Source organism: Streptomyces sp. NPDC055632, assembly GCF_053618675.1.
On the sequence record NZ_JBSHHY010000001.1, the window covers coordinates 56,274 to 110,832 of the forward strand.

The 54,559-nt window shown below is 74.1% G+C and carries 55 protein-coding genes (2 of these 55 only partly in view); 29 read left to right on the forward strand and 26 right to left on the reverse strand.

All coding sequences use genetic code 11. The annotated features are described in order from the left end of the window. A protein-coding gene (locus ACWGSR_RS00245; protein ID WP_453562629.1) for a GNAT family N-acetyltransferase crosses the window boundary here: on the reverse strand, positions 1–307 show its 5' portion. The gene continues 227 nt to the left of window position 1, outside the view; only the first 307 of its 534 coding nucleotides appear in the window; its start codon is at positions 305–307; its stop codon lies beyond the left edge, outside the window. Between the two features lie 118 nt (positions 308–425). Between ACWGSR_RS00245 and ACWGSR_RS00250 the strand changes: the two genes are divergently transcribed. Next, positions 426–764, forward strand: coding sequence for a thioredoxin family protein (locus ACWGSR_RS00250; RefSeq protein ID WP_453562631.1), 339 nt, complete (start codon positions 426–428; stop codon positions 762–764). 102 nt (positions 765–866) lie between these two features. Here the strand turns inward: ACWGSR_RS00250 and ACWGSR_RS00255 are convergent, their stop codons facing one another. Beyond that, positions 867–1,616: a hypothetical protein gene (locus tag ACWGSR_RS00255; protein ID WP_376241518.1), complete on the reverse strand. Its 750-nt coding sequence runs from the start codon at positions 1,614–1,616 to the stop codon at positions 867–869. Between the two features lie 354 nt (positions 1,617–1,970). Between ACWGSR_RS00255 and ACWGSR_RS00260 the strand changes: the two genes are divergently transcribed. From ACWGSR_RS00260 to ACWGSR_RS00270, 3 genes are all read left to right on the forward strand, one after another. Further along, positions 1,971–2,585, forward strand: a complete 615-nt coding sequence (locus ACWGSR_RS00260; RefSeq protein ID WP_453562633.1) for a thioredoxin domain-containing protein — start codon at positions 1,971–1,973, stop codon at positions 2,583–2,585. A gap of 753 nt (positions 2,586–3,338) precedes the next feature. Further along, positions 3,339–4,553 (forward strand): MFS transporter, encoded by a 1,215-nt coding sequence (locus tag ACWGSR_RS00265; RefSeq protein WP_453562635.1) that lies wholly within the window; start codon positions 3,339–3,341, stop codon positions 4,551–4,553. A gap of 50 nt (positions 4,554–4,603) precedes the next feature. Next, positions 4,604–5,434, forward strand: coding sequence for an aldo/keto reductase (locus ACWGSR_RS00270; RefSeq protein WP_453562636.1), 831 nt, complete (start codon positions 4,604–4,606; stop codon positions 5,432–5,434). Between the two features lie 386 nt (positions 5,435–5,820). Here ACWGSR_RS00270 and ACWGSR_RS00275 read toward each other — a convergent pair whose 3' ends face one another. Further along, positions 5,821–6,498 carry an HAD family hydrolase gene (locus tag ACWGSR_RS00275; RefSeq protein WP_453562637.1) on the reverse strand — a complete coding sequence of 226 codons (678 nt, stop codon included), beginning with the start codon at positions 6,496–6,498 and terminating at the stop codon, positions 5,821–5,823. Positions 6,499–6,752: 254 nt separating this feature from the next. On the opposite strand from ACWGSR_RS00275, the gene ACWGSR_RS00280 reads away from it, so the two are divergent. Then, entirely contained in the window at positions 6,753–8,027 is a 1,275-nt protein-coding gene (locus ACWGSR_RS00280) for an FUSC family protein (RefSeq protein ID WP_376241508.1), read from the forward strand. Positions 8,028–8,046: 19 nt separating this feature from the next. On the opposite strand, the gene ACWGSR_RS00285 is transcribed toward ACWGSR_RS00280, so the two are convergent. After that, a complete protein-coding gene (locus ACWGSR_RS00285; protein WP_453562639.1) occupies positions 8,047–9,222 on the reverse strand; it encodes a lactate 2-monooxygenase in 1,176 nt (391 codons plus the stop codon). Positions 9,223–9,373: 151 nt separating this feature from the next. Between ACWGSR_RS00285 and ACWGSR_RS00290 the strand changes: the two genes are divergently transcribed. Next, positions 9,374–10,135, forward strand: a complete 762-nt coding sequence (locus ACWGSR_RS00290) for a class I SAM-dependent methyltransferase (protein ID WP_453562641.1) — start codon at positions 9,374–9,376, stop codon at positions 10,133–10,135. A gap of 16 nt (positions 10,136–10,151) precedes the next feature. Here ACWGSR_RS00290 and ACWGSR_RS00295 read toward each other — a convergent pair whose 3' ends face one another. Together ACWGSR_RS00295 and ACWGSR_RS00300 are read right to left on the reverse strand one after the other, a co-directional pair. Next, a complete protein-coding gene (locus tag ACWGSR_RS00295; RefSeq protein ID WP_376241502.1) occupies positions 10,152–11,354 on the reverse strand; it encodes a PP2C family protein-serine/threonine phosphatase in 1,203 nt (400 codons plus the stop codon). After that, positions 11,351–12,958, reverse strand: coding sequence for a sensor histidine kinase (locus tag ACWGSR_RS00300; RefSeq protein ID WP_453562643.1), 1,608 nt, complete (start codon positions 12,956–12,958; stop codon positions 11,351–11,353). Before ACWGSR_RS00300 ends, ACWGSR_RS00295 begins: the two co-directional genes overlap by 4 nt. A gap of 106 nt (positions 12,959–13,064) precedes the next feature. Between ACWGSR_RS00300 and ACWGSR_RS00305 the strand changes: the two genes are divergently transcribed. Next, on the forward strand, positions 13,065–13,835 hold the full coding sequence (locus tag ACWGSR_RS00305) for a response regulator (RefSeq protein ID WP_376241498.1): 771 nt from the start codon (positions 13,065–13,067) through the stop codon (positions 13,833–13,835). 15 nt (positions 13,836–13,850) lie between these two features. On the opposite strand, the gene ACWGSR_RS00310 is transcribed toward ACWGSR_RS00305, so the two are convergent. The 3 genes from ACWGSR_RS00310 to ACWGSR_RS00320 all read right to left on the reverse strand — a co-directional run bounded on the left by ACWGSR_RS00310 (position 13,851) and on the right by ACWGSR_RS00320 (position 17,238). Further along, positions 13,851–14,297, reverse strand: coding sequence for an ATP-binding protein (locus ACWGSR_RS00310; protein WP_453562645.1), 447 nt, complete (start codon positions 14,295–14,297; stop codon positions 13,851–13,853). 103 nt (positions 14,298–14,400) lie between these two features. Further along, complete coding sequence (locus tag ACWGSR_RS00315) at positions 14,401–16,386, reverse strand: CASTOR/POLLUX-related putative ion channel (protein WP_453562646.1); 1,986 nt, start codon at positions 16,384–16,386, stop codon at positions 14,401–14,403. An 84-nt stretch (positions 16,387–16,470) separates the two neighbouring features. Beyond that, complete coding sequence (locus tag ACWGSR_RS00320; RefSeq protein ID WP_453562648.1) at positions 16,471–17,238, reverse strand: NPP1 family protein; 768 nt, start codon at positions 17,236–17,238, stop codon at positions 16,471–16,473. 278 nt (positions 17,239–17,516) lie between these two features. Here ACWGSR_RS00320 and mgt point away from each other — a divergent pair, with 278 nt between their 5' ends. Next, complete coding sequence (mgt, locus tag ACWGSR_RS00325) at positions 17,517–18,713, forward strand: macrolide-inactivating glycosyltransferase (protein WP_453562650.1); 1,197 nt, start codon at positions 17,517–17,519, stop codon at positions 18,711–18,713. 7 nt (positions 18,714–18,720) lie between these two features. Here mgt and ACWGSR_RS00330 read toward each other — a convergent pair whose 3' ends face one another. From ACWGSR_RS00330 to ACWGSR_RS00340, 3 genes are all read right to left on the reverse strand, one after another. Beyond that, the gene (locus ACWGSR_RS00330) at positions 18,721–19,119 is read right to left on the reverse strand and encodes a DUF6193 family natural product biosynthesis protein (RefSeq protein ID WP_376241488.1); all 399 of its coding nucleotides are present in this window, start codon (positions 19,117–19,119) and stop codon (positions 18,721–18,723) included. A gap of 62 nt (positions 19,120–19,181) precedes the next feature. Next, positions 19,182–21,473, reverse strand: a complete 2,292-nt coding sequence (gene secD / locus ACWGSR_RS00335; RefSeq protein WP_453562652.1) for a protein translocase subunit SecD — start codon at positions 21,471–21,473, stop codon at positions 19,182–19,184. Positions 21,474–21,617: 144 nt separating this feature from the next. Beyond that, positions 21,618–22,115: a hypothetical protein gene (locus ACWGSR_RS00340; RefSeq protein ID WP_453562654.1), complete on the reverse strand. Its 498-nt coding sequence runs from the start codon at positions 22,113–22,115 to the stop codon at positions 21,618–21,620. A 199-nt stretch (positions 22,116–22,314) separates the two neighbouring features. Between ACWGSR_RS00340 and ACWGSR_RS00345 the strand changes: the two genes are divergently transcribed. Then, complete coding sequence (locus ACWGSR_RS00345; RefSeq protein ID WP_453562656.1) at positions 22,315–22,971, forward strand: lysophospholipid acyltransferase family protein; 657 nt, start codon at positions 22,315–22,317, stop codon at positions 22,969–22,971. Positions 22,972–23,251: 280 nt separating this feature from the next. Here ACWGSR_RS00345 and ACWGSR_RS00350 read toward each other — a convergent pair whose 3' ends face one another. From ACWGSR_RS00350 to ACWGSR_RS00370, 5 genes are all read right to left on the reverse strand, one after another. After that, positions 23,252–24,313 (reverse strand): enoyl-CoA hydratase/isomerase family protein, encoded by a 1,062-nt coding sequence (locus ACWGSR_RS00350; protein ID WP_453562658.1) that lies wholly within the window; start codon positions 24,311–24,313, stop codon positions 23,252–23,254. 115 nt (positions 24,314–24,428) lie between these two features. Further along, positions 24,429–25,112 carry a GNAT family N-acetyltransferase gene (locus tag ACWGSR_RS00355; RefSeq protein ID WP_366378645.1) on the reverse strand — a complete coding sequence of 228 codons (684 nt, stop codon included), beginning with the start codon at positions 25,110–25,112 and terminating at the stop codon, positions 24,429–24,431. Between the two features lie 287 nt (positions 25,113–25,399). Next, positions 25,400–26,104 carry a ribonuclease H family protein gene (locus ACWGSR_RS00360; protein ID WP_453562660.1) on the reverse strand — a complete coding sequence of 235 codons (705 nt, stop codon included), beginning with the start codon at positions 26,102–26,104 and terminating at the stop codon, positions 25,400–25,402. A 66-nt stretch (positions 26,105–26,170) separates the two neighbouring features. Beyond that, entirely contained in the window at positions 26,171–27,088 is a 918-nt protein-coding gene (locus ACWGSR_RS00365) for a phosphatase domain-containing protein (RefSeq protein ID WP_376241475.1), read from the reverse strand. Positions 27,089–27,090: 2 nt separating this feature from the next. Then, a complete protein-coding gene (locus ACWGSR_RS00370; RefSeq protein ID WP_453562662.1) occupies positions 27,091–28,299 on the reverse strand; it encodes an RNA ligase in 1,209 nt (402 codons plus the stop codon). A 193-nt stretch (positions 28,300–28,492) separates the two neighbouring features. Here ACWGSR_RS00370 and ACWGSR_RS00375 point away from each other — a divergent pair, with 193 nt between their 5' ends. Continuing rightward, the gene (locus ACWGSR_RS00375) at positions 28,493–28,846 is read left to right on the forward strand and encodes a hypothetical protein (protein ID WP_453562664.1); all 354 of its coding nucleotides are present in this window, start codon (positions 28,493–28,495) and stop codon (positions 28,844–28,846) included. A gap of 171 nt (positions 28,847–29,017) precedes the next feature. Continuing rightward, positions 29,018–29,599, forward strand: a complete 582-nt coding sequence (locus ACWGSR_RS00380) for a dienelactone hydrolase family protein (RefSeq protein ID WP_453562666.1) — start codon at positions 29,018–29,020, stop codon at positions 29,597–29,599. Between the two features lie 21 nt (positions 29,600–29,620). Here the strand turns inward: ACWGSR_RS00380 and ACWGSR_RS00385 are convergent, their stop codons facing one another. Beyond that, positions 29,621–30,052 carry a protein-tyrosine phosphatase family protein gene (locus ACWGSR_RS00385; protein ID WP_453562668.1) on the reverse strand — a complete coding sequence of 144 codons (432 nt, stop codon included), beginning with the start codon at positions 30,050–30,052 and terminating at the stop codon, positions 29,621–29,623. 231 nt (positions 30,053–30,283) lie between these two features. Here ACWGSR_RS00385 and ACWGSR_RS00390 point away from each other — a divergent pair, with 231 nt between their 5' ends. Further along, on the forward strand, positions 30,284–31,444 hold the full coding sequence (locus ACWGSR_RS00390; protein WP_453562669.1) for a YncE family protein: 1,161 nt from the start codon (positions 30,284–30,286) through the stop codon (positions 31,442–31,444). Between the two features lie 254 nt (positions 31,445–31,698). After that, on the forward strand, positions 31,699–33,078 hold the full coding sequence (locus ACWGSR_RS00395) for an NAD(P)/FAD-dependent oxidoreductase (RefSeq protein WP_376241463.1): 1,380 nt from the start codon (positions 31,699–31,701) through the stop codon (positions 33,076–33,078). Positions 33,079–33,154: 76 nt separating this feature from the next. Here ACWGSR_RS00395 and ACWGSR_RS00400 read toward each other — a convergent pair whose 3' ends face one another. Continuing rightward, positions 33,155–33,937, reverse strand: coding sequence for a hypothetical protein (locus ACWGSR_RS00400; RefSeq protein WP_453562671.1), 783 nt, complete (start codon positions 33,935–33,937; stop codon positions 33,155–33,157). 195 nt (positions 33,938–34,132) lie between these two features. On the opposite strand from ACWGSR_RS00400, the gene ACWGSR_RS00405 reads away from it, so the two are divergent. Then, a complete protein-coding gene (locus ACWGSR_RS00405; RefSeq protein ID WP_453562673.1) occupies positions 34,133–34,573 on the forward strand; it encodes a GNAT family N-acetyltransferase in 441 nt (146 codons plus the stop codon). Positions 34,574–34,651: 78 nt separating this feature from the next. On the opposite strand, the gene ACWGSR_RS00410 is transcribed toward ACWGSR_RS00405, so the two are convergent. After that, on the reverse strand, positions 34,652–35,725 hold the full coding sequence (locus tag ACWGSR_RS00410) for an asparaginase (protein WP_453562675.1): 1,074 nt from the start codon (positions 35,723–35,725) through the stop codon (positions 34,652–34,654). 196 nt (positions 35,726–35,921) lie between these two features. Here ACWGSR_RS00410 and ACWGSR_RS00415 point away from each other — a divergent pair, with 196 nt between their 5' ends. The 6 genes from ACWGSR_RS00415 to thpD all read left to right on the forward strand — a co-directional run bounded on the left by ACWGSR_RS00415 (position 35,922) and on the right by thpD (position 41,031). Beyond that, positions 35,922–36,386 (forward strand): Lrp/AsnC family transcriptional regulator, encoded by a 465-nt coding sequence (locus tag ACWGSR_RS00415; protein WP_366378657.1) that lies wholly within the window; start codon positions 35,922–35,924, stop codon positions 36,384–36,386. Between the two features lie 199 nt (positions 36,387–36,585). After that, positions 36,586–37,389, forward strand: coding sequence for an endonuclease I family protein (locus tag ACWGSR_RS00420; protein WP_376235378.1), 804 nt, complete (start codon positions 36,586–36,588; stop codon positions 37,387–37,389). A 314-nt stretch (positions 37,390–37,703) separates the two neighbouring features. Next, entirely contained in the window at positions 37,704–38,243 is a 540-nt protein-coding gene (gene ectA / locus ACWGSR_RS00425; protein ID WP_376235376.1) for a diaminobutyrate acetyltransferase, read from the forward strand. 67 nt (positions 38,244–38,310) lie between these two features. Continuing rightward, positions 38,311–39,582, forward strand: coding sequence for a diaminobutyrate--2-oxoglutarate transaminase (ectB, locus tag ACWGSR_RS00430; protein ID WP_453562677.1), 1,272 nt, complete (start codon positions 38,311–38,313; stop codon positions 39,580–39,582). A 56-nt stretch (positions 39,583–39,638) separates the two neighbouring features. Further along, positions 39,639–40,070, forward strand: coding sequence for an ectoine synthase (locus tag ACWGSR_RS00435; RefSeq protein ID WP_053640335.1), 432 nt, complete (start codon positions 39,639–39,641; stop codon positions 40,068–40,070). Positions 40,071–40,146: 76 nt separating this feature from the next. Further along, positions 40,147–41,031, forward strand: a complete 885-nt coding sequence (gene thpD, locus ACWGSR_RS00440) for an ectoine hydroxylase (RefSeq protein WP_376235373.1) — start codon at positions 40,147–40,149, stop codon at positions 41,029–41,031. Positions 41,032–41,112: 81 nt separating this feature from the next. On the opposite strand, the gene ACWGSR_RS00445 is transcribed toward thpD, so the two are convergent. Continuing rightward, positions 41,113–41,958, reverse strand: a complete 846-nt coding sequence (locus ACWGSR_RS00445; RefSeq protein ID WP_376235393.1) for an RNA polymerase sigma factor SigF — start codon at positions 41,956–41,958, stop codon at positions 41,113–41,115. A gap of 203 nt (positions 41,959–42,161) precedes the next feature. On the opposite strand from ACWGSR_RS00445, the gene ACWGSR_RS00450 reads away from it, so the two are divergent. Next, positions 42,162–42,593, forward strand: a complete 432-nt coding sequence (locus tag ACWGSR_RS00450) for an ATP-binding protein (RefSeq protein ID WP_376235370.1) — start codon at positions 42,162–42,164, stop codon at positions 42,591–42,593. 118 nt (positions 42,594–42,711) lie between these two features. On the opposite strand, the gene ACWGSR_RS00455 is transcribed toward ACWGSR_RS00450, so the two are convergent. The 3 genes from ACWGSR_RS00455 to ACWGSR_RS00465 form a co-directional block, all read right to left on the reverse strand. Next, complete coding sequence (locus tag ACWGSR_RS00455; RefSeq protein ID WP_351973659.1) at positions 42,712–42,936, reverse strand: DUF6458 family protein; 225 nt, start codon at positions 42,934–42,936, stop codon at positions 42,712–42,714. 94 nt (positions 42,937–43,030) lie between these two features. After that, complete coding sequence (locus ACWGSR_RS00460; RefSeq protein WP_376235366.1) at positions 43,031–44,560, reverse strand: SulP family inorganic anion transporter; 1,530 nt, start codon at positions 44,558–44,560, stop codon at positions 43,031–43,033. A 378-nt stretch (positions 44,561–44,938) separates the two neighbouring features. Continuing rightward, positions 44,939–45,496: an HPP family protein gene (locus ACWGSR_RS00465; protein ID WP_453562681.1), complete on the reverse strand. Its 558-nt coding sequence runs from the start codon at positions 45,494–45,496 to the stop codon at positions 44,939–44,941. Between the two features lie 184 nt (positions 45,497–45,680). On the opposite strand from ACWGSR_RS00465, the gene ACWGSR_RS00470 reads away from it, so the two are divergent. The 5 genes from ACWGSR_RS00470 (at position 45,681) to ACWGSR_RS00490 (ending at position 50,160) form a co-directional block, all read left to right on the forward strand. Beyond that, positions 45,681–46,544 carry an N-formylglutamate amidohydrolase gene (locus ACWGSR_RS00470; RefSeq protein ID WP_453562682.1) on the forward strand — a complete coding sequence of 288 codons (864 nt, stop codon included), beginning with the start codon at positions 45,681–45,683 and terminating at the stop codon, positions 46,542–46,544. A 57-nt stretch (positions 46,545–46,601) separates the two neighbouring features. Next, entirely contained in the window at positions 46,602–46,880 is a 279-nt protein-coding gene (locus tag ACWGSR_RS00475) for a DUF6296 family protein (protein WP_376235359.1), read from the forward strand. A gap of 78 nt (positions 46,881–46,958) precedes the next feature. Then, positions 46,959–48,236, forward strand: a complete 1,278-nt coding sequence (locus ACWGSR_RS00480; RefSeq protein WP_376235357.1) for a VWA domain-containing protein — start codon at positions 46,959–46,961, stop codon at positions 48,234–48,236. Further along, a complete protein-coding gene (locus tag ACWGSR_RS00485) occupies positions 48,236–49,069 on the forward strand; it encodes a hypothetical protein (protein ID WP_453562684.1) in 834 nt (277 codons plus the stop codon). Before ACWGSR_RS00480 ends, ACWGSR_RS00485 begins: the two co-directional genes overlap by 1 nt. A gap of 185 nt (positions 49,070–49,254) precedes the next feature. Beyond that, complete coding sequence (locus ACWGSR_RS00490) at positions 49,255–50,160, forward strand: DUF2382 domain-containing protein (protein ID WP_453562685.1); 906 nt, start codon at positions 49,255–49,257, stop codon at positions 50,158–50,160. Positions 50,161–50,358: 198 nt separating this feature from the next. On the opposite strand, the gene ACWGSR_RS00495 is transcribed toward ACWGSR_RS00490, so the two are convergent. Beyond that, positions 50,359–50,919, reverse strand: a complete 561-nt coding sequence (locus tag ACWGSR_RS00495) for a (2Fe-2S)-binding protein (protein WP_453562686.1) — start codon at positions 50,917–50,919, stop codon at positions 50,359–50,361. 83 nt (positions 50,920–51,002) lie between these two features. Between ACWGSR_RS00495 and ACWGSR_RS00500 the strand changes: the two genes are divergently transcribed. After that, complete coding sequence (locus tag ACWGSR_RS00500; protein WP_453562688.1) at positions 51,003–51,545, forward strand: class I SAM-dependent DNA methyltransferase; 543 nt, start codon at positions 51,003–51,005, stop codon at positions 51,543–51,545. 509 nt (positions 51,546–52,054) lie between these two features. Then, positions 52,055–52,492: an OsmC family protein gene (locus tag ACWGSR_RS00505; RefSeq protein ID WP_376235348.1), complete on the forward strand. Its 438-nt coding sequence runs from the start codon at positions 52,055–52,057 to the stop codon at positions 52,490–52,492. A gap of 22 nt (positions 52,493–52,514) precedes the next feature. Here the strand turns inward: ACWGSR_RS00505 and ACWGSR_RS00510 are convergent, their stop codons facing one another. Further along, complete coding sequence (locus tag ACWGSR_RS00510) at positions 52,515–53,216, reverse strand: RraA family protein (protein ID WP_453562690.1); 702 nt, start codon at positions 53,214–53,216, stop codon at positions 52,515–52,517. A gap of 238 nt (positions 53,217–53,454) precedes the next feature. Between ACWGSR_RS00510 and ACWGSR_RS00515 the strand changes: the two genes are divergently transcribed. Further along, positions 53,455–54,559: the 5' portion of an APC family permease gene (locus tag ACWGSR_RS00515; protein WP_376235343.1), read on the forward strand. 401 nt of this gene lie beyond the right edge of the window; 1,105 of the gene's 1,506 nt are visible here — the first part of the coding sequence; the start codon lies at positions 53,455–53,457; its stop codon lies beyond the right edge, outside the window.

Below are 54,559 nucleotides of genomic sequence, written 5' to 3' on the forward strand. Positions count from 1 at the left end.
GGAGCAGATAGCCGAGTTCGGCTCCTCCGGTCCCCTGGGGCTCCGCGTCGCGCCGGTCGAACGTGACCACGCCGATCATCGCTCCGCCGAGGTCGACCACGAACAGGCCGGGACGCCGGCCGGGCACCTCGGGCATCGCGCGTTCGAGCTCGTCGCGCGGCCGGGACCCGCCGATGTGGGTGCCCACCTCGGGCGAGGAGAACAGTTCGACGAACGCCGCGCGGTCCCGGGCCTCGGACGCGCGGAGCACGAGCCGCGCGGTCGTGATCGGGGCGGGCGGCCAGGCGGCGGGTTCCGGTCCGGTCATGGCGGGCAACCTATCGCACACCCGCCGGGCGGCGTCCGGTCGAGGCCGCCGTCCGGCCCGCCGCTCGGTACGGGGGATGATGGGACCGGAAAGCCGGAACACGAGGTCAGGAGCTTCCATGGCGAAGCGGGTTCACCAGCCCCGCGAGGACGCGGAGTTCGACTTCATCCTCCGGGCGAGCGGGACCCCGGTCCTCGCGTACTTCATCGGGACCTGGCCCAAGGCGATCGAGGCCTGCCGGGCGACGGACCTCGTCGTGGGCGGCATCGCAGAGGAGTACGCGGACCGCCTGACGGTCGTCCGCGCCGACATGACGCGCTGCCCGGCCGCGACGAGGCGTTACGGGGTCACCGGAGCCCCGTCCCTCGTCCTCCTGAAGGAGGGGGAGGCGGTGGCGCACGGCACGGGACGCGTGACCACCGCCGAACTCCGGGACCTCCTGGACGACCACCTCTGAGGGCCGGGGCCTCCACCGGACGGCCCGGACACGGCACGTCGCCCTCCGGCCCGAGCGGGAGCCGGTCCGGCCCGAGCGGGAGCCGGTCCGGCCCGAGCGCGGTCAGCCGTTCGCGGCGACGGTCTTGGGGTCGACCACCTCGCCGGCCGGCGGCTGCTCCACCTCGACCTTCTCGTTGTAGTCGCTGAACAGCGTCTCGCCGGGCTGCTTGCCGCCCTCGGAGACGGCCTTGAGGATGTAGGGGTCGCCCTCGGTGGCGACGTACAGGGTGAGCTTCTCGCCGTCGGCCTGCTGCTTGGTGAGCGTCAGGGCGTCCTTGCCGTCGACCTCGGTGGTGGCCCCCCGCCGCATGCCGTCGCGTTCGGACTTGTCGCTGTCCATGGCGGCCAGGAGAGCCTGCTTGTCGCACATGCCCTGGGTGGACTTGTCGCCGGGTTCGCTCTTGACCCACTTGTCCTGGAGCCGGTCGATGGCGGTGTCCGTGCCGGGCCTGCCCTGCAGGGCGTTCTGCCAGAACCGTTCGTTGCCCCGGACGTAGACGTTCTGGCCGGCCTGCCGGACGTCGGCCTTCGCGTCGTTCATCGACAGCGTGCCGAGACAGTTGTCCTTCTCGTCGACCTGGAACTCCGTCTTCACGACCGCGGGCGCGCCCTGCGTCTGTGACGTACCGGTGATCCGCACGGAGTCGGCGTCGCGGGTCGCCTTCACGGCCTCGGCCGCGATGGCGTCGGCGCTCTGCCCGGCGAAGGCCTCGTCCGAGTCCCCGTCCCCGCAGCCGGCGAGAGCGGTGGCACCCGCGCAGACCAGTGCCGCGGCGAGAACGGCGTTCTTCCTCAGGATGCGTGCGGCCATGACGTCCCCTTCTCTGCGGAAAAGTGAATTCCGCTCCACCCGGTTCGATTGTCGTGCGGCCTCACGTACCCGGCTTTTCAGAAAAGAACGGAGATAATCAGGACATCGTTTCCGGCCACGCGGCCCGAGTCCGCATCCGGGTCGGCACCCGATCCGTGTCCGAACCCGTGTCCAGGCCCGCGCCCGGGTCCGCATACGCCGGGCACCCCCCCGGCCGGCCAACCACCCCTCGCCCCGGGCCCCTTGACCTCCGCGTACGGTCCCTGCGTGTAACCCGTACGGCAGCCGCCACGCGTCCGCACGCCGGGAGGAGTTCCTTTTGCGCGGGTGGCGCGGCGGGCGCAGTCTGGCCGCATGACCTCTGACACCCCCGGCGGGGCGACGCCCGTTCCCGCGCACACCACGGGCCCCGGCAACACCGTCGTGCTCTATGGCGACGAGGGCGCCGCGCACGTGCTCGGCGTGTACCTGGACCCGCGCTGCCCGTACTGCAAGCGGATGGAGAACGGGCTGGGCACGGTGATCCGGGAGGCGGCCGACGCCGGGCGCTTCCGGGTGGAGTACCACTTCGGGACGTTCCTCGACGACGGCGGCGGCAGCGGGTCGCTGCATGCCCTGGCCGCGCTGGGGGCGGCCCTCGACGAGGGGAGCGAGCGGTTCGCGCTCTACCTGAGGCTGCTCTACGCCGAGCAGCCGCCCGAGGAGGAGGACGGCTTCGCCGACGGGGAGACGCTGCTGAAGCTGGCCGAGGAGGTGCCGGGGCTGGCCACCGAGGCGTTCAAGAGCAAGGTGTCCGGGGGCGTCTACCTGCCCTGGGCGCGCACCGTCTCCGCCGCCTTCGAGCGCGGCGGGGTCGAGTCGACGCCGACCGTGCTCGCCGACGGCGACCCGGTCGCGGTGCTCGGCCCGGGCGGCTACGCGGTGACACCGGAGGCGTTCTTCGCCCAACTGTCCGAACGCTGGGGGTGAGACGGAGGCGGCCGGGGAGACCCGTCGCCGAACGGGGACACCCGTTCGGCGGAACACCCCGGTCCGACTCCTCACACGGCGAGAGGACCGGCACGGTCGCCGGTGGGCCGACACGGTCGCTGATGGACCGGCACGGTCGCTGATGGACCGGCACGGTCGCTGATGGACCGGCACGGTCGCTGGTGGACCGGCCGACGAGCTCCACCTCGTCCGCGACGGCCGGGGCAGGCCCCTGGCCTTCCTCGTCGGCGACGACAGTGGCGGCCGCGGGTTCCTCCTGCGCGCCGACGACCCGGACCCCAACGAGGCGTGACCCCCGCCACCGCGGGGCGGGAGGCACCAGGCCGCAGGCCCCGGTGACCAGCGTCCGGAACGGCGCGGAGCACCACACCGCCTCCATGGGCGGAGGCACGGCCACGCGGTCTCGACCAGAGGGAAACCCCAGGTCGACGTAGCGCGCGAAGGGTCGGAGGACCTCGCGCCGCATCCCTCCCTCCCCCCCTTCCTCGACGCAGCGCCGGCGGTAGCCCTGCCGCAGAGCCATGCCCTCGCGCCAGAGCCGGGACGCCCTGCCGAGCGCGAAACCGCCGGTCCTGGCGAGGGACGCCCTCGGCGGTGACCGCTTCCCCCTCAGCCCCGCGCCAGCCTCACCCAGACCGCACCACCTACCCGCGCTTGCACATATAGCGCGCATGCAACTATTGTGAAGGCGTGCAAAGGGATCGCTCAATCAATTCTGAAAGGGGGCGAGCCATGCCGCTCGCGCTACTCGCTCTTGCGCTCGGGGCCTTCGGCATAGGTACGACCGAGTTCGTGATCATGGGCCTGCTGCCCCAGATCGCCACCGACTACGGCGTCACCATCCCCACCGCGGGCCTCCTGGTCACCGGCTACGCACTCGGCGTCGTCGTCGGCGCGCCGCTGCTGACCGTCCTCGGCAACAAGGTGAGCCGCAAGCGGATGCTCATGCTGCTCATGGGCCTGTTCGTGCTCGGCAACGTGCTCTCCGCCCTCGCCCCGAGCTTCGGGCTGATGCTGACCGGCCGCGTGGTCGCCTCGCTCGCCCACGGCTCGTTCTTCGGCATCGGGTCCGTCGTCGCCGCCGGCCTCGTCGCCCCGGACAAGAAGGCCGGCGCGATCGCCACCATGTTCACCGGCCTGACGGTCGCCAACATCGTCGGCGTGCCGCTCGGCACCTTCATCGGGCAGGCGATCGGCTGGCGCACCACCTTCGCGGTCGTCGCCGCGCTCGGCGTGGTCGGCCTGCTCGGCATCGCCCGGCTCGTGCCCGCCATGCCCCGCCCCGAGGGCACCCTTCTGCGCCGGGAGCTGAAGGCGTTCCGCAACCCCCAGGTGCTGCTCGCGATGGCCATGACCGTGCTCGGCTTCGGCGGCGTCTTCGCCGCGATCACCTACATCGCGCCGATGATGACCGAGGCCGCCGGCTACTTTGAGGGCGCGGTCACCTGGCTCCTCGTCCTCTTCGGCACCGGCATGTTCCTCGGCAACCTGCTCGGCGGCCGGTACGCCGACCGCGCGCTGATGCCCCTGCTGTACACCACCCTCGGCGGGCTCGCGATCGTCCTCGCGCTGTTCACCGTGACCGCGCACAACAAGGTCCTCGCCGCGATCACCATCCTCCTCGTCGGAGCGCTCGGCTTCGCCACGGTGCCGCCGCTGCAGAAGCGCGTCCTCGACCAGGCGCACGGCGCGCCGACCCTGGCCTCCGCCGTCAACATCGGCGCCTTCAACCTCGGCAACGCGCTCGCCGCCTGGCTCGGCGGGATCGTCATCGCCGCCGGCTTCGGCTACACCTCCCCGAACTGGGTCGGCGCCGTCCTCGCCGCCGCCGCTCTCGGCCTCGCCTTCTGGTCCGCCGCGCTGGAGCGCCGGGCCCCCGCGCCCGAGGCCGAGGCCGCCGGAGCGGTCGACACCGGCGCCGGCGCCCGCGTCCCCGTACACCACTGACCCCCTCCCACCGTTCCAGAGAAGAAACCCAGAGAGAAAGCCGCACCCCCATGTCCTTCCCCCACGTGCCCTCCGTCGTCCTCAACGACGGCACCGGGATCCCCCAGCTCGGCTTCGGCGTCTTCCAGGTCCCCGACGACGAGACCACGGCCGCCGTCGCCCACGCCCTGGAGGCCGGGTACCGCTCCGTGGACACCGCCGCCATCTACGGCAACGAGGCCGGGGTCGGCCGGGCGCTCGCCGCCTCCGGCATCGCCCGCGACGAGCTGTACGTCACCACCAAGCTGTGGAACGCCGACCAGGGGTACGACGCCACCCTGCGGGCCTTCGACGACAGCCTCGCCAGGCTCGGCCTCGACCACGTCGACCTGTACCTGATCCACTGGCCCGCCCCGGCCCGCGGCCTGTACGTCGACACCTGGCGCGCCATCGGGACACTGGTCGCGGACGGACGGGTCCGCACCGCCGGCGTCTCCAACTTCAAGCCCGCGCACCTGGAGCGGCTGCTCGACAGCAGCGACCTCGTGCCCGCCGTCAACCAGATCGAGCTGCACCCCAGGCTCCAGCAGCGCGAGCTCCGCGAGCTGCACGCCGTCCACGGGATCGCCACCGAGGCGTGGAGCCCGCTCGCCCAGGGCGCCGTCCTCGCCGACCCGGTCGTCACCGGCATCGCGGCCCGGCACGGGAAGTCCCCCGCCCAGGTGGTGCTGCGCTGGCACCTCCAGCTCGGGAACGTCGTCATCCCGAAGTCCGTCACCCCCGCCCGCATCCGCGAGAACCTCGACGTCTTCGACTTCGCCCTCTCCGCCGAGGAGATGACGGCGATGGCGGGCCTCGACCGCGGTCTGCGCACCGGCCCGGACCCCGACACCCTCGACTGAGTCCGGTGGAACCGGCGGCGGAGGCCGGTGGTTCCACCGATGCCGGCCGGGCGCCGGACGCGGAGAGTGGCCGGGCCAGTACAGGTCCGGCCACTCTCCGCTCCCGTTTCCGTTCCCTTGGGAGGGCGGCCGCCGCACGACACGAGAGGACGACTCCGTCGTGGGACGACACCTTGCCGCGACCGCCCACCAGCACGTCGTACCGGCCCTGGCGGCCTCGGTGGCGGGCGACGGGCCGGTGGTGGCGGACCACGCGGGGCTCGCCCTCGGCGCGGCGCGCCCGCACGGCCTCGTCCAGGCGGCGACGCTCGCGGAGTGGGCGCTGGCCCGGCCGGGGCGCGGGCTCGCCGCGCAGGGGGCCACCGACCGGGAGATCGCCGACCGGCTCAGGACGGCGGTACGGAGGCGAAGGGGCTGGTGTCGAGCCGGGCGAGGAGGTCGGCCGGATCGTCGTAGACGGCGACGGCGCCCGCTCCGGTCAGGTCGGCCTCGGGGATGCCGCCGCACAGCAGCCCGGCGACGGTCACCCCGGCGCGGCGGGCGGCCTTCATGTCCCAGACGCTGTCGCCGACGAACACGGCCCGGTCGGCGGGCACGTCCACGAGGGAGAGGGCGTGCTCGACGGGGTCGGGGGAGGGCTTCCCCTCGTCGACGTCGTCGGAGGTGGCGGTGTCCGTGAGCGCGTCGTCCGCGTCGATCGCCCGGCGCAGGGCCGTCAGCTCGCGGCTCTTGGCCGAGGTCACCAGGACCACCTTCCAGCCGTCGCCCGCGAGCTTCCGCAGCAGGTCGGCGGCTCCGTCGAAGGCCTGGAGCCGCTCGAAGTACGTCCCGTAGAGGGTGTCGTGCGCGGTGCTGAGGCGTTCGTCGTCCGACCGGTCGCGGTCCTGTCCGAGCAGGTGGTCGAGGAGCCGTCCGCCCGGGAGGCCGATGGCCCGGTGCACGGCGTGCATGGTCACTCGGTGGCCGCCCTGGCGGAGCGCCTCCCACCAGGCGACGGCGTGCAGGTGGTTGGTGTCGGCCAGGGTTCCGTCGACGTCGAAGAGCGCTGCGCGGTCGCGGTCCATGGTCGGGACCTCCTCACGGGACGCGGGTGTGGTGCGGGACGGGCACCCGGCGGCTACCCGGAACGCCTCCTTTCAGTCGCCGCCCCGGCCACCTCCCCGCCTCCGGGATTCCTCGGGGCTCGTCGGCGCGTCGGCGCGCCTTCGCGGGGCGGCACCACGGAGCATCGCGGTGCGAAGGCGACGGGCGGGTAGGCGCGCACAAGATCGCGCCCGGCCCGGGACGCGTCCCTCACCGACCGGAGGAGGAGTACTTCATGCCCCACCGCTCCGTATCGCTCGCCTCGCTGCGCCAAGGGCGCCTGTGGCGGTGGTGGGAGCGCCAGCGGCGGGACCCCTTCGTGGTCCAGACCCTGCGTTCCACCGCGGCGGCGACGATCTCGTACGTCGTCGCCCTCCAGCTCAGTTCCGAGCCGGCGCCGCTGACCGCGCCGCTGACGGCGCTGCTCGTGGTGCAGGTGACGCTGTACTCGACGCTGGTGACGAGTCTGCGGCGGGTGAACTCCGTCGTCGTCGGCGTGCTGATCGCCATCGCGTTCAGCGTCCTCGTCGGTCTGACGTGGTGGAGCCTCGCGCTGGTCATCCTGGCGGCCCTCGTGGTGGGCCGGTTCGTCCGGGTGGAGGAGTTCGTCGCCGAGGTGGCGATCAGCGCGATGCTGGTCCTCGGGGTCACCCAGGTCGCCGATACCGCCTGGGACCGCGTCCTGGAGACCCTGATCGGCGCGATCGTGGGCATGGTGTTCAACATGGTGCTCGTGCCGCCGGTCTGGGTGGACACCGCCGGGGACTCGATCGTGGACCTGGCCCGGCGGATGCGGCAGCTGCTCCTCGGGCTCGGCGAGGAGCTCACGGACCCGGACGTCCCCGCCGAACCCGATCCGTTCGGCGACTTCGACGGGCCGTCGTCCGTGGACCTGGCGGCGGCGCGGCTCTACGAGGCGCGGCGCCTCGACAACGACGTCGCCGACGTGGACGCGGCCCTGCGGCAGGCGGAGGACAGCCTGCGGCTGAACCCGCGCGTGAAGGAGGGGCTGCTGCACCGGATCGTGCTGCGGACGGGGCTCGACACCCTGGAGATCTCCGCCGTGGTGCTGCGGGTCCTCACCCGCACCCTGACCGACCTGGCGCGGGAGCGGGACGGGGCGGTGCTCTTCCGCCCGGAGACGTCCCGCACCCTCCAGGAGGTGGTGCGGCACCTCGGGGACACCCTGGTGAGCTTCGCGGTCCTCGTCACCTCGCACTCCAGCTCCGGCGCGGAGACGGCGGAGAACCGGCTCGCCGAGCAGCTGGAGGCGGCCCGCGAGGCCCGCGACCGGGCCGCCGGGATGCTGAGGGCGGAGGCGGTGGACGACCCGGGCCGCTGGCAGCTGTACGGCGCCCTCCTCGCCGAGATCGACCGCGTCCTGAACGAGCTGGACCCGGGCCACCGGGGCCGCCGCCTCATGGAGGAGCTGGACCGGCACACGCGCATGCGCGAGGAGCGGCGGCGCAAGGTCGCCTCCCTGGCGGGCCGCGCGCGCCGCTCCTCCTGAAGGCCCCCCGGAGGACGGTTCAGACGGGCCGTACGGGCCGCAGCGCTCCGTCGGCGCGCAGGTCGCCGACGGCGGGGTAGCCGTCGACGGCCATGATCAGGTCGGCCTCGGCGAGGAGCGAGCGCAGGACGTGGACGACGCCGTCCGTACCGCCGAGGGCGAGTCCGTACGCGTACGGGCGGCCGACGCCGACCGCCGTGGCGCCGAGGGCCAGGGCCTTGACGACGTCGGCCCCGGTGCGGACGCCGGAGTCGAAGAGGACGGGCAGGCCGTCGGCGGCGGCGACCACCCCCGGCAGGGCGTCGAGGGCGGGCAGGCCGCCGTTGGCCTGGCGCCCGCCGTGGTTGGAGCAGTAGATGCCGTCGACGCCGCCGTCCCGGGCGCGGCGGACGTCCTCGGGGTGGCAGATGCCCTTGAGGAGGATCGGCAGGTCGGTGAGGGAGCGCAGCCAGGCGAGGTCGTCCCAGACCAGCGGCTTGCCGAAGATCCCGGCCCACTCCACGACGGCGGCGCGCGGGTCCTCCTCGGGGGGCTTGGGGAGCCGGGCCCGGAAGACGGGGTCGGAGGTGTAGTTGGCCAGGCAGTGTCCGCGCAGCTGGGGGAAGTTGCTGGTGGCGAGGTCGCGGGGGCGCCAGCCGGTGATCCAGGTGTCGAGGGTGACGACGATGCCCCGGAAGCCGGCCGCCTCGGCGCGGTGCACCAGGCTCTCCGCGAGGTCCCGGTCGGTGGGCGTGTAGAGCTGGAAGAGGCCGGGGGTGTCGCCGAGCGCGGCGGCGACCTCCTCCAGGGGGTCGACGGTGAGCGTGGAGGCGATCATCGGCACGCCGGTGCGGGCGGCGGCGCGGGCGGTCGCCAGGTCGCCGTGTCCGTCTTGGGCGCAGAGGCCGATGACGCCGACGGGTGCCATGAACAGCGGCGAGGGCAGCGTCGTGCCGAAGAGGTCGACCGAGAGGTCGCGCCGCGCGGCGCCCACCATCATGCGCGGGACGAGTCCCCAGGCGCGGAAGGCCGTGGTGTTGGCCTCCTGGGTGTGCTCGTCGCCCGCGCCGCCGGCCACGTACGACCACAGCGAGGGCGACAGGGCCGCCCGCGCCTTCGACTCCAGTTCGGCGAAGGTCATCGGCAGTGGGGGGACGGTGCCGAAGAGGCCCTCGAAGTAGATCTCGTTCTGGTAGTCGCCGAAGTGCGGGGGCATGGGCTCCGCCCTTTCACGTCAGGGGGCGGGCGCCCGGGTCGCCCGCCGTGGTGCCGTCCAGGGTGCCCGTCTCGGGCCTCCGTGACCATGGTCCGGTCACGGGTCCTCGCCCGGGGGCCGCCGGTGGGCGGCCGTGTCGGATGATGAGGGGATGACGCGCACCTTCGAAGAACTCGTCGCGGAGGCCTCCGCGGCCCCGGTCGACGGCTGGGACTTCTCCTGGCTCGACGGGCGGGCGACCGAGCAGCGCCCCTCCTGGGGCTACCACCGGCTCCTCGCCGAACGGCTCGCCACCGCCTCGGCCGGGCTCGACGTGCAGACGGGCGGCGGCGAGGTCCTGGCCGGGGTTCCGGTGCTGCCGCCGGCGATGGCGGCCACCGAGTCGTGGCCGCCGAACGTCGCCCGGGCCACCGAACTCCTCCACCCGCGCGGGGTCGTGCTCGTCGCCGACCCCGACGAGCCGCCGCTGCCCTTCGGCGACGCCGCCTTCGACCTCGTCACCAGCCGGCACCCGGCGACCGTGTGGTGGTCGGAGATCGCCCGTGTCCTGCGGCCGGGCGGCACCTACCTCGCCCAGCACGTCGGGCCCGCCAGCGTCTGGGAGGTGGTGGAGTACTTCCTCGGCCCGCAGCCGGAGGCGGCCCGGGCGCGCCACCCCGACGACGAGGCCGCGGCGGCGCGGGCGGCCGGGCTCGACGTCGTGGACCTGCGCACCGAGCGGCTGCGGATGGAGTTCCACGACGTCGGCGCGGTCGTCTGGTTCCTGCGCAAGGTGATCTGGATCGTGCCCGGGTTCACGGTCGACGCCCATCTGCCCCGGCTGCGCGACCTCGACGCGCGGATCCGGGCGGAGGGCCCGTTCGTCGCCCACTCCGCCCGGACCCTGATCGAGGCGCGCCGGCCCGCCGCGTGACGGGCGCGGGCCCCGCTCAGGAGCGCGCCGGCGGGATCCCCCAGTCGAGGCGCAGGACGGCGAGGTCGTCGGAGTGCCGGCCGGCGTTCCGTTCGTGGGTCTCCTTGATGAGGAGGTCGACGTGAACGGCCGGGTCGTCCGACGGCAGGGTCGCGATCAGGTCGAGCAGCCCCTCGACGCCGAGCCGCTCGTTCGCCGTCCCGCTGTGGCCCTCGGTGAGTCCGTCGGTGTAGAGGGTCAGGGCGCCGGTGGCGGGGAGCGGGACGACCGTGGCGGGCCAGCGGTGCGGTCCGGGGAAGATGCCCAGGGCGATGCCGTGCTCGGCCTCCAGCTCCCGGGTCCCCTCGGGCGTGGTGAGGAGGGGCTCGTGGTGGCCGGCGAGGTGGAGGGTGGCGGTCGCGGTGTTCTGGTCGAGCGTGAGGAGGGTGCAGGTGGCGAACATCTGCTGGCCGCCGCGTTCGGCGAGCAGGATGCGCTCCATCAGGTGCAGCAGGTCGTCGCCGCGGTGCCCGCCGAGCACCAGGGAGCGCCAGGCGATCCGCAGGCAGACGCCGAGGGCGGCGGCGTCGGGTCCGTGTCCGCTGACGTCGCCGACGACGGCGTGCAGCAGCCCGTCGTCCCCCTCCACCACGTCGAGGAAGTCACCGCCGAGCAGGGCCAGGGTGGCGCCCGGCAGATAGCGGGAGGTCACCCGCACCGCGGAGGTGTCGAGGATCGGCTGGGGCAGCAGGCCGCGCTCCAGGCGCGCGTTCTCCTCGGCCCGCAGCCGGGCGGCCTGGGCCTCGGAGTTGGCGCGCTCGGTCTCGCTGCGGTAGACGGCGTAGCGGACCGTCCGGTGCAGCAGGTCCGCCTCGACCTTTCCCTTGACGAGGTAGTCCTGGGCCCCGGCCGCCATGGCGTCGGGGCCCGCCTGCGCCTCGGAGAGGCCGGTCAGGACGATGACCGCGGTGTGCGGGGCCACGGCCCGCACCGCGGTGACCGCGTCGGTGCCCGACACGTCGGGCAGGTGCAGGTCGAGGAGGATGCAGTCGATCGGGGCGCCGGCCAGTTCGGCGCGGGCCTCGGCCAGGGTGGTCCGGGTGGTCAGCTCGAACCGCAGCCCGGTGTCGTGGAGGAGTTCCTCGACGAGCAGGGCGTCGCCCAGGTCGTCCTCGATCAGGAGGATGCGGTACGTCGGCTCCTGGGGCGCCGTGCCCGGGCCGCTCGCGGTCGCGCTCATCTCGTCCGCTCCGCGCCCGAGGGGACGGCCTGCGGCACGACGGCCCGGCCGGGCGTCTCCGGCGGTTCGGGCGCCAGGGTGAAGGTGATCCGCGTCCCGTCGCGGTACTCCGTGTCGACGGCGATGGCGCCGCCGTGGAACTCGACGATCTTCTTGCACATCGCGAGGCCGATGCCGCTGCCGGAGTAGACGTCCTTGGTGTGCAGCCGCTGGAAGATCACGAAGACCTTGTCGGCGTACTCCGGGGCGATGCCGATGCCGTTGTCGGTGACGGTGAACCGCCACAGCTCGCCCTCACGGGCCGCCGTGACGTGGATCCGCGGCGCCTCGTCGGGGCGGCGGAACTTCACGGCGTTGCCGATCAGGTTCTGCCAGAGCATGCCCATCTGGGTGGGGTCGGCGACCAGGGCCGGCAGCGGGTCGTGCGTGATCGTCGCTCCGGCCTCCTCGATGCCGACGCTCAGCGCGGACAGGGTCCGCTCCAGGACGTCGCCCAGGTCGACGCTCTGGTGGGCGTTGTGCAGGCGTCCGACGCGGGAGAAGTCGAGCAGGTCGTTGATGAGGACCTGCATGCGGTTCGCCCCGTCGACGGCGAAGTCGATGTACTGGTCGGCCCGGCTGTCGAGCTGTCCTCCGTAGCGCCGCTGGAGGAGCTGGGTGAAGCTGGAGACCTTGCGCAGCGGCTCCTGGAGGTCGTGGGAGGCCACGTACGCGAACTGCTCCAGTTCGGCGTTGGAGCGCTGGAGGTCCGCGGCCTGCGCGTCGAGGCGCATGCGGGCCTCCTCGGTGAAGGCCAGTTCCCGCACCAGGCGCCGGCGCATGGAGTCGATCTCCTCGCCGAGGCGCCGCAGGTCGGCGGGGCCGGACGGGGTGATGGGGTGCTCGAAGTCGCCGCCGGCGATGGTCCGGGCGTCCGAGCCGAGCCGGTCGAGGGGTTCGTTGATGCCCCGGCGCAGCCCTTCGAAGATCAGGGTCGTCAGCACGACGATGAGCACCGCGATGGCGCCGAACACCCAGTTCCGGACGCCCATCATGGTCATCAGGTCGTCCCTGGCCCGGAGGCGGTCCGCCCGCAGCCGTTCCTGCTGCTCGCCCAGGGCGGCGCGGATCGCGTCGAAGGCCTTCTTGCCCTCCGCCGCCCGCTCGACGGCCAGCGGTGAGGGCGAGCCGGGCGGGGTCGCGGCGATCGGGCGCGCGATCCGCTCCTGCCACCTGGCCACGGCGTCCCGTACGGCCCCGAGGTCGGCCAGGGCGGCCCGGTCGCCGGCGAGGAGCCCGGAGAGCTGCGCGGTGCGCGACTCCTGCTCGGCAATTCCCTCCCGGTAGGGGGTGAGGAAGTCCGGGGTGCCGGTCAGGCCGTAGCCGCGGATCCCGGTCTCCTGGTTGAGGACCGCAGATTCCAGGCGGGTCGCCGTGGTCAGCGCGGGGGACCGCACGTCCACGAGTTCCTTGCTGAGCGCCTCGGTGCGCGAGAGGATCCAGCCGCCCGTCACTCCGAGCAGGGTCAGGACGACCAGGGAGACGGCCGCGCCCACGCGAAGCCACCGCCGGGTAGTCCATGCGGACAGTCCCCGCTCGCGCGGTCGCTTCCCCTCGACGGTCATGGTGCTGACTCCTCTGCTGCGACGGCCGCGAAGGTGCGGCGCGATCACTGTAATGGGCGACAACGGTTGTTGTCGCCAGGCCTCCCGGGGACCTAGAGTGCCGGGTGTGCCAGGCAAGAACTTCGTGTTGCGGACCACTCCGCAGGAAACGGCCGCCGCAGCGGACGCGGCGGTCGACGAGCTCGCGCAGCGCCTCGTCCGGCAGCTCCTGAACGATCCCTCGCGTCCGGCACCGGACGACCGTGCGCGGGCCCTGGCCCTGCTCCACGTCCTGGACCACGTCCAGAAGGCCGCCGAGCGGCTCCAGCAGGAAGCTGTCGTGGCCGGCGCCCGCGCGGGAGCCGGCTATCCGCAGCTCGGCGCGGCCTGCGGCATGACCCGGCAGGGCGCCCGTCGCCGCTGGCCGGGGCTCTTCGACCACTCATACGACAAACCCACGGAGCAACCGATCATGACCACCCCCGCCCGCCCCTTCGACGTCCTGCTCGTCGAGGACGACGTCGCCGATGCCATGCTCATCGAGGAGGCACTCTCCGAGCGCGGGGCCCGCAACCTGGTCCAGGTCACCGACGGGGTCGCCGCCCTGGAGCACCTGCGCGCCCCGGACACCGCCCGGCCCGACCTCATCGTCCTCGACCTGAACATGCCCCGGATGAACGGCCGGGAGCTGCTGAAGGTCCTCAAGTCCGACGAGGACTTCCAGACCATCCCCGTGGTGGTCCTGACCACGTCGACGGCGCCCGACGACGTGACCGGCGCGTACAGCAGCCACGCCAACGCCTATGTGACCAAGCCGGTCAACCTGGAGGAGTTCGAGCGGGCCGTCCAGAGCATCGACGCCTTCTACCTCGACACCGCGGCCCGGCCGCGCCCCTGACGTCCGGGGGCGGGTTCAGACCAGGTCGACGCGGGCGGTGACGCGCTTGCCGACCGGTTCCCGCCGGATGTGGAGGTCCCGGGCGACGGCCTTGACGATCTCCAGCCCGTGCTGACCGATCCGGTCCGGATCGGCGGCATGGGCCGCCGGAACCGTGGGCTCGCTGTCCCACACCACGACGTCCACGGTCCCGGCCCCGACGCTCATCTGCAGCAGGACCGGGCCCGGGGCGTGTCTGCGGGCGTTGGTGACCAGCTCGCTGACGACGAGCCGCGTGAGTTCCTCCGCGCGCTCGGAGACGGGAACGCCCCAGACGGTGCGGGCCTTCTCCAGGAAGGCGGTGGCGCGGTCGCGGGCCTCGGCCACCAGCCCCTCGCCCTCGTCCCAGGCGTATCCGACCTGCCTGAGGTCGTCCTCGGGCAGGGCACAGTCGTCTCCGTCGGCGTCGGCCGTCGTCGTCATCGTCTTCCCCCCGTGTTCACGCGCGCGTCCGCCCGCCATGAAGTCGTGTCCACCATAGGTGTTCTCCGGCACGGTGGAGCGGGGTGGTCCGGCCGGGGCGGTGTCAGTCGCCCGGTGCGATGAGGACGATCTGGTCCTGTGCGTGCCAGTGCCGCACGCGGGCCTTGGGCGGGTTGATCCGCATCCCGTGGCCGGAGGCGGTCGCGGAGCGGTAGCCGATGGCGCATTCGCCGCGGCGGGCGGCCGACGCGGCGACGGCGGCGAAGGACGTCGTCCGCCCGGTGGTGACGTAGTGGGCGGCCGGGCGGAGGTGGAGGGTGTTGCCGGCCGGGGAGAGGAGTTCCTCGAACACGGCGGTCAGGTGGGGGTTCTGGGAGATCTGGGTCATGAGGAGCCCGATGAGCCTGCCGCTGACGACGAAGTCGGCCCCGGCGGGCCGGGGCGCGATCAGCCGGTTGCGGTCGTCGGTCATCTCGGTGACGACGGGTACGTGACGGCCGCTCTCCTCCTCCCGGGCCCGCAGGTTCAGGAGGGTGACGAGGGTCCGGTCGTCCGGTTCGCCGCGGCCGGGCCGGGGGTCGGGGCCGAGCACGATCACGACGTCGTAGCCGGTGGGGTCGAGGGCGTCCGTCGTCGACCGCAGCGTGGGGTCCCCGGGGTGGTGGCGCACCGGCATGCGGGGGGCGAGGGCTTCGGCGGCGGACCGGACGGCGGCGGCCGTCGCGGCGCGCGGTCCGGCCACGACGTCGAGGGTCGAGCCGGGCGGGGTGCGCCGTGAGAGCTGGTCGACGATCCGGGGCGCCCTGCGGTTCCAGCCCAGGAGGAGGACGCGCTCGGCCGGGGCGGGGGCCGGGGTCGGCGCGTGGGTGAGGGCCCTCGGGTCGTGGGGCACGGGGAGGTCGGACAGCCGGGTGGAGTGCTCGTCCCGGGCGATCACGAGGAGGCTGTCGCCCTCCCGGAACCGGGCGGACAGGGGCGGGTTGAGGGCCACGGTGCCGTCGTCGTGGGCGATGCCGACGGCGATGGACTCCGGGCAGGCCCCGGCGGCCTCCTCGAAGGTCAGGCCGGGCAGGACGGGGTCGCGCAGGGTGTGGAACTCGTGTCCGGCGAAGTCGAGGAGTTCCTGGTGGACGAGGGAGAGTCCGGGCTGCCGGGCGCAGTCGACGACGAGCCGGGCCGAGATGTCGTCCACGTCCAGGACGGTGGTCCGGGGGCCGCCGGCCAGCCGGGCGGCGGTGAGGTGGCGGTCGTCGCGCACGGCGGCGACGACGCGGACCCGCCGGTCCTCCCCCAGGGCGGCCGAGAGGGAGAGCAGGGTCTTGACGGTCTCGGCGTCGTCCCGGGGGTCGTCGCGGGGCAGGACGAGGACGCAGTCCGCGGTGGCCGGGCTCACGCGGGCGAGGACGGCGGGGTCGGTGGGGCGGCCGGTGCGGCACAGGACGCGGGCGCGGCCCGTGGCGCGGGCGGTGGTGGCGAGGTCCTCCTCCATGGCGGCCTTGTCCCGGTCGGCGAGGACCGCGATCACGCGGCGGCGCCGTTCGGTGCGGGCGGCGACCAGTTCGGAGACGACGGTCGGGATCTGCTCGGACCAGCCGAGGACGACGGTGTGGCCGCGCTCCAGGATCGCGGCCCGGCCCCGGTCGAGGGCCATCAGCCGGTCGGTGAGGCCGGTGGTGATGAGGCTGACCAGGGTGGAGACGTACAGGAGGGCGATGAGGGCGAGGAGCACGGACAGGAGGACGCGCAGGGGCGGTCCGACCTCGCCGCCCAGGCGCATGGTCTGTCCGGTGCTGCGCCAGACCGCCGCGATCCTCGATCCGAGGGTGGCGGGGGCCTGCTGGTCGGTCCAGACGAGGAGGGCGCTGACGGGGACGACGAGGGCCAGGCAGCCCAGGGCGAGCCAGCCGCAGAGGGCCGGTATGCCGCGGGTGAGGGTGGTGTCGAACCAGTAGCGGAGGCGCGCCTCCGCGGAGGGGACGGGGTGGGCCGGCCGGGGCCGGCCGGCCGTGGTGTCCGCGGCCCGGTCCGCGCCGGGTCGCCGTGCGGCGTTCCGCTGTCCGGGAACGACCTTGTTGCCTTCTCTGCGCACGTCGGCAGCGTGGCGCCCCGTCGTGTCCGGCGGGGCGCCATCGCCGTGGATTCATCCCTTCGTGATCGTCCGGAGGGACGCGGGTCAGCCGTTCGGGTCGAAGGTGATCCCGGCGGGTTTGGCCTTGGCGAGGTGGGCGGCGAAGCTGCCGTCCTTGAGGCCGAAGTGCGCGCTGCCGAAGTCGGCCGCGACGAGCTTCTCGCGGATGCCCGCGGGGTAGCCGTTCCAGCCGACCAGGGTCGGGAACTGCCAGGTCTGCCGGTGGTTCTCGGGCGGTTCGTCGTTGGCGTTGGCGGGGCGGAAGCAGTGGGTGCCGATGCCGTCCTTGTGGTAGACGACCTTGGGGTGGTCGCCGTCCCAGCGGATCCGGTCGCGGGCGTAGGTGTCGAAGTTCCCGTGGGCGGAGGTGGAGACGTACTCCGCCCGGTCGTTCCGCACCCACACCACGACGTGCTCCCAGTCGTGGCGGTGTCCGCCGAGGCCGCTGCCGGCCACCGCCTGGTCCTTCTCGAAGTAGAGGCCGTAGAGGATCGCGCACCAGCCGTTGTTGCACTTCGCGCGGGAGTACCCGTTGGTGCCGGCGAGGTCGGAGGCGTCGCGGCACTGGCCGTTGAGGGCGCCGGACGGCTTGAGGCCGCCGTTGAGCGTGCCGTCGGGACCGATCGCGGCGGTGGAGTAGCAGCCGTCCGTGTCGTAGTCGAAGGCCGGCTGGAAGGCCCGTTCCAGGGCGTCGGCGTTGCCGGGCAGGGCGGTGGGCGGTGCGGCGAGCGCGCTGCTCGGGAGGGCGATGACCAGCGCGAGGGCCCCGGCGAGGGCGAGGGCGCCCCGGGCGGCGTACGCGGGTGTCTTCAACTGCGTCCCCTTCGGGTCGGACGACGGCGGTGTGCGGGGGTGTACGGCGTGCAGGAGCACGCGGCGTGCGGGGTCGTACGGCGCGCGCGAGCACCCGGTGCGAGGGCGTACGGGTCCGCGTGCGCCGCGCGGTACGCGCCATCGTGGCATGACCACGTCAATATAGGGAGTCGCCGAACGCACCCTCCGGTGAACTCCGTCCGACGGGCGGTCCGGCAGACTGGGGACTCAGGACAAAATTGCTAGACGATACGTATCGTCTCGTTCAAGGTGGACTCATGATCACCCCATCCCCCGCACACATCGCCATGTTCTCGATCGCCGCCCACGGCCACGTGAACCCGAGCCTGGAGGTCATCCGCGAACTCGTCGCCCGGGGTCACCGCGTCAGCTACGCCGTCCCCGAGTCCTTCGCCGCGAAGGTCGCGGAGACCGGCGCCACCCCGGTCGTCTACACCTCGACGCTGCCGACCGACGAGGACCCGGACGCCTGGGGCACCGAACTGATCGACAACATCGAGCCGTTCCTGAACGACGCCGTGCAGGCGCTCCCCCAGCTCGCCGAGGCCTTCGACGGGGACCGGCCGGACCTCGTGCTCCACGACATCACCTCGTACCCGGCCCGCGTCCTCGCCCACACGTGGGGCGTCCCCGCCGTCTCCCTCTGGCCGAACCTCGTGCCGTGGGAGGGGTACGAGGAGGAGGTCGCCGAGCCGATGTACGCCGAGCTCAAGGCCTCGCCGCGCGGCAAGGCGTACTTCGCCCGGTTCGAGGAGTGGCTCGCCGAGCACGGGATCGACACCCCGCCCGACCGGTTCGTCGCCCGTCCGCGCCGCGCGATCGTCCTCATCCCGCGTGCCCTCCAGCCGCAGGCCGACCGGGTCGACGAGTCCGTGTACACCTTCGTCGGCGCCTGTCAGGGCGAGCGCGCCGACCAGGGCGAGTGGCGGCGGCCGGCCGGCGCGGAGAAGGTGCTCCTGGTCTCCCTGGGCTCCGCCTTCACCAAGCAGCCCGACTTCTACCGGGCCTGCGTCGAGGCGTTCGGCGGCCTGCCGGGCTGGCACGTCGTCCTGCAGATCGGGAAGTTCGTCGACCCGGCCGAACTCGGCGCCCTGCCGGACAACGTGGAGGTGCACACCTGGGTGCCCCAGTTGGCGATCCTGCGGCAGGCCGACGCCTTCGTCACCCACGCGGGCGCGGGCGGCAGCCAGGAGGGCCTGTCCACCGCCACCCCCATGGTGGCCGTGCCCCTGGCCGCCGACCAGTTCGGGAACGCCGAGATGCTCCAGTCCCTGGGCGTGGCACGGCACCTGCCGATGGGCGAGGTGACCCCCGAACTGCTGCGGGAGTCCGTCCTCGCGCTCGTCGACGACCCCGAGGTGGCCCGCCGCTCGCGCGAGATCCAGGAGTCGATGGCCCGCGAGGGCGGCACGCGGCGGGCCGCCGACCTGATCGAGGCCGAACTGCCGGGGTGACGGGCGGTCAGGCCTCCTTCCCGCTCTCGTACGCGGCGAGTTCCGCGGGCGTGCCGACGAAGGCCGGGCCGCAGCCGGGCGGGAGGCGCTCGACGACCATGGCGACCGCCTCCCGCGCCGTGCCGGCCTCGCCGATCCTCCGCGTCCGCGAGGGGTCCTCGACGTAGTACGGCCCGGTGTGGTCCGGGCCGGCCGCCGTCGGACCGATGTAGGGCACGTCCCACGTCCGGCGCTGCTCGGTGCAGCGGCTGAAGCGCAGTTCCCACATGCCGGTCCAGGGGAAGAGCCGCCGCAGCCGCGGCTCGGCGTACGCCGCCGCGACCAGGTCGGCGCTCACCCGGTCGGAGGCGAGCAGTTCGCACCACGCCGCCTCCACGACGGAGGCGCTCGGGATGTTCGTCGTCATGGCCTGATTCTCCCCCGTCGCCCCGCCGTGGACTGCGGGGCGACGGAGCGACGGGGAACGGGTCAGACGACGGCGCCCGTACGGCGGCGCTTCACCGGCACCGGCGCCGGAGCGGGGGCCGGACGGCGGGTCTCCAGGATCACGGCCAGCGGGATCGCCGTGAAGACGGTGGACGCCATGCCGAGGACGACGCCGGCGAGCAGCGCGACCGAGAAGTCCTCCAGCGAGTCGCCGCCCAGGACGGCGAGCGCCACCAGGACGAAGAGCGCGCCCATGCCCGTGTTGACCGTGCGCGGAAGGGTCTGGGCGACCGCCCGGTCGGCCAGGTCGGGCAGCGGTACGCGGCCGCCGCGCCGCCGCAGCTCCCGCAGCCGGTCGAGCACCACCACGGAGTCGTTCACCGAGTAGCCGACGACGGTCAGGAGCGCGGCCAGGAACACGCTGTCCATCGGTTTGCCCAGCCAGGCGAACAGGCCGATCACCAGGAGGACGTCCTGGGTCATGGCGGCGACGGCGGCCGTCGCGTACGTCCAGCGGAACCGCGTCGTCAGGTAGAGGAGCTGCGCCGCGACCGCCAGGCCGAGCGCGAGCAGGGCGTGGGTGCGCAGTTCGCCGCCCAGGCTCGGGCCGATCAGGTCGTCGCGCTCCACCGTCACCGGTCCGGCGACCCCGGTGAGCGCCTCCTCGATCTCCCGCCGCTCGTCGTCGCCGGTCTCCTTCACCCGTACCGACACGTCGCCCTCGCCGGTGGTCTGCACGACGGCGTCGGGGAAGCCGGCGGCCGTGACGGCGGCGCGGGCCGCGTCGGCGTCCACCGGGCGGTCGGCCGCGTACTGGACGACCCGGCCGCCGGTGAACTCGACGCCGAACTCCACGCCCCGGACGCCGATCCCGGCGAGGGCCACGAGGAGGAGCCCGGCGCAGCCGGTCAGCCAGCGGCGGCGGTGGGCCGTCAGGCGCGGGACGCGGCGGGTGAGCCGGGTCCGCAGCCTGCCGAGCTCCGCCATGCCGGTCACCGCCGGCCGCCTGCGCACGACGGGCAGCCGGAGCGTCAGGTCGGCGAGGAGCCGGGTGATCACCATGGCGGTGAGGAGCGAGGTCACGACGCCGACGGCGAGCGTCACTCCGAAGCCCTTGACCGGTCCGGTGGCGAAGGCGAACAGCAGTCCGGCGGCGAGCAGCGTGGTGATGTGGGAGTCCGCGACCGCGCTCCACACCTTGCCGAACGCCGTCGTCACCGGCCGCCGCGGATCGCGCCCGGCGGACCGGCCCAGGGCCGCGTACTCTTCCCTGGCCCGTTCGAAGACCAGGACGTTGGCGTCGACGGCGATGCCGACGGCCAGGACGAAGCCGGCGAGACCGGGCAGGGTGAGGGTGGCGCCCAGGGCGACCACGGCGGCGTACGAGATCAGGCCGTACAGCAGGAGGGCGGCGGTGGCGAGGAGGCCGAGGAGCCGGTAGACGGCGATGACGAAGAGGCCGGTGCAGGCGAGGCCGATCAGCGCCGCAAGGGCGCTGGCCCGGATCGCCTCCGCGCCGAGCGTCGGGCCCACGGTGCTCTGCTCGACCGTCGTCACGGGGACGGGCAGCGCGCCGCCCCGGACGAGCGCGGCGAGGTCGCGGGCCTCCTGGGCGGAGAAGCCGCCGGTGATCTGCGCGGAGCCGCCGCCGATGCCCGCCCCGCAGGGGACGCCGGTCTGCATGCCGGGCGCGGAGACGATCCGGTCGTCGAGGACGATGGCGACCCTGCGGGCCGGGTCCCCGGGGGACGCGCAGGCGGCGGCGCCGGTGATCCGTGCCCAGTCGCCCGCGGCCCGGTCGCGGAAGGAGAGGTCGACGGTCCAGCCGCGGACGCTCGTGGTGTCGAGGGCGGCCTCCGCGTTCTCGACCCCGTCGCCGGTGAGGGCGGGGGCGGCCAGGGCGAGGAAGCGGCCGGGCGCGTCGGGGTCGGCGAGGACGCGGGTGCCGTCGGCGGCGGCCGGTCCGGCCGGTCCCTCCGCCTCGCCGGTGACGGCGTGGAAGGTGAGCTGGGCCGTGCGGCCGATGGTCTCGGCGGCCTTGCGCGGATCGCGCAGGCCGGGGAGTTCGACGACGATGCGGCGCTCGCCTGAGCGGGCGAGGGAGGGTTCCGCGACGCCGAGGCCGTCGACGCGCTTGCGGAGCACCTCCAGGGCGCGGTCGGTGGCCGCGGCGTCGGCGCGGGTGGCGGGGCCGTCCTCGGTCTGGAGGACGATGCGGGTGCCGCCGCGCAGGTCGAGTCCGAGGCGGGGCGGGGTGGTCAGGGTGATCCAGAGGGAGAGCGCGACGACGGCGAGCGCGAGGAGCGCGCGCCACAGCACGGCACGAGAGGACATGGGTACTCCACAGGCAGCGCACGGGCGGGCGGGCGCCGCCCCGGAGGGGACGCGGGCCGCTCCCGTGCCGGACGTACGGTCGGGTGCGCGTCGGCGACCGGTCCGTGGACATGCCGATGGCCCGGACGGCGACGCGGAGGAACGTCAGCTGTGCCGGGTGGAGGGAGGACCCCGGGGGTCCCTCGGGACGTGGGGACCGCCGGGCGGCGCCCGCTCGCGGCGGGGATCGCCGGCGAGGAGGCCGCGCGGGGGGAGGCAGAGGTCGACGGGTACGGCCGCGGGGGCGGTGGGCACCGCCGGGAACCGCACGGAGTGCTCGACGACGGCCGGGAGCCCCGCGACGGCGGCGGGCGCGAGGTGCGGCTCCGGCGGCGCGAGACGGTGGGCGGGGGCCGGTGCCGGCACGGAGGCCGGAGCGGTACGGGCCGCCGGGGCCCGGTTCGGCTTCGGGTCCCCGGGGGTCGGACTGGCGGGGCCCTGGACCGTACGGTCCGGGGACGGGTCCGGGGAGCCCTGGACCGTACGGGCCGCCGGGGCCGCGGTCGGGTCCGCGGCGGAGGCCGCCGGGGTCAGGATCAGGGACCAGAGCACACAGAGCAGGGCGGGCACCAGGGTCGCGAGCCGTCGTGCGGAACGCTCCACCGCCCCGCACCTCCCCCGTCCGTGCCACCCCGTCGACCCGGGCCTCCGGGGCTCAGCGTAGACCGGCGGGGAAAGCACCCGGCCACCGACTCCCGTCCTGAGTACGGCGGCTGAGTACGTCCGCTCATGCCGGGGCCGCCCCGGTCCCGCGACGATGACGGGGTCAGCGCATCGTCCTCGGCTCCAGGGGGCCCGTTCCGTGCTCAGCCGCATCGCCGCCCGCGTCGTCCCGTTCTTCGGGCGACTGACCGTCACCGCCGACCCGGGGGCGCGCCTCGCGCCCGGCAGCATCCTGGTCGCGAACCACACCTCGCTCGCGGACCCGGCGCTCGTGCTCGCCGCGCTCCGCGGCCACCTCGCGGTCGAGCCCGTCCTGATGGCCACCTCGGGGCTCTGGCGGATTCCGGTCCTCGGCCGGGCGCTCACCCGCGAGGGGTACGTGCCCGTGCACCGCGGCACGGCCCACGCCGCGGCCGCCCTCGACCGGGCGGCGGTCGCGCTCGCGTCGGGGCGGCACGTGATGCTGTACGCGGAGGGGCGCATACCGCCGCGCCGGGACTCCGCCGAGAACACGCCCGAGGCGTTCCGGACCGGGCTCGCCCGGCTCGCCCTGGCCACCGGGGCGCAGGTCGTGCCGATCGGTCAGGCGGGGGCCCGGCGGATCACCTCCGGCGGGCGGGCGAAGCAGCTCGCCGGGGTGCTCACGGCGCCGGTGCGCAGGCCCGGCCTGCACGTCCACATCGGGGCACCGCTGACGCTGCCCGCCGACGTGGCGGAGGCGACGGCGCTCGCGCACGGGGCCGTCACCGAGGCCTGGCGGACGGCGGCCGGGGCCCTGGGGGTGTCCGCCACATGAGCGCGGGAGAAGGAGCGGCGTCCGGTGCGTGCGATCGCAAGGCGCCGGAGTGCCCTCGTGGCGGAGCCACGTGGGCGGTTCGGCAACGCGGCGAGGGTGCCCCCGTGCCCGAAGGACTACGGGGGAGTGCGTGCCGGGCGCCGCGACGCCGCGGGCATGTGGCAGACGCCTCCCAGGCGAACCGGCCGCCCTCGGCGCCTGCGGGGAGGCCCGTCGAGGCGCCGCGGGCGCGCCGGCGCCGGGGCTGAGGCCTCCCGGGACCGCATCGCGGGCGCCCGGTCTACCGCTCCCCGGCGGCCAGGCCGAGGTCGCCGCCGGGCGGCCGGGCGAAGGAGCGGGCGACGTCCGCGTCCGTGACCGCGTCGAGGGCGGCGGGGTCCCAGTGCGGGTCGCGGTCCTTGTCGACGACCTGGGCGCGGATGCCCTCGACGAGGTCGTGGGTGGCCAGGGCGGCGCAGGAGGCGCGGTACTCCAGGTCCAGGACCTCTTCCAGGGTGGTGAGGGCGCGGGAGCGGCGGAGGACGGCCAGGGTCGTCACGAGGGCCGTCGGGGACTTCGTGAGGAGGGTGGCGGCCGCCTCCTTGGCGGCGGGCACGCCGGTGTCGAAGAGGCGCTCGACGATCTCCGCGACGGTCGGGGCGGCGTAGCAGGCGTCGATCCACTCCCGCTGCCCGGCCAGGACGCCGGGCGGGGGCGTGGCGGCGTGGCGGGCGAGGGCCTCGTCGGCGGGCAGGAGCGCCAGGTCCTCGGCCAGGGCGGGGAGTTCGGCGGCGGGGACGTACCGGTCGGCGAGGCCGGTGAGGATCGCGTCGGCGGCCCCGACGGGGCTCCCGGTGAGGGCGAGGTGGGTGCCGAGTTCACCGGGGGCGCGCCCGAGGAGGTGGGTGCCGCCGACGTCGGGGACGAAGCCGATGCCGGTCTCGGGCATGGCGACCCTGGAGCGTTCGGTGACGACGCGGTGGGAGCCGTGGGCGGAGACGCCGACGCCGCCGCCCATGACGATGCCGTCCATCAGGGCCGCGTACGGCTTGGGGTAGCGGGCGATCCGGGCGTTGAGCCGGTACTCGTCCCGCCAGAAGGCGGCGGACGCGGTGCCTCCGGCGCGGGCGTCGTCGTGGATGGCGCGGATGTCGCCGCCCGCGCACAGGCCGCGTTCGCCCGCCCCGTCGATCACGACCGTCCCGACGGCCGGGTCGTGCTCCCAGGCGGTGAGGGCCTCGTCGACGGCGAGGACCATCGCGTGGGTGAGCGCGTTGATGGCGCGGGGTCGGTTCAGGGTGACGAACCCGGCGCGGCCCTCCGTCCGGAGGAGTACGTCGGTGGTTCCGGTCGGCACGGTCACTCGGTCCCTTCGGGCGGTACGGCTCGCTGTCCCGGCCACCGTACCGGGCCCGCCGGAAGGGGCTCGGGGCGCGTGCGACCGCCGCCCCGGAGGGCCGGGGCGGCGGTCGCGGGCCTCAGGCCGGGAGCAGGTCCTGGGGGACCCGGACCTGGCGCGGGGCGGACATGCGGAGTTCGACGATGTCGCGGACGGCAGGCCATTCGTCGTCGAGGATCGAGTAGAAGGCCGTGTCGCGGACGGCCCCGTCGAGGCCGCGGGAGTGGGCGCGGCGGACGCCCTCGCAGGTCGCGCCGAGGCGTTCGATCGCGATCCTGGAGCGGGTGTTGCGGGCGTCGGCGCGCAGGGTGAGGCGCCGGACCCCCCAGACCTCGAAGGCGTGCCGGAACATGAGGTACTTGGCCTCGGTGTTGATGCCGGTGCCCCGGGCGGCGCCCGCGATCCAGGTGTTGCCGATCTCGGCGGCGTCCGGGACGGCGGTCAGGGGATCGCCGTGGGGCATGCCCGGGACGGGCGGCCAGACCAGCGGGCCCCGCCAGTAGTCGAGTTCGAGGAAGCGGGTCGAGCCGACGACCCGTTCGTCGGCGGTACTGACCACGGCGAAGGGCAGGCAACGGCCCGCCGCCTGGTCCGCGAGGGCGCGGGCGATGTAGTCGAGGGCCGATTCGAGGCCGTCGGGAACGGGGGTGAAGGCGTAGGCCGATCGGTCCGCCCCGCCGGCCCGGGCGAGGGCTTCGGCGTGCCGCATCGCCAGCGGCTCCAGGCGCACGGAGCGCCCGGTCAGGAGAACAGGTACTGGCACGGAACCTCGGGTCTTTCACGGGCAGGGGAGGCTCCCGTCACGGAGAGTCCGCGGCGGTAGCTGGAGGGAGGTTCTCGCCGGTGCCGACCATGTCGTGAGAACGACGAATGAGCAGGTGAGAGCGGTTCGTCACCGGTGCGAGGAGGACAGTATGCAGCCCCGGCAGCTCGGAGAACAGAACCCCGGACGAACCCGCGTACACGGGTGGGTGAAGCCTCTCGCGCGCCCCGGACGCGCCGGTCTCAAGCAACGGACGGGGCCGCCCGCCAGTCGGACGGCCCGGCCGTTCAGACGCAGGTGGGATGGCCCCAGCCGTCGGGGTTCTTGCTGATGGTCTCGCCCTTGTCGTAGGCCTTGCCGCAGCGGCAGCGGCCCGCGAATCTCGCCTTGAGCGTGCCGCCGGACGGGCGTGTCCGGCGGGTGGCGGTGGCGCTCGCGGACCCGGTCCGGGAGCCGGACGGCGCGGAGGAGCGCGAGCGGGGCGCGGAGGCCCTGGCGGGCGCCTCCGGCGGGGGCAGCGGGGCGCCGGCGGCGGAGCTCGCGGCCTCCTGGGTGCGGGCGCTGTGGCTGGCCGCGCGGTCGGCGGCGTCGTTGAGGGGGTCGCCGTCGACCTGGTGCGCGGGGGTGTAGACGAAGTCGACGTCGCGGCCGGTGAGGAGCGCGTCGATGCGGACCACCAGGTCCTTGTTGGCGACGGGACTGCCGGAGGCGGTCCTCCAGCCCTTGCGGCGCCAGCCGGGCAGCCAGGTCGTGACCGCCTTCATGGCGTACTGCGAGTCCATGCGCACCTCGACGGGCACGTCGGGGTCGAGGACCTCCAGGAGCCTTTCCAGGGCCGTGAGTTCGGCCACGTTGTTGGTCGCCCGGCCGAGCGGGCCCGCCTCCCAGCGGTCGACCGATCCGTCGGACCGGCCGATGACCCACGCCCAGGCCGCGGGGCCGGGGTTTCCCTTCGACGCGCCGTCGCACGCCGCGATGATCTTTTCCACCATCCCACGATCCTGGCACGGTGCCGGGGGCGGTCGGCGCCGCCCCCGGTCGGGCCGGGGGCGCACCGGTCAGAAGGCGCCGTAGTTGACCTGCCAGGTGGGGAGGCCCATGCGGCGCCAGAGGGCCACGACGCGGTCGCGGTCGTCGAGGGAGACGCGGACGGCGTAGCGGTGGCGCACGTGGGCGTCGAAGAGCTCCGCCTTGACGAGGTCGTCGCCCCGGCCGTCGCCGGAGGCCCGCATCCACAGCTCGTCGTAGGGCACCCCGTGGCGGGCGAGCCATTCCTCGGTGAGGGCCCGGTGGTCCTCGCTGCGTCCGGAGAGCAGGACGATCCGGTCGCGCTCGGCGTTCCGGAAGGCCCGCAGGGCGTCGCGGACGGAGATGTTGAGGGCGTCGCGGTCGCAGCGGGTGAAGTCGTACGGCCCCCGGTCGACGCGCAGGGCGAGGGTGCCGTCGATGTCGCACATGACGGCGGTGGGGAGCGCCGGGTCCGCGACGTACGGCTCGACGGCCGGGCGGTCGTTCAGCCAGTCGGCGGTCAGGCGCCAGCCGCCCCGGGTGGCCTTGGCGTGCTTGTCGGCGAGGATCCGGATGATCTCCTCGCCGACGGGCCGCTCGCGGGCGGCGTCGCGGCGGACGCACTCGTCGACGGGCACGCCGGTGAAGTCGTGGACGGCGAAGGTGACGTCCAGGCCCGCGACGGCGGCCTTGAGCCGCTTGGGGATGTGCGGGGTGAGGTGGGTGTTGTCGACGACGACGTCGAAGCCGTCGTCGACGGCCGCGCGGACGGCGGCGTCCTGGACTGCGAGGACGGTCTGCTCCCGGGTGTGCGAGCGGCCGCGCTCGGGGTCGGGCAGGTCGAGCATGGTGCGCAGGTCGTCGAGGTTGACGCGGCGCACGCGGCCCTCGGCGTCGGCCTGCAGGGCGCGGGCGGCCGTTGTCTTGCCCGAGGCGGGAAGGCCGGTCATGACGTGGACGACGGGCACGGTCAGTTCTCCTGGTCGTGTGCGAAGGGGTCGGTGGCCTCGGGGCGGACCTGCCGCCAGAGGAGGAGGTCGGTCGGGCGCCCGTCGAGGCGCAGGAAGAGGGCGGCGCGCAGGCCCTTGTCGGGCAGGCCGGCGGCGGCGCGGGCGAAGGCGGCCCGGTCGCCGGCGAGGTGGGCCAGGCGGGCGTACGCCTCGTCGACGGCCCGCCCGCGCTCGGCGGCGGTCTCCTCCAGGCGGGCGATCACCCCGCGCACCCACTGGTCGAACTCGTCGGGGACCTGTTCCAGGAGGGCGTCGAGGGGCTTGCCGCCGGAGGCCTCGACGTCGGCGACGGCGCAGCCGAGGCCCTTGGCGACCTGGCCGGCGGGCAGGCCGGCGAAGCGCTGGACGCCGTGGCCGCGCCAGATGTCCCGCTCGGTGACGCCGGTGAGCACCTTGTGGAGGCGGACGTACTCGCTCAGCTTGGCCTTGGCGCGCAGGCCGGAGGCGAAGCGCAGCACGAAGCCCTCGGCGTCGGTGCCGGTGGCCGGGTGCCCGCCCGGCAGGGTGTTGGACTCGGTGAGGGCGACGAGTTCGTCGAGGGTGGCGACGGACCAGGTGCGGACGACGCTGCCGAGGGGCGCCCAGGAGGCGGCGGCCTCGGCGAGGGGCACCTCGGTGCCGTCCGGGCCGAAGGCGGCGAGCAGGACGAGGTCGCGGCGCTCGCCGTAGTTCACGACGATGCGGTTGCCCGGGTAGAGCATCTCGGCGAGGTAGGTGGTGCCGGGCGTCAGGCCCGTGGTGTCGGCGGCGTCGAGGCGGCGCTGCGCCCAGACGGCCTGGGAGCTGGTGAAGGAGCCCTTGGAGGCGGCGTGCCAGCGGTCCGCGTAGTGGAAGACCACGGCGAGGCTGCCGTCGACCTTGTCGTACACCTCGAAGGGCTCGTCGGGCAGCGGGGGCGCGTAGGGGCTGCCGGTGGCGTGCTCGGCGAGGTTGAAGAACTTGGGGAGGGGCAGTCCGACGATCCGCCCGGTGGTGTCGTCGGCGACGAGGCCGCGGCAGCGGAGGGTGGCCCGGTTCCAGTGCTGGGCGTACTGGCACGCGCGCGTGTACGTGTAGATCGACAGCGGCAGCCCGGGGTGCGGTTTCCGCGTCACGTGCCCGTCGGCGAGGGCGGCGGCGAGCTCGTCGGGCGCCATCAGGTCGTGCAGAGTCAGGGTGTCCTGGCTCATGGGGTCCCCTCCCGTGGTGTTCGATGATCCATTCTCGGACGGAAGGGACGCGGAGAACAGTGATTATCGGACCGGGAGGCGTCCGTCGGGGTGACGGCCGGGCTCCCGGGCCCGGCCGTGTCGGTGGTGCCCCGTAGACTCGCCGTCGCCCTGTCGGTGACGCACGCCGGCGCAGACGAAGGAAGCGAGCCCCATGAACCACTCGGACGGCACGGCACCGATCTATGCCGAGCTCATACGGGAGCGGGGGGATGTTCCCGGTGACGTCCGCCAGACCGCGGAGGAGGTCCTGCGGGACCTGAGCCGGGTCATCCAGGTTCCGCCGCAGGGCGCTCCCGCCCCGCAGCAGGGCGGCGTCGCGCACGCGGGCGCGCCGCACGCCGGTGCCCCGACGGGCGCGGGCGGTCCGATGGGCCCGATGGGTGCCGGGGCTCCGATGGGTGCCGGCGCTCCGATGGGTCCGGGCGGCCCGATGGGCGTCACGGGTCCCATGGGCGTCGTGGGCCAGGCGGCGGGCGCCGTCGTCGCGCACCGGCCGCAGCGCTAGGGCCTGTCCGGCGGATCATGGCCGAGGCCGCGACCCTGATCCGCCGGACAGGCCCTAGCGGGCCCGGAGTCCCGGGCCCGGGGCGTTGTCAGTGCCGTGCGCCATGCTGCCTGCCGGGACGGTCCGTGCCGCAAGGGGGCGGGCCGCGCACGGCGACCAGGGGATGACGACATGGCCGAGGTTCTGCTCTTCCACCACGCGCTCGGGCTGACGGAGGGTGTCCGCGCCTTCGCGGACGGGCTGCGGCGCGCCGGGCACACGGTCCACCTGCCCGACCTGTACGAGGGACGCGTGTTCGAGGATCTGGAGGCCGGGGCCGGACACGCCCAGGAGATCGGTTTCGGCACGCTCGTGGAGCGCGGCGGGCGAGCGGCCGAGGGCCTGCCGGAGGGCCTCGTGTACGCCGGGTTCTCGCTCGGCGTGCTGCCCGCGCAGAAGCTGGCCCAGACCCGGCCCGGGGCGCGCGGCGCCCTGCTGTTCAGCGCCTGTGTGCCGGTGGACGCGTTCGGCACGGCCTGGCCGGAGGGCGTGCCCGTGCAGGTGCACGGGATGGACGCCGATCCCTACTTCGCCGGCGAGGGGGACCTGGCGGCGGCGCGCGAGCTGGTGGCGGGCGCGGCGGACCGCCGGCTCTTCCTGTACCCCGGGACCGCGCACCTGTTCGCGGAGTCCGGTACCCCGTCCCACGTCCCGGAGGCGGCGGCGCTGTGCGCCGAGCGGGCGCTGTGCCTCCTGGACGGCGTCAGGGCGTGAGCCCCTGCCGGAGGCTCCTCCTCACGTGGTGAAACGACGGACGTAGCGGCGCTGCCAGGGCGTCTCGACCGCGTGCCGGTCGTAGTGGCGGCGCACGTACGCGACCGCCTCCCCGGCCGGGACCCCGGCGAGGACGGCGAGGACGGCGAGGGCCGTGCCGGTGCGTCCCCGGCCGCCGCCGCAGGCGACCTCGACGCGCTCCCCGGCGGCGCGTTCCCAGAGCTCGGCGAGGACGGCACGGGCCGTGTCCCGGTCGGCGGGGAGCCGGAAGTCCGGCCAGCGCAGCCAGGTGGACTCCCAGGGCACCTCGGGAGGCGTCCGGCCGAGGAGGTGGACGGCGTACGTCGGGGCGGGGCCGTCGGGCAGCGGGTGGCGCAGTCCCCGGCCGCGGACCAGACGTCCGGAGGGCAGGCGCAGGACGCCCGGGGAGGACTCCTGCCAGAGCTCGGTCATCGCGCCACCGTAACCGCCGAAAGGCCCCCCGGGGCGGGGACGGGATCATCCGTTCGGCCGACCCCGGTGTCGTCCGTTCCGGCACCGGGGCCGGGACGCCCGGTGGACCGTGCGGGGGCGGGCACGGGCGGAGGATCGACGCAGGGCGCGGACCCTTCTCCCCCTCGGCCACGATCCGTCGGACGGGCCTCCGGGAGCCGTCCGCGCGGTCGCCGTACCGAGGAGTCCGTCATGGGGAAGTCCCGCCGTCCGTCCCGTGCCGCCCGGGTGCTCCTGCCCGGCGCGGTGGCCGCCGTCCTGCTCACGGGATGCGCCCAGGGCTCCGGGGGCGCGCCCCCGGCGGGCCCGGCGGCGTCCGGTGGCCCGTCCTCCCCCGCCGCCGGCTCCCCGGCCCCCGGTCCGGCGGCCACCGCGCCGCCCTCCCCCGGCACCCTGCTCGTCACCGACTTCGGCTCCGACACCGTCACCTTCGTCGACCCCGTACGGGGGGCCACCGGGTCCGTGGAGGTGGGGACCGCGCCGTACGGCGTGGCGCTCGGCGCCGACGGGCGCGCGTGGGTGGCGACCGCCGAGGGGGTGGCGGCCGTGGACACCGCGGCCCGGAAGCGGCTCGCCCTGATCCCGTACCGGACGGACACCGGGCCCGTGACCACGGGCGAGTACCGGGGCGGCGGCATGGGCGTCGCGCTCGCGCCGGACGGGCGCCGGGCGTACGTGGGGGTCAACGTGCCCGGCGGGAACGGCGCCCTGGAGGTGATCGACACGGCGGCGCTGCGGGTCACGGACGCGGTGCCGGTCGGTCGGCGCCCGTTCGACGTGGACGTGTCGCGGGACGGCGCCGAGGTGTACGCGACGAACCACGACTCCTTCGACGTCACGGTCGTCGCGGCGGGGACGCTGGAGCCCCGGCGGGTGGAGGTCGCCCCGTACGGCACGGAGGGCGGGCTCGGTTCCTGGCTCAAGCCGCACTACGCGGCGGTGCGGCCCTCGGACGGGAGGCTGCTCCTGCCGTTCGAGGGCGAGCGGCTCGCCGTGGTCGATCCCCGGACCGGCCGGACGGAGATCGAGCCGATGACCGCGAACACGCACCAGCACGGGGTCGCCGTGACGGCCGACGGGACGCTCCTCGCCGTGGGCACCGGGCCGATCGACCCGGATGCGGACCGGGGGCCGTCCCTGACGGTGCGCGCCCCGGACGGGAAGGAGCGGGTGTATCCGCTGGAGGGGGCGCACGAGAGCGTGGCCGTGTCCCGGGACGGGCGCACGGCCTACGTGTCCGGCGGGTTCACCCGGGACGGGTACTGGGACGGACTGACGGTCGTGGACCTCGCCTCGGGCGACACCCGCCGGCTGGCGGCGGGGTCGCGTCCGCTGGGGATCGCGGTCCTCTGAAGCGGCGGCGGTGCTGCGGCCTTTCGGGGTTCCGGACGTGCGACGGGGCGGTGGGAACGGCCGTGAGGGGGTAGCAGAGGGCGCAACCGGCGGTGCCGGGCCCCTCGGGACCGGGACGGACACCGCCGAAGAGCGATCCATCAGCAATGACGATAAAAAGGGTAAACAAGGGGTAGTCGGCAAAAAGTTGCCATGCGGCCGTACCCGGCCGCAGCCAATGGCTCCTTGCACGCTCATACGGAAGGGCGGACAGCGTGACGCGACCGAGGATTCTCGTGGTGGGCGCCGGCTTCGCCGGAGTGGCCTGCGTACGGAGGCTCGAACGGCGGCTGGCGGAGCGGGAGGCGGTCATCACGCTCCTTTCGCCGTTCTCGTACCAGCTCTATCTGCCACTGCTCCCCCAGGTGGCGGCGGGGGTGCTGACCCCGCAGTCGGTCGCCCTGTCGCTGCGGCGGAGCGAACGGCACCGGACCCGGATCGTCCCCGGCGGGGTGGTCGGCATCGACACGGCGGCGAAGGTCTGCGTGGTGCGGACGATCTCCGGGGAGTACGTGAACGAGCCGTACGACCATCTCGTGCTCGCGCCCGGCAGCGTGACCCGGACCTTCGACATCCCGGGGCTCACCGAGTACGCGCGCGGGATGAAGACGCTCGCGGAGGCGGTGTACGTCCGCGACCACGTCATCGCCCAGCTCGACCTGGCGGACGCGAGCAACGACGAGGCGGAGCGGGCGGCCCGGCTGCAGTTCGTGGTCGTCGGCGGCGGTTACGCCGGGACGGAGACGGCGGCCTGCCTCCAACTGCTCACCCACAACGCGGTCAAGCGCTATCCGCGGCTCGACCCGGACCTCATCAAGTGGCACCTGGTGGACATCGCGCCGAGGCTCATGCCCGAGCTGGGCGAGAAGCTGGGGAAGGCCGCGACGGACATCCTGACCCGGCGCGGCATCGAGGTGTCGCTCGGCGTCTCGGTGGCCTCGGTGGACGAGAAGACGGTGACGCTCACCGACGGGCGCGTGCTGCCGAGCCGGACCCTCATCTGGACGGCCGGCGTGGTCGCGAGCCCCCTGATCGGCACGCTCGGCACGGAGACCCTCAAGGGCCGCGCCGTCGTCACGCCCGAGATGGCGGTACCGGGGCTCGACGGGGTGTGGGCGCTCGGGGACGCGGCGGCGGTGCCCGACCTCGCCAAGGGCGAGGAGGGGGCGGTCTGCCCGCCGACGGCCCAGCACGCGATGCGGCAGGGCAAGGCGGTCGCCGACAACCTGGTCTCGACCCTGCGCGGCGAGCCGCTCCACCCGTACCGGCACAAGGACCTGGGGCTCGTGGTGGACCTCGGCGGGATGGACGGGGTCTCCCGGCCGCTCGGCGTGGAGCTGCACGGGATGCCGGCGCAGGCCGTGGCCCGCGCCTACCACTGGGGCGCGCTGCGGACCAACGTGGCGAAGACCCGGGTGATGACGAACTGGGTGCTCAACGCCCTGGCCGGGGACGACTACGTGCGGACCGGGTTCCTGGCCTCGAAGGCGGGGACGCTGAAGGACTTCGAGTACACCGACGCGTACCTGTCGCCGGACCAGGTCCGCAGCCACACGGCGTCGTTCCGCGGGGCGGTCGCGTCCGGCGGGAGCTGAGCAACCGAAGAACACGCCACGGGGCGCCCGGCGGAGAGCCGGGCGCCCCGTGGCGTGTGCGCGTGGACGGGCTTCGTCAGCGGGCCAGTTCGGCGGCCGGGCCCATGACGACGACCGGTTCCCGGGCCGGGTCGAGGGCGCGGAGCAGCTCGCGCAGCTCCTCGCGCTCCAGGGTGACGCAGGCCTGGGTGGGGCCGGCGTGGTCGACGTGGATCCAGACGCCGCCGCCCTTCTCGGCGCCGAGGGGGCGCTCCTTGTCGAGCGGGCTGCGGCCGGGGACCCGGTTGTAGTCGATGGCGATGACGTGGTCGAAGGAGCCTTCGAGGGGTTCGCCGACGAAGCCGGTGCCGCTGATCGCGAACTGCTCGTCCTGGTCGTACGGCAGGAGGGTGCCGGGGTCGGGCAGCCGTCCGCCCGCGTCGCCGAGCCGGAAGACCCCGATGGGGGTGCGCAGGTCGCCCGCGGTGTGGTCGGCGGTCCAGCCCCGGAACGCGTTGTGGGTGGGCCAGGGTCCGGCCTGGGGCTTCCAGCCGCCGACCGGGTCGCGGGAGTAGAGCGTCGCGGTGGACCTGGTGGAGTCGGCGGAGGCGCCGGTGACCACGAGGGCCTGGGAGGTGGCGTCGGGGACGGAGGCGTGGGTGACGGGGCCGACGCCGGGGAGCCGGGTCTCGGGGACCGGGGCGGAGGCGGTGGCCTTGCCGGGTGAGCCCGGGCGCGGGCGGGTCTCGTCGGCCGGCGCGGTCGTGGGAGTGGGGGCGGGGGCGGGCGGGGCGGCGGGGCTGCCGCAGCCGGTGAGCAGCAGGGCGGCACACAGCGTGCCGGCGCTCAGCAGCGCGGGGGTGCCCTTGCGGACGGGCATGGGACGGCGTTCCTCCTGAGCGGGGCGGTGCGGGGATCCGACCGTGGGGGGACAGTGCAGCGATCCGTACCCGTTCGGCGGGCGGTGCTGCCGCGGTCCCCTCGCCCTCACCCGTACGGACGCGCCCTCCCGGACGCCTCCGGGCGGGCCCGGAAAGCGGTTGACCGGCCGGGCGGGAGGCGGTTGGCTGCCCGGATGAACGATCTCCACGTCGAACGAGCGCTGAGCGGGGCGCGGCTCGCGGACTGGCGCGCCGTCCACAACACGATCACCCCCACGGCCGTCCTCTCGCTCGACGAGGTGCGGGAGCGCGCGGGCCGGAACCGGCTGGACGTGGCCTACCTCGGGGACGCGGCGGTGGGCTGCTCGACGGTGCGCCCGCCGGACGGGGAGACGGCGGCGGCGACCGTCATCGCCCGGACGCTGCCCGGCTTCCGGGGGCGGGGCTTCGGGACCGCGCTGTACGAGCGGGGGCTCGCGCACGCGCGGACGCTGGGCGGCGAGGGCGTGGAGACGGTGGTCCTGGCCTCCAACGAGGAGGGGCTGCGGTTCGCCCTGGCGCGGGGCTTCGTGGAGGTGGAGCGGTACGTCCTGCCCGGGGACACCGTTCCGTTCGTGACCCTGCGGCTGGGCTGACGGACGCGGCGGGTCGATTCCGGCTCGCGGACGGGCTGGGGGGTCCGTCCGCGAGCCGGGGTCCTCGGGGGGCGCCGGTCAGGCGCGGGTGGCGAGGGCCGGTTCGGCGCGGACCGGGCCGTCGAGGAGGCGGCGCAGGAGCGCGGTGGCGCGGGCCGGGTCGCTCGCGCCGCCCTCCTCGGCGAGGAGCGCGGCGAGGACGGCGATCCTGGCCTGGCCGGCCCGGAGGGTGCCGGTGAGGAGGGCTCCCGCGGCGACGAGGTCGACGGCGCCGCCGCCGGTGTAGATCTCGGCGAGCGGTCCGGCCGGGACGCGGGTGGTGACGGCGACGAGGACTCCTCGGGCGACCGCTTCCGCGACGGCGGCGGCGATCTCCGGGGTGGCGTTGCCCGCGCCGGTGGCGACGAGGACGATGCCCCGGGCGCCGGCGGCGACGGCCGCGTTCAGGAGGAGCGGGTCGCCGTCGGAGTGGTGCGTCACGATGTCGACGCGGGGCAGCGGGGCGGTGGCGCCGGGCGCGGCCGTGTGCGCGGCGGCGGGGAGGGGCAGCGGGGCCGGGCGCTCGGGCTGCCGTTCGATGTCGACGCGGGAGAACCCGACTCGGCCGAGGCGCTCGGCCGACGGGTCGGAGAAGGCGTCGGCGTCCAGGGTCCGGTACTTGACGGTGCCGCGCGCCGCGTGGACGCGCCCGTCGAAGACGACGAGGACGCCGAGGTCGCGGACGGTGGACGCGACCTGGAGCGCGTCGTAGAGGTTGCCGGGGCCGTCGCCGTCGCCGGTGCCGAAGGGGCGCTGGGCGCCGGTGAGGACGACCGGGCGGGCGTCGGTGTGGTGCAGGTCCAGGAGGAAGGCCGTCTCCTCCAGGGTGTCGGTGCCGTGGGTGATCACGATGCCGTCGACGCCGGGGTCGGCGAACGTCTCGTGGACGGTGCGCAGGAGGGCGAGCTGGTGGGCCGCGGTCATGCGGGAGCTGTTGACGTTGAAGAGGTCGACGACCTCGACGGTGACGTCCTCGGGGAGGGGGGCGGTGGCCAGGACGTCGCTGCCCGAGGCGTCGGCCGCGTAGCCGGTGCCCTGCCAGCGGCTGGCGATCGTTCCGCCGGTGCTGATGACGACGATCCGGCGCGCTTCCCCGTCGTGCGTCCGCTTCATGGCTGCTGTCCTCGACTCCGTACCGACGAAAGGGGGCTCCGCACCGTGGCGGGGACCCCAGGGAAGGGCCCGTGCTGGAAGGGCCCGCAGAAGGCCTCTCCCGAGGCCCCTGAGCCCGCAAGGATAGGACAAACGGCGCGCAAGGCGATTGCCGAATAAGCCGCCGAAATGTTTCTTCGTGGGAGAAGATTGCGCCATGGACCGAATCGATCTCCATATCTTGCGCGAGCTCCAGAACGACGGCCGGCTGAGCAACCAGGAGCTGGCCCAGCGGGTGGGGCTCAGCCCCTCCCCCTGTCTGCGGCGGGTGCGCCAGCTGGAGCAGGACGGGGTGATCCGGGGCTACCGGGCGATCATCGACCCGGAGGCGGTGGGGCGGGGCTTCGAGGTGCTCGTCTCGGTGGAGGTGCGGCGGGACCGGGAGACGGTGGAGGCCTTCGAGGAGGCGCTGCGGGACGTGCCGGACGTGATCGAGGCGTACCGGCTCTTCGGGAGTCCCGGCTGCCTGCTGCGGATCGCGGTGGCGGACCTGGCGGCGTACGAGCGGCTGTGGATCGAGCGGCTGACGACGCTGGCCGGGGTCACCGAGGTCAACTCCCAGATCATCATGAAGCGGATCAAGGAGCCGAAGGGGTTGCCGGTGGACGTCCGGGGCGTCTGAGGAGGTCCCGGACGGGCGCGCGGACCCCTGGTGCCCGTGTATGCGAGAACGTCACGGAAACGCCTCCTCCCGGTTACACGGCGGGCCGCTCCCCCGTGCCACGCTCCCGGCTGACAAGAAGTCAACACGCGTAGAGCGCGGTGCCCTTGAGCCGGTGCCGTGCTCCGGCGCGTACCCCCACCGGGAAAGGGCACCCCCCATGTCCGTCGCACAGCCCCGCCGTCGGAAGGCCTGGGCGGCTTCCATAGCCGCCGTCCTCGTCACCCTCACCCTCCCCGCGGTCACCGCGGCTCCCGCGAACGCCACGACCTCCCCGTACGACAGCACGTACTACAAGGACGCGGTCGGCAAGACCGGTCCGGCCCTCAAGTCCTCGCTGCACACCATCATCAGCAGCCAGAGCAAGATCTCGTACGACGCGGTCTGGAACGCGCTGAAGACCGTCGACCAGGACCCGAACAACTCCAACAACGTGGTCCTGCTCTACAGCGGGATCTCGCGCAGCAAGTCCCTCAACGGCGGCGCGGTGGGCAACTGGAACCGCGAGCACACCTGGGCCCAGTCCCACGGCAACTTCGGCACCTCGGCCGGCCCCGGCACCGACCTGCACCACCTGCGCGCGGCGGACGTCCAGGTCAACAGCACCCGCGGCAACAAGGACTTCGACAACGGCGGCAGCCCGGTCGGCGGCGCGCCCGGCAGCTACACGGACAGCAACTCCTTCGAGCCGCGCGACGCGGACAAGGGCGACGTGGCGCGGATGCTCCTCTACATGGCCGTCCGCTACGAGGGCGGCGACTCCTGGGCGGACCTGGAGCCCAACGAGTCGACCTCCAACGGCAGCGTCCCGTACCACGGCCGCCTCTCGGTCCTGAAGCAGTGGAACGAGCTGGACCCGCCGAGCGCCTTCGAGAAGCGCCGCAACGACATCATCTTCGGCACCTACCAGGGCAACCGGAACCCGTTCGTCGACCACCCGGAGTGGGTCGAGGCGATCTGGTAGTCCGACCGGGTCACCCCGTGCCGCGGGCCGACGAAGGCGCGGCACGGGGTGACCCATACACATGACCGCTCCCGGCGGCCCCAAACGCGAAACTCGGAATGTTCTCACGCTTTTTGAAGGAGCGAATCCCTCACTCCGAAGCCGTTACCGATCCGTTATAAACGGGCATTTTGTCCGCTTCTGAGGCGATTCGCCGTAGCGGGAAAGAGGGATTCCCCTCATCAAGGTGCCGACTGCACCTATCATGTTCCACCAGCCTGAACAACCCCTCAGGCCCAGGAAGTTCCGAGATCCTCTGGGTACCTTCGGCGCCCATGACCACTGCTCAGACCACTGCCCCCGCGACAGCCCGGACCGGCGTCTCCGTCGGCCCGGCCGAGATCGAGGACGGCGCCCACCTCTGGCGGATCGCCCGCGGCTCGGGAGAGCTGGACCTCAACTCGCCGTACAGCTACCTGCTGTGGTGCCGCGACTTCGCCGACACGACCGCCGTCGCCCGTGACGCCTCCGGACGCCCGGTGGGCTTCGTCACCGGATACCTGCGGCCCGAAGCGCCGGGCACGCTCTTCGTCTGGCAGGTCGCCGTGGAGGATTCGCACCGCGGAAGCGGGGTAGCCGGGACCCTGCTCGACGCTCTGTCCGCCCGAGTGGCGGCCGAGCGGGGACTCGACCGCGTGGAGGCGACCGTCACGCCGGGAAACCTGGCGTCCGACCGGATGTTCCGGTCCTACGCGCGCCGTCACGGCGCGGAGCTGACGCGAGAGGTCCTCTTCCCGGCCGCCTCGTTCCCCACCTCGGGGCACGAGGCCGAAGTGCTGTACCGCATCGGCCCCCTGGACCTCCCGGCCTCCTGAGCCGTCCGCCGGCCGTTCCCGCACGCATCCACCCGCACCCCGAACCACACCTGGGAGAAGAGACTCCGTGACCCTGACCGACCTCGCCCCTTCCTCCGTCTTCGAGACCGTCGAATCGGAGGTCCGCAGCTACTGCCGCGCCTGGCCCGTCGTCTTCGAGCGCGCCTCCGGCAGCAGGCTGTACGACGAGCAGGGGCGGCCGTACCTCGACTTCTTCGCCGGAGCCGGCTCGCTGAACTACGGGCACAACAACCCCGTCCTCAAGCGCGCCCTCCTCGACTACCTCGCCGACGACGGCATCACCCACGGCCTCGACATGTCGACGACCGCCAAACGCGACTTCCTGGAGACCTTCCGCTCGACGGTCCTGGAGCCCCGCGCCCTGCCCTACAAGGTGATGTTCCCCGGCCCCACCGGCACCAACGCGGTGGAGGCGGCCCTGAAGCTCGCCCGCAAGGTCACCGGGCGGGAGACCGTCGTCTCCTTCACCAACGCCTTCCACGGGATGTCGCTCGGCTCGCTCGCCGTCACCGGCAACTCCGCCAAGCGCGCCGGGGCGGGCGTGACGCTGCCCAACGCCACCCGGATGCCCTTCGACCACTACTTCGACGGACAGGTCCCCGACTTCCTCTGGTTCGAGCGGCTCCTGGAGGACCCGGGCTCCGGCCTCGACCACCCGGCGGCCGTCATCGTCGAGACCGTCCAGGGCGAGGGCGGGATCAACGTCGCCCGCGCCGAGTGGCTGCGCGCCCTCGCGGACCTCTGCCGCCGGCACGACATGCTCCTGATCGTGGACGACGTCCAGATGGGCTGCGGGCGCACCGGTGACTTCTTCTCCTTCGAAGAGGCGGGCATCACGCCCGACATCGTCACCCTGTCCAAGTCCATCAGCGGCTACGGCCTGCCCATGGCCCTCTGCCTGTTCCGCCCGGAGCTCGACGTGTGGGAGCCCGGCGAGCACAACGGCACCTTCCGCGGCAACAACCCCGCCTTCGTCACCGCCACCGCCGCCCTCGACGCGTACTGGCGCGACGGCGCCCTGCGCGAGCGCACCCTGGGCCGGGCCGACCGGGTGGAGCGCGCCCTGCTCGACCTGTGCGGGGACGACGAGCGGTCGGGCATCGCGGTGCGCGGACGCGGCCTCGTGTGGGGCCTGGAGTTCGCCGACGGGGAGCGCGCCGACGCCGTGTGCCGGCGGGCCTTCGAGATCGGCCTGCTCCTGGAGACCTCCGGACCGCACGGCGAGGTGGTCAAGCTGCTCCCGCCGCTGACCGCGACGGACGACGAGCTCGACGAGGGCCTCGGCATCCTGGCCCGTTCCGTCCGCCACGCCGCCTGACCCGTCCGACAGCGACCGACCCCGTCCGCGACACCGCGACACCGCGAGAGGAAAACATGATCGTCCGTTCCTTCGACGAGCTGGAGAACACCGAGCGGCACGTGAGGGCCGCCTCGGGCACCTGGGAGAGCAAGCGCATCGTCCTGGCCCGCGAGCGGGTCGGCTTCTCCCTCCACGAGACGGTGCTGTACGCCGGGACCGAGACCTCCATGTGGTACGCGCACCACGTCGAGGCCGTCGTCTGCACGGCCGGCGAGGCCGAACTCACCGACCACGAGACGGGCCTCACCCACACCATCGTGCCCGGGACGATGTACCTGCTCGACGGGCACGAGCGCCACACCCTCAAGGTCAAGCGGGACTTCCGCTGCCTGTGCGTCTTCAACCCGCCCGTCACCGGGCGCGAGGACCACGACGAGAACGGTGTCTACCCCCTGCTCACCGAGCCCGGGCCGACCGACGCCGGCGCCGCGGACGACGCCGCCTGACGCGGCGGGCCCCGCACCGCCGGAGACACCCCGCACGCACCCGTACGAGACGCACGAAAGGAAGGCACACCGCCTCATGGCCTCCGCACCCACCCGCCCCGTCGACCTCTACCCCACCCGCGGCCCCGAGGAGGAGCTGATCGGCCGCAAGGACCCCGTCGTGTGGTCCGAGCCCGGTACGCCCGGCCCCTTCTGGGCGCGCGAACTGGAGGACTACGACCGCGACGGGTTCGTCACGGTGGACGAACTCGTCACCCCGGACGAGGTCGACGCGCTCCGGGCGGAGCTGGATCGGCTCGTCGCCGACCCCGCCGTCCGGGCGGACGAGCGGGCGATCGTCGAGCCCGGCTCCCAGGAGATCCGCTCCGTCTTCGAGGTGCACCGGATCAGCGAGGTCTTCGGCCGGCTCGCCGAGGACCCGCGGGTCGTCGGCCGCGCCCGCCAGATCCTCGGCTCCGACGTGTACGTGCACCAGTCGCGGGTCAACGTGAAGCCGGGCTTCGGCGCCAGCGGCTTCTACTGGCACTCCGACTTCGAGACCTGGCACGCGGAGGACGGCCTGCCGCAGATGCGGACGGTCTCGGTGTCGATCGCGCTCACGCCGAACCACACCACCAACGGCAGTCTGATGATCATGCCGGGTTCGCACCGCACCTTCCTGGGCTGTGCCGGGGAGACCCCCCGGGACAACTACAAGAAGTCGCTCCGGATGCAGGACGCGGGGACGCCCTCGGACGAGGCGCTCACCACCTTCGCCGAGGCCTGCGGCATCCGGCACTTCACGGGGCCCGCCGGCTCGGCCACCTGGTTCGACTGCAACGCGCTGCACGGGTCGGGCGACAACATCACCCCGTACCCCCGCAGCAACGTGTTCCTGGTCTTCAACAGCGTGGAGAACCTGCCGGAGGCGCCCTTCGCCGCCCCGGTCCGGCGCCCCTCCTTCATCGCCGCGCGTCCCTAGTTCCCGGGCGAACGGACACGGACGGGCCCGCACTCCGGGGGAATCGGAGTGCGGGCCCGTCCGTCGACGTGCGCCGGACGCTCACCCGGCGCTCGGCCGCCCGAACATGCCCTCGCGCAGCCGGTTGAGGCTGCGGGCCAGGAGCCGCGAGACGTGCATCTGGGAGACGCCGAGCCGCTCGCCGATCTGCGCCTGCGTCAGCTCCTCCACGAAGCGGAGGTGGAGCAGCAGCCGGTCGCGCTCGTCGAGGGCCACCACGAGCGGGGCGAGGGTGTGGAAGTCCTCGAAGAGTTCGAGCGCCGGGTCCTCCCCGCCGATGAAGTCGGCCAGGGCCGCCTCGTCCTCCTCGTCGCCGCCGTTGATCGCGGCGTCCAGCGAGGTCGAGTTGTAGCCGTTCGAGGCGATCTGGGCCTCGACCACCTCCTCCTCGGGAAGTCCCATCAGCATCGCCAGCTCCGCGACCCGGGGGGCCCGGCCGAGCCGCGAACTCAGCTCGTCGGTCGCCTTCGCCAGCTCCACCCGCGCCTCCTGGAGCCGGCGGGGGACGTGCACCGCCCAGGTGGTGTCGCGGAAGAAGCGCTTGATCTCGCCCACGATGTACGGCACCGCGAAGGTGGCGAACTCCACCTCGCGCGAGAGGTCGAAGCGGTCGATCGCCTTGATCAGGCCGATCATGCCGACCTGGACGATGTCCTCCATCTCGTCGGCCCGCGCGCGGAACCGCCCCGCCGCGTACCGCACGAGCGACATGTTGATCTCGATCAGGGTGTTCCGGACGTACTGGTACGCCTCGGTGCCCTCCTCCCGCTCCGCCAGCTCGCGGAGGAACACCTTCGTCAGGTTGCGGGCGTCCTGTGGCGCGACCTCGTGGGGAGCCTCCAGGACGGGCAGGTCCTCACATGTACCGCTGGTCACGTACGTCGCCATCGCCTCGGCCGTCTCGGTCCGCACGCGACAACCTCCTCTTTCTCACGGTCCGTTCAGCAGTTCCGGTTCTCGTACCCCCGCTTTCCGAACGCACTCCCCGAAAAGGGCCGTCGGCTCCGCCCGGAGTGGCGGGCATCACTTCTGTGCGAACGGGCAGGCGAATTACATCACGTGTTGATGAACCAGGAAGAAAGGGACCTGCGATGAACACCCGGAGCGACACCCGGTCCCGTACGCCGGCGGCCCCGACGGCCCGCCCCGGCGCCGGAGCGTACGGGCCGTCGCCGATCGGTACGCCCGCGCAGGCGCGGCAGCTGGTCTGCCACACGCTCGCGGCCCTCGGCCCCCTGCCGCCGGACCAGATCGACGACCTGCTGCTCGTCACGTCGGAGCTGGTCACGAACGCGCACCGGCACGGGGGCGGGGTCACCGACTTCGGCATAGCCGTCGGCCCCGACCGCGTGACCGTGTCCGTGGCGGACGCCAGCGGGGAGGCACCGCGCCACGACCTCCACGACGAGCTGCGCCCCGGCGGCTTCGGCTGGCCGATCGTGCTGCGCCTGTGCCGGGAGGTCACCGTGGACGCCCGGCCGGACGGCAAGACCATCCACGCGGCGGTGACGGTGGACAGGTGAGCGGCGGACCCGCCCGGACGCGCGGGACGGCGGACGGAAGGACGAGAGGGGTGACCACGCCCGAAGCGTGGTCACCCCTCTCGCACACCCCTCGCGGGGATGATGACGGAACGTTTGTTCAGAGGAGGTCCCGACGGTCGTCCTCGGTGACCGTGGGGGCGACCGGAGGGACGATCATCCGGCGGCGGCGCAGCACGCTGACGTAGGCCGCCGTTCCGATGATGCCGACGGCCATGAGGATCAGGCCGACCAGGTCGAGATTGACCCCCTCCATCTGCCAGTCCGACGCGAACGTGAGAATGGCCCCCACCGCGATCAGAATGATGAAAGCTCCCAGACCCATGATTCCTCCCTTAGTGGGTTGGACGCTCATCGGGTACCCCGGACCGGCGTCCTCATCCCCGACGTCCTTTCACGGGCCGTCCGGTGACCGTGGGTCAGGAACCCGTCCGCGCGGGTTCGTCCTCCTTCGACGGTCCGGGCACGTGTTCCGGCGGACCGTGCAGCCGTACGGAGTCGGGGCCGGCGGCGGAGTGGCGTTCGGCCCAGGTCTCCAGGGCGGCGCGGCAGGCGTGGTCGAGGTGCTGGAGCCCGGAGAGGTCGAGTTCGACCGGGCGGTCCCTCGGCAGGTCCTCCAGCGTGTCGAGTATCTTCGGCAGCCGCAGGAAGGTGACGTTCCCCGACAGGCTGACGCGCACCGGCCCGTGGCCGTCGTCGGTCCGCTCGACCCGGAGGTGGGAGGCGTCCCAGGCCGCCTTGGCGACGGAGAGGACGAGTCCGATCAGGACCCCCTCGAACATGTTGACCGTGACGATCGCCAGGGCCGTCACGACGAGGACGAGCGCCTCGCCCCGATGGCCGCGCCACAGCGCGGCCAGTCCCTTGAAGGGGATCAGCTTCCAGCCGGCGTGGACGAGGATCCCGGCGAGCGCGGCGAGCGGCACGTACTCCAGGGTGGCGGGCAGCAGGGCCGCGAAGAGCAGCAGCCACACGCCGTGGAGCACCCGGGAGGCCTTGGTCCTGGCCCCCGCCTGGACGTTGGCCGAGCTGCGCACGATCACCGCGGTCATGGGCAGGGCGCCGAGCGCGCCGCAGACCGTGTTGCCGACCCCCTGGGCGAGCAGTTCCCGGTCGTAGTCGGTGCGGGGGCCGTCGTGCAGCCGGTCCACGGCCGCCGCGCTGAACAGCGACTCGGCGGAGGCGATCAGCGCGAAGGCGAGGACGGTGCCGAGCAGGGCGACGTCGGCCAGGCCGGCGAAGGCGTCCGCGCCGGGCACGCGCACCGCGTCCAGGACGCCGCCCACCTTCACGGTGGCGACCGGCAGGTCGAGGAGGGCGGTGGCGAGGCCCGCGAGGAGGACCGCGACGAGCGCGCCGGGCACGGCCCGCGCCCTCGGGGGCAGGTGTCGCCAGCCCACGATCACGAGGACCGTGCCGGCGGCGACGGCGAGCGGGATCAGGTTGGCGGTGGCGGTCAGCGCGCCCACCAGGGCGGCCGGCAGTCCGGCGAGCCGGGCGAGACCGGAGTCGGGGGCGTCGAGCCCGGCCGCGGCGTAGAGCTGGCCGGCCACGATGACGAGGCCGATGCCGGCGAGCATGCCCTCGACGACCGAGAGGGAGATGGCCCGGAACCAGCGGCCCCATCTCAGCAGGCCCATGAGGATCTGGAGCAGTCCGGCGAGGAGCACGATGACGCCGAGCGCGGCGAGGCCGAAGGTGCGGACCGCCTCGAACACGAGGACGGTGAGGCCGGCGGCGGGCCCGGAGACCTGGAGGCTGCTGCCTCTCATGAGGCCGGTGACGATTCCGCCGACGATGCCGGTGATCAGGCCGAGTTCGGCGGGCACGCCGGAGGCGACGGCCACGCCGATGCAGAGCGGCAGTGCGACGAGGAAGACGACGAGGGAGGCTGCGAAGTCCTGCCGTAGACGGGGAAGTTCCCGGAGGCGGGGCAAGGAGGGCGGCATGCGGATCTCCCCTCATGGGATCCGAGGTGCGGGGGGCGGGCCGGTGGTCGCGCGGACGAACGGGACGGGCCGGGACGGCCCGTGGCCGGGCATGGCACATCCCTCCCCGGAGTCCCACCGGCATCACGCTTCACCAAGACAAGGTCAAGCGAAGACCAACGAAGGGTAATACGCACTGGTGGGCCCGACCGTGAACAACCCGGCCCCCGGTGGGGTTTTCCGACTGGAACCGGACGGAAGTTGACGCGATCACCCCTGCGGAGGGCGCGCGGGGGCGCGGAGTGCCGGGGCGCATCGGGTCACAGGCGCCCGCACACGCGCACGGCGGGAGGGCGTACGGTCGCCCGGCCGGGGCTCACACGGGCGCCGGGCCCGGCTTCACCACCAGTAGGCGGGGTACTTCGGTGCTGCGCGGCGGACGCGGGAGGCCGCGAACGCGGTCAGGACGAGCAGGACCGTGGAGCCGAGGAGGAGCGGGACGAACCGGCCGGGCGCGGGCGCCTGGAGCACGACGACGACGGCGGTCGCGCAGGCCGGCGAGTGCGGGGTGCGGGCCAGGGTGGTGAGCGCGAGGGCGACGCCGGCGGCGACCGCGGCGGCCCAGGCGCTGCCGCTCGCGGCCGCGGCCACCGCGTATCCGGCGGCGGCCCCGAGCAGATGGCCGACGACCACGCTCCGGGGCTGGGCGAGGGGCAGGGCGGGGGCGCAGTGCACCAGGGCGGCGCTGGCGGCCAGCGGGGGTATCAGGACGGGTTCGTGGAGGAGGGCCCCGAGGCCGACGAGCCCGAGGAGGGCGGCCGTGGCGGCGCTGACGCTGTGGACGGCGGCCACGGGCGCGGGGCGGGCGGGGGCCCGCCCGGCCAGCCTCGGCCGCCGGGGACCTTCCGGACCGGGGGCGGCGGAACCGGGAGCGGCGGGGGCGGTGTCGGTACTCATGCGGTGCGGCGTTTCCGGGGCGGGCGGCCGTGGGCCGGGCGAAGCGGGGACGGGTGGTCGTACGGGTCCCTGTGGTCGACAGTCGGCCCGGTCTCGCGCCCGGTCCTGGTGCGGCGGCGCGACCTCCCCCACTCTAACCAGCGGTTTCGTGGCGTCGCGGGCGGGGTCGGGGGAGGATCCCGGCATGAACGAGAATCCATCCGCCGACACGACCGGCGCACACGGCCCGTACGACACGCCCGACCCGTACGACGCGGCCTCCTCCTTCCACCTCCTCCCCGGCGCCCCGGACTCCCCCGTCCTCCTCCACGTGCCGCACTCCTCCCGCGCGGTGCCCGCGGACGTGCGGGCCGGGATCCTGCTCGGGGACGACGAACTGGCACGGGAACTGGACCACATCACCGACGCCCACACGGCCGGGATCGCCGCCTCGGCCGCCTCGGCGGCCGGCACGGCCCCCTGGCGGTTCGTCAACCGGCTCTCCCGCCTCGTCGTCGACCCCGAGCGCTTCCCGGACGAGCGGGAGGAGATGGCGGCCGTCGGGATGGGCGCGGTGTACACCCGCACCACGCACCGGGCCGAGCTGCGGCCGGCCGGGTTCGACCCGGAGCCGCTGCTCGACCGCTACTTCACGCCGTACGCGCGGGGCATGGCCGAGGCCGTGGCCGACCGGCTGGCGGCGACGGGCCGTGCGGTGGTGATCGACGTCCACTCGTACCCGAGCGAACCGCTGCCGTACGAGCTGCACGGCGACGGCCCCCGGCCGCCGGTCTGCCTCGGCACGGACGCCTTCCACACGCCTCCCGCGCTGCTCGACGCGGCGCGGGAGGCGTTCGGCGGGTTCGGCGGGGTGGGGACGGACAGCCCCTTCGCCGGGACCTACGTGCCGCTGCCGTACTACGGCCGGGACCCGCGGGTCGGGGCGCTGATGATCGAGATACGCCGGGACCTCTACATGCGCGAGCCGGGCGGCGCGGCGGGCCCGGGGGCGGCGGCCCTGGGGGCGGCACTGGCGCACCTGGTGGACGCCGTGTCCCGTACGGCCTGAGCGGTGTCCCCGCCGGCTCGGACAGGGCCGTGTCCCCACTGGCGTAAAATAGGGCAAATGAGCATATCCAGGTACGAGCTGGTGTTCACCGACGTCACGGGCGCCACCCAGGACGTCGTGGTCGTGGAGCGCACCCTCTACAAGGGTTCCGGGGGGCATCCGATCTACACCGACCCGACCGGCATCATCCGCGCCGAGATCAGCGACCGGGGCGAGGTCCGCGTCATGCCTTCGGGAGGGCACCAGGACCCCGCCCACGCCGTACGGGCCCGCGCCCTCCCCGAGGGCGACGCGGAGGATCCGGCCGGTACCGATCCCTCCGCGTCCTCCGCCTGACACCGCGCGTTTCCCGCCCCGGGCCCCGGTCACCACCCCCGTTTTGGTTTGTCGGACGATCGTCAATACGATCCGGCGATGATCACGAGAAAACGGCTGGCGACCGGGGCCTGCGCGCTGCTCGCCGCTCTGGGCGCCGCGCTCCTGCCGACGCACGCGGCCGCCGACACACCGGTGGCGAAGGAATCCCCCAAGGTCGAGCTGGTGCTCGACGTCAGCGGCTCCATGCGCGCCCAGGACATCGACGGCAAGTCCCGCATGGCCGCGGCGAAGCAGGCCTTCAACGAGGTCCTCGACGCGGTGCCCGAAGAGGTGCGGCTGGGCATCCGCACCCTGGGCGCCGACTATCCCGGACAGGACCGCAAGCAGGGCTGCAAGGACACCCGCCAGCTCTATCCGGTGGGGCCGCTCGACCGGACCGAGGCCAAGACCGCGGTGGCCACCCTGGCCCCCACGGGCTGGACCCCGATCGGTCCGGCGCTGCTCGGCGCGGCGAAGGACCTGGAGGGCGGTGACGCCACCCGCCGGATCGTGCTCATCACGGACGGCGAGGACACCTGCGCCCCGCTCGACCCCTGCCAGGTGGCGCGGGAGATCGCGGCGAAGGGCATCCACCTCGTCATCGACACCCTGGGCCTGGTGCCGGACGCCAAGACCCGGCAGCAGCTCACCTGCATCGCGGAGGCCACCGGAGGGACGTACACCTCGGTCCACCGCACCGAGGAACTCTCACGTCGCGTACGGCAGTTGGTCGACCGCGCGGCCGACCCGGTCGTCACGCCCGTCGCCACCAGGGGCACCGCGCGGTGCGCCGACGCGCCGGAGCTGAAGCCCGGCCTCTACACGGACCGCGAGACCTTCGGCGAGCACCGCTGGTACCGGGTGGACCTGCTGCCCGGCCAGGAACTGCGCGCCTCCGTCAGCGTGTCGGCCGACCGCGCCGTCAACAACGACTACGGGGTGCTGCTGCGCGCCGTCACCCGCCACGGCCGGGAGATCACGCGCGGCTCCGAGGCCGGCGACGGGCGCACGGACGTGATATCGACCGGACTGCGCTACCCGAAGCCGGAGCTGGACGGCGTCGACGCCGACGACCTCAAGCCCGCCGCCGAGACGGTCTGCCTCCAGGTCAGCAACTCCTTCTCCGCTCCCCCGTCGGTCAAGACGGCGCCCGGCATGCCGATCGAGCTGACCGTGGACGTCGTCGACGGCCCCGCGACCGCCTCGGACGTGGCCTCGTTCGGTCTCGGCCGGGGCTGGTGGCTGCTCGGCGGGCTCGTGCTCGCCGGTTTCCTGGCCGGTCTGATCTGGGGCTGGCTTTCCCGCTGGCGCGTCGCCGTCTGGAGGACCCACTGATGCGTACCGTACGCACGCTCGCCGCGGCCGCGCTCGCGGGCGCGGCCCTGCTCGGGCTCGGGGCTCCGGCCGCCGTCGCCGACTCCCCCTCCGCCACGGCGACCCCGGACACGCGCTCCACCGGCGGGCCGACGGAGGCGGGCACCACCTTCCGCACCGCCGCGAGGTTCCTGCCGGGGCAGCAGGCGACCGCGCAGGCCGCCACGGGCGACTACCTGTACTGGGTGTTCCCGGCGGACACCGGGCAGCGGCCGACGGTGAACGCCACGGTCCCCCTGCCGGACGCGGCCCTGCGGCACGGGCCCTCCACCTGGCGGATCGACGTGTACGACGGGCTGCGGCGCCGTCAGCCGTGCATGTACGGGACGCAGTCCCGCACGGCGGGCGAGGACGCCCCGAAGGTGGAGCTCGCCTGCGTGCTGCGTCCGGTCCGCGCCTCGGCCGACGCCTGGGCGAACGACCCGCTGCCGGGCAGCTACTACGTCCGCCTGACCGTCACGGGCCTGCCGGACGAGGACCTCGGCCAGCCGTTCGACGCCCGGCTCGGGGTGGACGTCAAGGACGAGGGCGGCGCCCACGCCACGGACGGGGCGCTCGCCGCGCCGCTCGTGCCGGGCGCGGTGACCGCCGACCAGGCGGAGGCGGACGCCGACGCGGGCCGGCCGTCCGCCGTCGAGGCGGCGGCGCCGGAGGACGGCTGGTCCTCCGGCTGGTGGTCCGACCGCTGGCTCTGGACCCTGGCGGGCGGCGTCCTCGCGGCGCTCGCCGGCATCGGCGGCTACGTCCTGACGCGCGGCGCGGGCCGTCCGTCCCGGGTCCCGCCGGCCGCCTGACCCTCCCGCGGGCCGCCGAAGGCCCCCACCGCGTCGGAGCGGCGGGGGCCTTCGCCCGTCCCGGGCCGCCTCCGCGCTCCAGACGGTTGACCATTCAACATAATTATATGGATTTGCCCCGTTTTCGACCGGTTCGTCTGGTAAGAGGCCTGGATGACGAGCCGAGAGAGAGCAGGAGGGTCGACATGATCGCCCGAGAGCAGATCCACGCCGTGCTGGACCACCCCGTCTACGACGCCGAGGGCAAGAAGGTCGGCGACGCGAAGCACATCTTCGTCGACGACGCGACCGGCCTGCCGGAGTGGGTGACGGTGAAGACCGGCATGTTCGGCACCAGTGAATCCTTCGTCCCGATCAAGGACGCGGCTCTGGTCGACGACCACCTGGAGGTCCCGTACCCCAAGTCCACCATCAAGGACGCGCCCAACGTGGACATCGACGCCGGCGGACACCTCTCCGAGAGCGAGGAGCACCGTCTCTTCGAGCACTACGGCATCGCGTGGGACGACGCCTGGCAGCAGGCCAACCAGCCCGGTGAGGGCGGCTGGGCCCACGGCGGCACCGGAACGGCGGCGGGCGCCGCGGCCGGCACGGAGACCGGCACCGCGACCGGCCCCATGGGCACCGCGGAGGGGTTCACGGCCGGCAGCGCCGCCGGACGCGCCGCGGACACCGGCGACGACGCGATGACCCGCTCCGAGGAGCAGATGCACGTCGGCGTCGAGCGCACGGAGGCCGGACGGGTCAGGCTGCGCAAGTACGTGGTGACGGAAGAGGTCCAGCAGACCGTGCCCGTGTCCCACGAGGAGGTGCGGATCGAGCGGGAGCCGATCACGGACGCCAACCGCGACGAGGCCCTGTCCGGCGCGGAGATCACCGAGGCCGAGCACGAGGTCATCCTCCACGAGGAGCGCCCCGTCGTGGAGACCCGGACCGTTCCGGTCGAGCGGGTGAGCCTCAAGGCGGACGAGGTCACGGAGGAGGAGACCGTCTCGGGCGAGGTCCGCAAGGAGGAGATCGAGGTCGAGGGCCTCGAGAACCCGGACGACCCCGACACCCCGCGCAGCCGTGGCCGTGGCCGCGGGTACTGACCGACCGACGAACGACCGGTGCCGCCCCGCGAGCCGGGGCGGCACCCCCCGTACGGGAGCTCACGCTCCCCGGCGCGAAGGCGAAGTCGCGCCGCGCCGGTGGCCCGCCCTTCCGAGGACGGGCCACCGGCCTTTCGCGGGCGGATCACCGGCCTTTCGCCGACGGGCCACCGGCCTCGTCCCGGCCGGGGCGGTCCGTCACGGCATGCGGCGGGCGCCCTCCGGGACCGCCTGCCGGATGCGGTGGTGGGCGCCGCAGCGGCAGATGTCGCGGAGCGCGTCGAGGTCGGCCTCGGTGACCTCGCGGCCGGCCTCCCGCGCCCGCCGGACCGTCGCCACCGCCGTCATGATCTGCCCCGGCCGGCAGTAGCCGCACTGGGCGACGTCGAGGTCCAGCCAGGCCTCCCGCATCGGGTGGGGTTCGCTCCCGACCTTGTCAGGGAGGCCCTCGACGGTGGTGACCTCGTCGGTCGGCGCGAGGTCCTCGACGGGGACGACGCAGGGCGTGGACTCCCTGCCGTTGAGGTGGCTCGTACAGCGGGCGTCGGCGGCCTTGGTGAGGAGCGGCGGCGGCGGGACGACCAGCGGGAGTTCGGCCCGGCGGAGCTTCGCCAGGACGGTGGCCTCGGAGACGCCCTCAGCGGTGCCGGGGTCCCAGTCGACCCGGAGGGCGCGGACGGCGTCGACGCACCGGCCGAAGGTGCGGCCGCGGACGGCGACGCCGGTGGAGACGGTGACGACGTCGGTGACACCGGGCATGGCCCGGACCTCGGCGAGGTCGGCGACGGAGCGGACCCTGCCGTTGGAGGAGCGCGCTGGTCGCGGTCCCGCTGGACCGGGCGGTGATCGCCGGGTTCGTGGAGGAGGTGGAGCGGGCGGGCGGGCCCCGTACGATCGCGGATCTGGGCTGCGGGACGGGCCGGGTGACGTCCCACCTGCGGAGCCTCGGCGCCGACGCCTTCGGGGTGGACCTGTCGCCCGGCATGGTCGCGGTCGCCCGCGAGACCTGTCCGGGGGTGCGCTTCGAGGTGGGGTCGACGACGGCGCTCGACCTGCCGGACGCCTCGCTGGGCGGGGTCCTGTCCTGGTACGCGACGGTGCACATGCCGGAGGACGAACTCACGGCCTCCTTCGCGGAGTTCCACCGCGTCCTCGCACCGGGCGGACGGCTCCTGGTCGCCTTCAAGGTGGGCGACGAGCGGGTACGGCTGGAACGGGCGTACGGGCACGAGGTCGCCCTCGACGTGTACCGCCGGTCACCCGACCGCGTCGCGGAACTCCTGGCCGCGGCCGGTCTCGTCGAGTCGGCCCGCCTGGTGCGGGAGCCGGATCCCGAGGAGAAGACGCCGCAGGGCTTCCTCCTGGCGCGCAAGCCGCGCGGCTGAACCGAACCGGGGGCGCGCGCCGCACCGGGCCTCCGCGCCGCCCCGGGAACCGGCGCGCTTCCGGAGGACGGCCCCGCCCGGGAGCCCGGCACCCTTCCGGAGTCCCGCGCCGCTCCTGAGCTGGGCGCGGGAGATCCGGGCGCGCTGGCCGCCGCCCGCGATCAGGGCGTTGACGGAGGCCATCGGGTCCGCGCCGACCGACCGGGCGATCAGGGCGCCGACGAGCACCGGCCCGAGGGCCACCGCGAGGGCCGTACCGGTGGCGGTGACGTGCTGGAGGGGGCGGGTGCGCCGGGCTTCGGAGGTCATGTCCCCAGTCAAGCGGCGGACGGGCGCCCGCCGTATCGGTCGGCGTACTCAGACGCGCGCACCGCGCTACTCAGGCGGGGGCGGGCACGGGGCCCCAGGAGTTCGCCGCCGGGTCCGGCGTCCGTCCGCGCGAGCCCGCCGAACCGCCCCGGCGTACCGTGGGCGGGCCGACCGTACGAGCACGAAGGAGCCCCGCCGCCATGGCCGACTACCGGATCGAGACCGTCCGCACCGGGTACCGGAACTGGACCGCCCGCAACGACCGGGGCGCGGAGGTGCGGATGGCCGCCGCGGACGACGCCGGCGCGCAGCCCTCCTTCACGCCGGTCGAGCTGCTGCTCGCCGCGATGGGCGGCTGCGGCGGGCTCGTGATCGACCGGACCGCGCGGGCGGTGGACCACGACGACCTGCGGATCGTGGTGGAGTCGGTCTCCGGCCCGGAGGACGACGGCCGGGTGGGCCGGATCCGGGTCAGCTACGAGTTCGACCTGCCGGACAGCAACCCGAAGGCGGCGGAGGTGTTCGCGCGCGGGGTGCGCCTGACGCACGAGAAGTTCTGCACGGTGAGCCGGACCGTGGAGCACGGCGCGCGGGTCGAGGCGGTCCTGCCGGACGGCACGGTCGGCTTCGAGGGCTGAGCCGCGGCGGGCCCGGGCCCCGTCACTCCTCGATCGCGCCGCCGATCCGGCGCAGGTGCCGCCGGAAGGTGTACGAGGGGTCCTCGGCCCGGCCCGCCAGATAGGCGTCGAAGCGGGTCTGGTCGCGCAGGGTCTCCCCCGCCGTGATGCGCCGGGCCTGCTCCCGTTCGGTACGGAAGAGGGACAGCGCGGTCTCCAGGACGGCCGCGGCCCGGTCGGCCGCCACGAACAGCACCCCGTCGTCGTCGCCGAACACCACGTCGTCCGAGGTCACCTCGTGTTCCCCGAACCGCGCGGAGCGCAGCGCGTCCGGCTCCCGCGGGTCGAGGCGCACGGGGCCGGGGGCGTGGCGCCCGTACGAGAAGACGGGCAGTCCGATCCGGACGAGGTCCGGGGTGTCGCGGTGCAGTCCCCAGACGACGACCCCGGCGACGCCCGCCGCCCCGGCCTCCAGGACGGCGAGATCGCCGATGCAGGCCTCGTCGCGGCGGCCGGCGTTGTCGACGACGAGGACGTCCCCGGGCTCCGCGTGGGCGAAGGCCTCCAGGAAGACGTCGACGCTTCCGTAGTGCCGGACGGGGAGCGCCCGGCCGGCGACCCGCTGTCCGTCGACGACGGGCAGCACCCCGGCGGGCGCGGCGCGCAGCGGTTCCCCGAGCCGTACGCAGGCGTCGGCGACCAGGGGCGTGGAGAGCTCGGCGAAGCCGGCGAGGTCCTTCGGCATCGGGCGTTCCGTTCCGTGAGCGGGAGGGCGGCGGGCCTCCGCGATGCTAGGGCACGTGTCGAAAGTCCCGCCTGCCCTTCGGGCAGACGGCGCTCCTTTCGGCACACGCCCTGGCGGCCGGCGCCCCGGACGGACGACGGTTCGGGCCGCCCGGCATGCGGGCGGGACCGCCCCTTCCTACGATCGGTGGAGGGACACGTCTCTCCGCTCGGTCCGAGCGGAACGGGAGCGAGGGAACATGGCAGTCGAGGACCCCGCCTCCGAGGGCCGGCCGGCGGATCTCAAGCACAACGCGATCGGCTTCGTCGACGCGCTCGTCATCGGGCTCAACTCCACCTCGCCCGCGTACTCCATCGCCGCCGTCATCGGCCCGATCGTCGCGCTCGCGGGGATCTACGCGCCCGGGGTGATGGTCGCGTCCTTCGTCCCGATGCTGCTGATCGCGTCGGCGTTCTACTACCTGAACAAGGCCGACCAGGACTGCGGCACGACCTTCTCGTGGGTCACGCGGGCGATGGGGCCCTGGGCGGGCTGGCTGGGCGGCTGGGCCATCGCGATGACCGGCGTCCTGGTCGTCGGCTCGCTCGCCGACGTGGCCGTGAGCTTCGGACTGCTCGCCGTCGGCCTCGACGGCTGGGTGGAGAACGCGTTCGTGCGCCAGCTGCTCACCGTGCTGCTCATCCTCGTGATGACGGCCGTCTGCGTCATCGGCACCGAGCTGTCCGCCAAGGTGCAGAACGTGCTGATCCTGGCCCAGGTCGCCTTCCTGCTCGTCTTCGTGTGCGTGGCGCTGGCCAAGGTGTACGCCGGGACCAGCGCGTACGACTCGGTGGATCCGTCGCTCGGCTGGCTGAACCCGTTCGGCGCCGGCGGCGCGGCCCTCACCGGCGGGCTGCTGCTCGGCGTCTTCATCTACTGGGGCTGGGAGTCGGCGGTCAACCTCACCGAGGAGGTCGAGGACTCCGCGACCGCGCCCGGCAAGGCGGGCCTGTGGTCGACCGTGATCCTGCTCGTGACCTACGTGTCCGTGGGGTTCGCGGTGGTGGCCTACGCCGGTCCCGCGTTCCTCGCCGAGAACGCCGGCGAGGAGGAGTTCGTCTTCGCCCAGCTGGCCGGGGACGTCCTGGGCGGCTGGGACTGGGTGCTGCTGCTCGCCGTGTGCACGTCGGCGATCGCCTCCACCCAGACCACGATCATCCCGGCCTCCCGGACCGCCCTGTCGATGGCCCGCCGCCGGGCGCTGCCCGCGTACTACGGGCACATCAGCGCGCGCTTCCGCACCCCCGACGTCAGTACGTGGTGGGTCGCCGGGATCGCGATCGCCTGGTACCTGACGGTGAACC

Excerpts from the sequence above, each read along its gene's own strand:
- ACWGSR_RS00265 (WP_453562635.1), top strand. The coding sequence starts at position 3,339 with ATGCCGCTCGCGCTACTCGCTCTTGCGCTCGGGGCCTTCGGCATAGGT.
- ACWGSR_RS00435 (WP_053640335.1), top strand. The coding sequence starts at position 39,639 with ATGATCGTCCGTTCCTTCGACGAGCTGGAGAACACCGAGCGGCACGTG.
- ACWGSR_RS00485 (WP_453562684.1), top strand. The coding sequence starts at position 48,236 with ATGCGTACCGTACGCACGCTCGCCGCGGCCGCGCTCGCGGGCGCGGCC.
- ACWGSR_RS00260 (WP_453562633.1), top strand. The coding sequence starts at position 1,971 with ATGACCTCTGACACCCCCGGCGGGGCGACGCCCGTTCCCGCGCACACC.
- ACWGSR_RS00310 (WP_453562645.1), bottom strand. The coding sequence starts at position 14,297 with ATGACGACGACGGCCGACGCCGACGGAGACGACTGTGCCCTGCCCGAG.
- secD (WP_453562652.1), bottom strand. The coding sequence starts at position 21,473 with ATGTCCTCTCGTGCCGTGCTGTGGCGCGCGCTCCTCGCGCTCGCCGTC.
- ACWGSR_RS00420 (WP_376235378.1), top strand. The coding sequence starts at position 36,586 with ATGTCCGTCGCACAGCCCCGCCGTCGGAAGGCCTGGGCGGCTTCCATA.
- ACWGSR_RS00290 (WP_453562641.1), top strand. The coding sequence starts at position 9,374 with ATGACGCGCACCTTCGAAGAACTCGTCGCGGAGGCCTCCGCGGCCCCG.
- ACWGSR_RS00275 (WP_453562637.1), bottom strand. The coding sequence starts at position 6,498 with ATGGACCGCGACCGCGCAGCGCTCTTCGACGTCGACGGAACCCTGGCC.
- ACWGSR_RS00415 (WP_366378657.1), top strand. The coding sequence starts at position 35,922 with ATGGACCGAATCGATCTCCATATCTTGCGCGAGCTCCAGAACGACGGC.
- ACWGSR_RS00445 (WP_376235393.1), bottom strand. The coding sequence starts at position 41,958 with ATGGCGACGTACGTGACCAGCGGTACATGTGAGGACCTGCCCGTCCTG.
- ACWGSR_RS00405 (WP_453562673.1), top strand. The coding sequence starts at position 34,133 with ATGAACGATCTCCACGTCGAACGAGCGCTGAGCGGGGCGCGGCTCGCG.
- ACWGSR_RS00480 (WP_376235357.1), top strand. The coding sequence starts at position 46,959 with ATGATCACGAGAAAACGGCTGGCGACCGGGGCCTGCGCGCTGCTCGCC.
- ACWGSR_RS00450 (WP_376235370.1), top strand. The coding sequence starts at position 42,162 with ATGAACACCCGGAGCGACACCCGGTCCCGTACGCCGGCGGCCCCGACG.
- ACWGSR_RS00280 (WP_376241508.1), top strand. The coding sequence starts at position 6,753 with ATGCCCCACCGCTCCGTATCGCTCGCCTCGCTGCGCCAAGGGCGCCTG.
- ACWGSR_RS00250 (WP_453562631.1), top strand. The coding sequence starts at position 426 with ATGGCGAAGCGGGTTCACCAGCCCCGCGAGGACGCGGAGTTCGACTTC.
- ACWGSR_RS00380 (WP_453562666.1), top strand. The coding sequence starts at position 29,018 with ATGGCCGAGGTTCTGCTCTTCCACCACGCGCTCGGGCTGACGGAGGGT.
- ACWGSR_RS00285 (WP_453562639.1), bottom strand. The coding sequence starts at position 9,222 with ATGCCCCCGCACTTCGGCGACTACCAGAACGAGATCTACTTCGAGGGC.
- ACWGSR_RS00300 (WP_453562643.1), bottom strand. The coding sequence starts at position 12,958 with ATGACCGTCGAGGGGAAGCGACCGCGCGAGCGGGGACTGTCCGCATGG.
- ectA (WP_376235376.1), top strand. The coding sequence starts at position 37,704 with ATGACCACTGCTCAGACCACTGCCCCCGCGACAGCCCGGACCGGCGTC.
- ACWGSR_RS00470 (WP_453562682.1), top strand. The coding sequence starts at position 45,681 with ATGAACGAGAATCCATCCGCCGACACGACCGGCGCACACGGCCCGTAC.
- ACWGSR_RS00330 (WP_376241488.1), bottom strand. The coding sequence starts at position 19,119 with ATGACGACGAACATCCCGAGCGCCTCCGTCGTGGAGGCGGCGTGGTGC.
- ACWGSR_RS00490 (WP_453562685.1), top strand. The coding sequence starts at position 49,255 with ATGATCGCCCGAGAGCAGATCCACGCCGTGCTGGACCACCCCGTCTAC.
- ACWGSR_RS00255 (WP_376241518.1), bottom strand. The coding sequence starts at position 1,616 with ATGGCCGCACGCATCCTGAGGAAGAACGCCGTTCTCGCCGCGGCACTG.
- ACWGSR_RS00390 (WP_453562669.1), top strand. The coding sequence starts at position 30,284 with ATGGGGAAGTCCCGCCGTCCGTCCCGTGCCGCCCGGGTGCTCCTGCCC.
- ACWGSR_RS00475 (WP_376235359.1), top strand. The coding sequence starts at position 46,602 with ATGAGCATATCCAGGTACGAGCTGGTGTTCACCGACGTCACGGGCGCC.
- ACWGSR_RS00375 (WP_453562664.1), top strand. The coding sequence starts at position 28,493 with ATGAACCACTCGGACGGCACGGCACCGATCTATGCCGAGCTCATACGG.
- ACWGSR_RS00270 (WP_453562636.1), top strand. The coding sequence starts at position 4,604 with ATGTCCTTCCCCCACGTGCCCTCCGTCGTCCTCAACGACGGCACCGGG.
- ACWGSR_RS00455 (WP_351973659.1), bottom strand. The coding sequence starts at position 42,936 with ATGGGTCTGGGAGCTTTCATCATTCTGATCGCGGTGGGGGCCATTCTC.
- ACWGSR_RS00360 (WP_453562660.1), bottom strand. The coding sequence starts at position 26,104 with ATGGTGGAAAAGATCATCGCGGCGTGCGACGGCGCGTCGAAGGGAAAC.
- ACWGSR_RS00505 (WP_376235348.1), top strand. The coding sequence starts at position 52,055 with ATGGCCGACTACCGGATCGAGACCGTCCGCACCGGGTACCGGAACTGG.
- ACWGSR_RS00295 (WP_376241502.1), bottom strand. The coding sequence starts at position 11,354 with ATGAGCGCGACCGCGAGCGGCCCGGGCACGGCGCCCCAGGAGCCGACG.
- mgt (WP_453562650.1), top strand. The coding sequence starts at position 17,517 with ATGATCACCCCATCCCCCGCACACATCGCCATGTTCTCGATCGCCGCC.
- ACWGSR_RS00460 (WP_376235366.1), bottom strand. The coding sequence starts at position 44,560 with ATGCCGCCCTCCTTGCCCCGCCTCCGGGAACTTCCCCGTCTACGGCAG.
- ACWGSR_RS00400 (WP_453562671.1), bottom strand. The coding sequence starts at position 33,937 with ATGCCCGTCCGCAAGGGCACCCCCGCGCTGCTGAGCGCCGGCACGCTG.
- ACWGSR_RS00465 (WP_453562681.1), bottom strand. The coding sequence starts at position 45,496 with ATGAGTACCGACACCGCCCCCGCCGCTCCCGGTTCCGCCGCCCCCGGT.
- ACWGSR_RS00385 (WP_453562668.1), bottom strand. The coding sequence starts at position 30,052 with ATGACCGAGCTCTGGCAGGAGTCCTCCCCGGGCGTCCTGCGCCTGCCC.
- thpD (WP_376235373.1), top strand. The coding sequence starts at position 40,147 with ATGGCCTCCGCACCCACCCGCCCCGTCGACCTCTACCCCACCCGCGGC.
- ACWGSR_RS00495 (WP_453562686.1), bottom strand. The coding sequence starts at position 50,919 with ATGCCCGGTGTCACCGACGTCGTCACCGTCTCCACCGGCGTCGCCGTC.
- ACWGSR_RS00410 (WP_453562675.1), bottom strand. The coding sequence starts at position 35,725 with ATGAAGCGGACGCACGACGGGGAAGCGCGCCGGATCGTCGTCATCAGC.
- ACWGSR_RS00370 (WP_453562662.1), bottom strand. The coding sequence starts at position 28,299 with ATGAGCCAGGACACCCTGACTCTGCACGACCTGATGGCGCCCGACGAG.
- ACWGSR_RS00510 (WP_453562690.1), bottom strand. The coding sequence starts at position 53,216 with ATGCCGAAGGACCTCGCCGGCTTCGCCGAGCTCTCCACGCCCCTGGTC.